This is a genomic window from Planktothrix paucivesiculata PCC 9631 (assembly GCF_900009265.2).
GTDB classification, from domain to species: domain Bacteria; phylum Cyanobacteriota; class Cyanobacteriia; order Cyanobacteriales; family Microcoleaceae; genus Planktothrix; species Planktothrix paucivesiculata.
This window is the reverse complement of record NZ_LR735017.1, coordinates 35,742-84,991: the sequence shown is the minus strand read 5'-3', so window position 1 is coordinate 84,991 and position 49,250 is coordinate 35,742. Positions and strand designations below refer to the sequence as shown.

General features: G+C 40.8%; 39 protein-coding genes and 1 pseudogene. 25 read left to right on the top strand and 15 right to left on the bottom strand.

Annotated elements, in window-relative coordinates; all coding sequences use genetic code 11:
• Nucleotides 1-80 precede the first annotated feature (80 nt).
• From PL9631_RS14225 to tilS, 3 genes are all read right to left on the bottom strand, one after another.
• Nucleotides 81-3,224, bottom strand: a complete 3,144-nt coding sequence (locus tag PL9631_RS14225) for a transglutaminase family protein (protein WP_083621307.1) — start codon at nucleotides 3,222-3,224, stop codon at nucleotides 81-83.
• Between the two features lie 65 nt (nucleotides 3,225-3,289).
• Nucleotides 3,290-3,823, bottom strand: a complete 534-nt coding sequence (locus tag PL9631_RS14220; protein ID WP_083621305.1) for a zinc ribbon domain-containing protein — start codon at nucleotides 3,821-3,823, stop codon at nucleotides 3,290-3,292.
• A gap of 92 nt (nucleotides 3,824-3,915) precedes the next feature.
• Complete coding sequence (tilS, locus tag PL9631_RS14215; protein ID WP_083621304.1) at nucleotides 3,916-4,932, bottom strand: tRNA lysidine(34) synthetase TilS; 1,017 nt, start codon at nucleotides 4,930-4,932, stop codon at nucleotides 3,916-3,918.
• Nucleotides 4,933-5,225: 293 nt separating this feature from the next.
• Here tilS and PL9631_RS14210 point away from each other — a divergent pair, with 293 nt between their 5' ends.
• From PL9631_RS14210 to PL9631_RS14165, 10 genes are all read left to right on the top strand, one after another.
• Nucleotides 5,226-6,077, top strand: a complete 852-nt coding sequence (locus tag PL9631_RS14210) for a hypothetical protein (RefSeq protein WP_083621302.1) — start codon at nucleotides 5,226-5,228, stop codon at nucleotides 6,075-6,077.
• Nucleotides 6,078-6,081: 4 nt separating this feature from the next.
• The gene (locus tag PL9631_RS14205; RefSeq protein WP_083621300.1) at nucleotides 6,082-6,675 is read left to right on the top strand and encodes a glycosyltransferase; all 594 of its coding nucleotides are present in this window, start codon (nucleotides 6,082-6,084) and stop codon (nucleotides 6,673-6,675) included.
• Between the two features lie 56 nt (nucleotides 6,676-6,731).
• Nucleotides 6,732-7,403: a glycosyltransferase gene (locus tag PL9631_RS14200; RefSeq protein ID WP_083621299.1), complete on the top strand. Its 672-nt coding sequence runs from the start codon at nucleotides 6,732-6,734 to the stop codon at nucleotides 7,401-7,403.
• A 226-nt stretch (nucleotides 7,404-7,629) separates the two neighbouring features.
• Nucleotides 7,630-9,507: an asparagine synthase (glutamine-hydrolyzing) gene (asnB, locus tag PL9631_RS14195; protein ID WP_083621297.1), complete on the top strand. Its 1,878-nt coding sequence runs from the start codon at nucleotides 7,630-7,632 to the stop codon at nucleotides 9,505-9,507.
• Nucleotides 9,508-9,554: 47 nt separating this feature from the next.
• Nucleotides 9,555-11,084 (top strand): glycerol-3-phosphate dehydrogenase/oxidase, encoded by a 1,530-nt coding sequence (locus PL9631_RS14190; protein ID WP_083621296.1) that lies wholly within the window; start codon nucleotides 9,555-9,557, stop codon nucleotides 11,082-11,084.
• 52 nt (nucleotides 11,085-11,136) lie between these two features.
• Nucleotides 11,137-12,144, top strand: a complete 1,008-nt coding sequence (locus PL9631_RS14185) for an NAD-dependent epimerase/dehydratase family protein (RefSeq protein ID WP_083621294.1) — start codon at nucleotides 11,137-11,139, stop codon at nucleotides 12,142-12,144.
• A 47-nt stretch (nucleotides 12,145-12,191) separates the two neighbouring features.
• On the top strand, nucleotides 12,192-12,965 hold the full coding sequence (locus tag PL9631_RS14180; protein WP_083621293.1) for an acyltransferase: 774 nt from the start codon (nucleotides 12,192-12,194) through the stop codon (nucleotides 12,963-12,965).
• Between the two features lie 20 nt (nucleotides 12,966-12,985).
• Nucleotides 12,986-13,936, top strand: coding sequence for an alpha/beta hydrolase (locus tag PL9631_RS14175; protein WP_083621291.1), 951 nt, complete (start codon nucleotides 12,986-12,988; stop codon nucleotides 13,934-13,936).
• Nucleotides 13,937-13,972: 36 nt separating this feature from the next.
• Entirely contained in the window at nucleotides 13,973-15,148 is a 1,176-nt protein-coding gene (locus tag PL9631_RS14170) for an acyltransferase family protein (protein ID WP_083621290.1), read from the top strand.
• Between the two features lie 24 nt (nucleotides 15,149-15,172).
• Complete coding sequence (locus PL9631_RS14165) at nucleotides 15,173-17,071, top strand: DUF5060 domain-containing protein (protein ID WP_083621288.1); 1,899 nt, start codon at nucleotides 15,173-15,175, stop codon at nucleotides 17,069-17,071.
• Nucleotides 17,072-17,085: 14 nt separating this feature from the next.
• On the opposite strand, the gene PL9631_RS14160 is transcribed toward PL9631_RS14165, so the two are convergent.
• On the bottom strand, nucleotides 17,086-17,610 hold the full coding sequence (locus PL9631_RS14160) for a hypothetical protein (RefSeq protein ID WP_083621287.1): 525 nt from the start codon (nucleotides 17,608-17,610) through the stop codon (nucleotides 17,086-17,088).
• A gap of 167 nt (nucleotides 17,611-17,777) precedes the next feature.
• On the opposite strand from PL9631_RS14160, the gene PL9631_RS14155 reads away from it, so the two are divergent.
• Nucleotides 17,778-18,770, top strand: coding sequence for an aspartate carbamoyltransferase catalytic subunit (locus tag PL9631_RS14155; protein WP_083621285.1), 993 nt, complete (start codon nucleotides 17,778-17,780; stop codon nucleotides 18,768-18,770).
• A gap of 17 nt (nucleotides 18,771-18,787) precedes the next feature.
• On the opposite strand, the gene PL9631_RS14150 is transcribed toward PL9631_RS14155, so the two are convergent.
• Complete coding sequence (locus PL9631_RS14150; RefSeq protein ID WP_083621284.1) at nucleotides 18,788-19,384, bottom strand: pseudouridine synthase; 597 nt, start codon at nucleotides 19,382-19,384, stop codon at nucleotides 18,788-18,790.
• 264 nt (nucleotides 19,385-19,648) lie between these two features.
• On the opposite strand from PL9631_RS14150, the gene recA reads away from it, so the two are divergent.
• The gene (gene recA, locus PL9631_RS14145) at nucleotides 19,649-20,737 is read left to right on the top strand and encodes a recombinase RecA (protein WP_083621314.1); all 1,089 of its coding nucleotides are present in this window, start codon (nucleotides 19,649-19,651) and stop codon (nucleotides 20,735-20,737) included.
• A 74-nt stretch (nucleotides 20,738-20,811) separates the two neighbouring features.
• Here the strand turns inward: recA and rnc are convergent, their stop codons facing one another.
• The 5 genes from rnc to trmD all read right to left on the bottom strand — a co-directional run bounded on the left by rnc (nucleotide 20,812) and on the right by trmD (nucleotide 24,542).
• Nucleotides 20,812-21,516 carry a ribonuclease III gene (gene rnc / locus PL9631_RS14140; protein ID WP_083621282.1) on the bottom strand — a complete coding sequence of 235 codons (705 nt, stop codon included), beginning with the start codon at nucleotides 21,514-21,516 and terminating at the stop codon, nucleotides 20,812-20,814.
• Nucleotides 21,517-21,548: 32 nt separating this feature from the next.
• Entirely contained in the window at nucleotides 21,549-22,277 is a 729-nt protein-coding gene (locus tag PL9631_RS14135) for an NYN domain-containing protein (protein ID WP_083621281.1), read from the bottom strand.
• Between the two features lie 605 nt (nucleotides 22,278-22,882).
• Nucleotides 22,883-23,140, bottom strand: coding sequence for a KGG domain-containing protein (locus PL9631_RS14130; RefSeq protein WP_079677480.1), 258 nt, complete (start codon nucleotides 23,138-23,140; stop codon nucleotides 22,883-22,885).
• 212 nt (nucleotides 23,141-23,352) lie between these two features.
• Complete coding sequence (locus PL9631_RS14125) at nucleotides 23,353-23,712, bottom strand: hypothetical protein (protein ID WP_083621279.1); 360 nt, start codon at nucleotides 23,710-23,712, stop codon at nucleotides 23,353-23,355.
• 125 nt (nucleotides 23,713-23,837) lie between these two features.
• The gene (trmD, locus tag PL9631_RS14120) at nucleotides 23,838-24,542 is read right to left on the bottom strand and encodes a tRNA (guanosine(37)-N1)-methyltransferase TrmD (RefSeq protein WP_083621278.1); all 705 of its coding nucleotides are present in this window, start codon (nucleotides 24,540-24,542) and stop codon (nucleotides 23,838-23,840) included.
• 415 nt (nucleotides 24,543-24,957) lie between these two features.
• Here trmD and PL9631_RS14115 point away from each other — a divergent pair, with 415 nt between their 5' ends.
• Together PL9631_RS14115 and cphA are read left to right on the top strand one after the other, a co-directional pair.
• The gene (locus PL9631_RS14115; RefSeq protein ID WP_083621276.1) at nucleotides 24,958-25,812 is read left to right on the top strand and encodes a cyanophycinase; all 855 of its coding nucleotides are present in this window, start codon (nucleotides 24,958-24,960) and stop codon (nucleotides 25,810-25,812) included.
• Between the two features lie 372 nt (nucleotides 25,813-26,184).
• Entirely contained in the window at nucleotides 26,185-28,890 is a 2,706-nt protein-coding gene (cphA, locus tag PL9631_RS14110) for a cyanophycin synthetase (RefSeq protein ID WP_083621273.1), read from the top strand.
• Between the two features lie 173 nt (nucleotides 28,891-29,063).
• On the opposite strand, the gene tatA is transcribed toward cphA, so the two are convergent.
• Nucleotides 29,064-29,258, bottom strand: a complete 195-nt coding sequence (gene tatA, locus PL9631_RS14105) for a twin-arginine translocase TatA/TatE family subunit (RefSeq protein WP_083621272.1) — start codon at nucleotides 29,256-29,258, stop codon at nucleotides 29,064-29,066.
• 90 nt (nucleotides 29,259-29,348) lie between these two features.
• Here tatA and PL9631_RS14100 point away from each other — a divergent pair, with 90 nt between their 5' ends.
• A complete protein-coding gene (locus PL9631_RS14100; RefSeq protein ID WP_083621270.1) occupies nucleotides 29,349-30,089 on the top strand; it encodes a phycocyanobilin:ferredoxin oxidoreductase in 741 nt (246 codons plus the stop codon).
• A gap of 1 nt (nucleotide 30,090) precedes the next feature.
• Here PL9631_RS14100 and PL9631_RS14095 read toward each other — a convergent pair whose 3' ends face one another.
• Entirely contained in the window at nucleotides 30,091-30,960 is an 870-nt protein-coding gene (locus PL9631_RS14095; protein ID WP_083621269.1) for a hypothetical protein, read from the bottom strand.
• A gap of 515 nt (nucleotides 30,961-31,475) precedes the next feature.
• On the opposite strand from PL9631_RS14095, the gene dnaX reads away from it, so the two are divergent.
• A complete protein-coding gene (dnaX, locus tag PL9631_RS14090; protein WP_083621267.1) occupies nucleotides 31,476-33,908 on the top strand; it encodes a DNA polymerase III subunit gamma/tau in 2,433 nt (810 codons plus the stop codon).
• 109 nt (nucleotides 33,909-34,017) lie between these two features.
• Here dnaX and glyQ read toward each other — a convergent pair whose 3' ends face one another.
• The gene (gene glyQ, locus PL9631_RS14085; protein WP_083621312.1) at nucleotides 34,018-34,899 is read right to left on the bottom strand and encodes a glycine--tRNA ligase subunit alpha; all 882 of its coding nucleotides are present in this window, start codon (nucleotides 34,897-34,899) and stop codon (nucleotides 34,018-34,020) included.
• A 451-nt stretch (nucleotides 34,900-35,350) separates the two neighbouring features.
• On the opposite strand from glyQ, the gene PL9631_RS14080 reads away from it, so the two are divergent.
• Both PL9631_RS14080 and PL9631_RS14075 read left to right on the top strand, forming a co-directional pair.
• A complete protein-coding gene (locus tag PL9631_RS14080) occupies nucleotides 35,351-36,430 on the top strand; it encodes a PDDEXK family nuclease (protein WP_083621266.1) in 1,080 nt (359 codons plus the stop codon).
• 75 nt (nucleotides 36,431-36,505) lie between these two features.
• Nucleotides 36,506-36,724 carry a hypothetical protein gene (locus PL9631_RS14075; RefSeq protein ID WP_083621264.1) on the top strand — a complete coding sequence of 73 codons (219 nt, stop codon included), beginning with the start codon at nucleotides 36,506-36,508 and terminating at the stop codon, nucleotides 36,722-36,724.
• A 42-nt stretch (nucleotides 36,725-36,766) separates the two neighbouring features.
• Here the strand turns inward: PL9631_RS14075 and PL9631_RS14070 are convergent, their stop codons facing one another.
• Complete coding sequence (locus PL9631_RS14070) at nucleotides 36,767-37,747, bottom strand: aldo/keto reductase (RefSeq protein ID WP_083621262.1); 981 nt, start codon at nucleotides 37,745-37,747, stop codon at nucleotides 36,767-36,769.
• A gap of 73 nt (nucleotides 37,748-37,820) precedes the next feature.
• Here PL9631_RS14070 and PL9631_RS14065 point away from each other — a divergent pair, with 73 nt between their 5' ends.
• Together PL9631_RS14065 and PL9631_RS14060 are read left to right on the top strand one after the other, a co-directional pair.
• Nucleotides 37,821-39,272, top strand: a complete 1,452-nt coding sequence (locus tag PL9631_RS14065) for an aromatic ring-hydroxylating dioxygenase subunit alpha (protein WP_083621261.1) — start codon at nucleotides 37,821-37,823, stop codon at nucleotides 39,270-39,272.
• Nucleotides 39,273-39,432: 160 nt separating this feature from the next.
• Nucleotides 39,433-40,107, top strand: coding sequence for a hypothetical protein (locus PL9631_RS14060; protein WP_083621259.1), 675 nt, complete (start codon nucleotides 39,433-39,435; stop codon nucleotides 40,105-40,107).
• Nucleotides 40,108-40,120: 13 nt separating this feature from the next.
• On the opposite strand, the gene PL9631_RS14055 is transcribed toward PL9631_RS14060, so the two are convergent.
• Nucleotides 40,121-41,413, bottom strand: a complete 1,293-nt coding sequence (locus PL9631_RS14055) for a Zn-dependent hydrolase (protein ID WP_083621258.1) — start codon at nucleotides 41,411-41,413, stop codon at nucleotides 40,121-40,123.
• Between the two features lie 258 nt (nucleotides 41,414-41,671).
• Here PL9631_RS14055 and PL9631_RS14050 point away from each other — a divergent pair, with 258 nt between their 5' ends.
• From PL9631_RS14050 to PL9631_RS26170, 5 genes and pseudogenes are all read left to right on the top strand, one after another.
• Complete coding sequence (locus PL9631_RS14050; RefSeq protein ID WP_083621256.1) at nucleotides 41,672-42,070, top strand: allophanate hydrolase-related protein; 399 nt, start codon at nucleotides 41,672-41,674, stop codon at nucleotides 42,068-42,070.
• Nucleotides 42,071-42,132: 62 nt separating this feature from the next.
• Entirely contained in the window at nucleotides 42,133-45,981 is a 3,849-nt protein-coding gene (locus PL9631_RS14045) for a CHAT domain-containing protein (RefSeq protein WP_156090574.1), read from the top strand.
• Between the two features lie 368 nt (nucleotides 45,982-46,349).
• Nucleotides 46,350-47,123: an SBBP repeat-containing protein gene (locus PL9631_RS14040; RefSeq protein WP_083621253.1), complete on the top strand. Its 774-nt coding sequence runs from the start codon at nucleotides 46,350-46,352 to the stop codon at nucleotides 47,121-47,123.
• A gap of 50 nt (nucleotides 47,124-47,173) precedes the next feature.
• Complete coding sequence (locus tag PL9631_RS14035; protein ID WP_331281267.1) at nucleotides 47,174-48,709, top strand: SBBP repeat-containing protein; 1,536 nt, start codon at nucleotides 47,174-47,176, stop codon at nucleotides 48,707-48,709.
• 104 nt (nucleotides 48,710-48,813) lie between these two features.
• Nucleotides 48,814-49,250 (top strand): annotated as a pseudogene (locus PL9631_RS26170) (beta strand repeat-containing protein); the annotation flags it as partial.

Sequence of the window (49,250 nt, the reverse complement as noted above, 5' to 3'; positions counted from 1 at the left end):
ACCATATCTAGTAGGGGCGAACGGCCGTTCGCCCCTACAGATGGTGTATAATTGGGTATTCTGCGTAAGTCCTAGAAATGTTAGGGAATTTGGCGCAAATCTAAAGTTAAAGGGTATTCAGGATTTAATTTTAAAGGCGCAACTTTAATCAATCCAGATGTGTGACCCATGGCGACAAATCGTTCTAACATTCGACCTTCTGCTTCTCGATGATTAATCGGAAATTGTTGATAGGTTTTGCCATTCGGAGGACTGACAAAATAGGTACAACCCCCAATGGAACGGTCTGACCAAGTATCAACAATATCAAAAATCAAGGGATCATGGGGAGCAATCGAAGGATGTAATAAAGAGGTATAGCGTCGCGCCCGAAACCTGACCGCCCCTACATATTCCCCCGGATTTCCCGTGGATTTTAAGGGTACGGGACGACCCTGACAGGTAACAATATATCGAGCCGAATAACTATCAATATTAGCAGAATTTCCTCGGGCATTTTTTAATAAAATTTGTACCCGTTCCATGGAGGAATCCACATAACGCGCCGTGTTTCCCGATGTGGTTTCTTCTCCTAAAACGTGCCAAGGTTCAATTCCATGACGCAGTTCTAATTCTACCCCCTCTTTAATAATTTCTCCATAGCGGGGAAACCGAAATTCAAAAAAAGGAGCAAACCAAGCAAAATCAAAGTGATAACCAACGGTTTTTAAGTCCTCAATAATGGTTTTTAAATCCTCTCCTAAATAATGGGGTAACATAAATCGATCATGGAGAGTCGTACCCCAACGAATTAAGGAATGGGTGTAGGGTTTTTCCCAAAACCAAGCCACTAACGCCCGAATTAATAACATTTGTAAGAGGTTCATCTGGGGATGGGGAGGCATGGCAAAAGCCCTAAATTCTAATAATCCTAATTGATTTCTCGGGTTTTCAATCGGGTACAATTTATCAATACAAAAAGCCGACCTATGGGTATTTCCGGTAATATCAATTAATAAATTTCTTAATAATCTATCCACTAATTGAGGTGGAAGAGGAGCTTCAGGTTTTAACTGTTGAAAGGCAATTTCTAACTCATATAAACTTTCGTGTCTAGCTTCATCCACGCGGGGAGATTGACTCGTTGGCCCAACAAATAAATCACAGAACAAAAACGATAAACACGGGTGATTTTGCCAATAGGTAATTAAACTTCTTAATAAATCGGGACGACGTAATAAGGGACTATCATAAACCGTTTTTCCACCTAGGGTAACATGGGCTCCTCCCCCGGTGGGAATTCGTCGTCCATCTAATAAATATTTTTCCGTTCCTAAACGGGATAATCTGGCTTCTTCATATAAAATAGTGGTAATTTCGACTAATTCTTGCCAGTTAGAGGCGGGATGAATATTAACTTCAATTACTCCCGGGTCTGGGGTAATTTGAAATCCGATTATTCCTGTATTAACTGGGGGCGTATATCCTTCTATTAGGACTGAATATTTGAGTTGGGCGGTGGTATTTTCAATCGCTGTAACTAAATCAACAAAACTTCTAGGGGAAGAAATTGGAGGTAGAAAAACGTAAATTTTTCCCTGTCTAACTTCCACACTTAAAGCCACCCGAATCGAATTAATTGCAGATTCTAATGGCTTAAAACTGGAAATAATCGGGGCATGGGTTAGGGGAAGAATGGCTTCCTGTTCTAGTGGATCATTTTGCCAATTTAAAGAACTTAAAGGCAGACGAAATCCTATGGGAGAACTTCCGGTTAAAAGTTCTATTTTATTCGGGTTAGGAAGTCGCCACTGGCAACTACTCCAATAAATATTTTCTCCTTTAGTAATGGATAAAATCGGTAATGTATATCCAGCTATAATATTAGAATTGGGTTCATAGGCTGAAATAATACAATCGGATTTAACACCTAAATTTCTAACTAAATATTCAATAAAAATCTCAGCATTTTTTGAGGTATAATTACCATCTTGATCCTCGCAAGCATAGAGGTCGGGATTTTGCCATAGGGGGATTCCGTCTTTTCTCCAATAACACCCTAAAGCCCATCGGGGCAAGGATTCGCCGGGATAGGATTTTCCTAACCCATAATGGAGTAGTCCACCTTTTTGAGCAAATTTAGCTTCTAATCTGTTCAGCAATTGCCCGGCAATTTTGCGCTTTTCTTCTCCTAATGCCGTTACCCGCCATTGGGAAGATTCAAAATCATCAATTGAAACAAAAGTGGGTTCTCCCCCCATGGTCAAACCCACATTTAAACGCTGTAAATTATCTTCAACAATTTCCCCTAAATCATTAATTTTTTGCCATTGTTCTTTGGTATAAGGTTTTGTCACTCTTGGGATTTCGTGATAACGAGAAACCGTTACCGAAAAGTCTAGTTTTGACTCGCAGGGTTCAATAGTTCCCTGGACTGGCGACGCATCCTGGGGGTCAGCCACACAAACTAAAGGAATATGACCTTCAGCAGTCATTAAACCCGAGGTGGGGTCAAGTCCAATCCAACCCGCACCCGGAAGATAAACCTCCGCCCAGGCGTGTAAATCCCCATTGTCATAAACTGGCCCCGGTGCTCCATCTAGGGGGGGAATATCATTAGTTAGTTGGATTAAATATCCTGAAACAAATCGAGCGGCTAATCCATAATGGCGTAAAATTTGTACGAATAACCATCCCGTATCTCGACAGGAACCAATTTTTTTCTTTAGGGTTTCTTCACAGGTTTGGATTCCAGGTTCTAATCTGATTTGATATTCGATATCTTGGGATAGTTTTTGGCTTAAATCTAGTAAAAAATTAGAAGTATAAATATCCTGTTGACGATGAATTTCTACCCAATTTTTTAGTAATTCTCCCGATTCGGTAATCTCTAAAAATGGACTGAGTTCTTTAGCTAGACGCGGTTCATATTCAAAAGGATAGTTGGTCGCGTAGCTTTCAATTAAAAAATTAAAGGGATTAATTGGTTGAATTTGGGCAATTAAATCTACTTCAATTTTAAAATAATCGCTGGTTTGGGGAAAGTTAACCTTAGCCAAAAAATTCCCATCATGATCCTGTAACCAGGTTAGTTGATAGTCGCAGGGGAAAATATTCAGGGCATAACTTAATATTGGTGTCCGACAATGGGGAGCAGGACGCAAGCCAATGGTCTGAGGGCCAATAATCACCGGACGTTCAAACTGATAGGAAATCTGATGGTTAAGACTAACTTTAATAGACATTTTTTCGAGATAAAATGTTAACTGCTCACCAATAGAGACGCGCCGTGGCACGTCTCTACATTTTCTTACAACTGATGGCCACAATTAGAACAAAATCGGTCTTCCGGTTTTACCGATGTTCCACATTGACTACAAAAAGACTTGGCAGCCGCCGCCGGTGAACCCGTGCCCAGTTCCATATTGCCCATTCGCATGGACATCGGGTTCATGCTCATCTCCATATCCCCCATTTTTAGGTTCATGGGTTTCATCGGTTCCATGGGTTTCATCGGTTCTATTCTCGGCGAAACAGGTAAGCTGGTGACTTCTTGAACCGTTAGTTGCTCAGAGTCTGTCGCCAAGGGAATTTCACCCATGAAACTAACACTACTCCCTTGAATTTGTAACATTCTTTCGCCTTGTTCGGATGTCACTTTGAGTACCATCCCGTGGGGAGTTTGAAACACCTGGGGAGGTGACGTCCAAACGCCCGTTGCAAAACTGCTGCTGGCTTGTTGCTGTTGTCCAGGGCCACTGCTAATCAAGGTGACAACAGTTTGTGCGCCCTGATTTTCTAAATAAACGCTTTGACCTGCCCCTAGCTGGCATACATAGGCCATAGGAAGGCTCCTTTGTCAACTCTATAGTGTTATTGTGCATTGTAGGGTTGAGTTTCTCAAAGGATAGAGTTTCTTAACAATTGTATTAGAAACTACTCAGAGAAAAAATTAAAAACGATCCATTCTCCATCAACAATTGCGATCGCCCCCCCAGGAAAAGGGTCAGTTTGAGTCCGGTTTGGGGCATCAATTAAAGCAGTTAATTTTTCAATTTGTTCAAAATTAGCAGATTTTTGCATTACTTTTTCTAAGACTTTTCGACTAACTCGACGTTTTATTGCTTCATGGGTTTGGCGCAGGACTAAACGATTAATTTTTAATGGGTTTTGACTGTCATTTTCCCAGAATACAACCTGTTGAAATAGGGTTTCTGTTACTTCTTCTAAATAGTTAACTTCCGATCGCAATAATTCGGCGGTTTGAGCCAGATGGGATTCGACTTGGGGGTTAAAATGGGTTTGTAAATAGGGTAAAACTTCGTGACGAATCCGGTTGCGAGCATAGTGTAAATCATCATTGGTACTATCTACCCAAATTTTTAGGGCTTTTTCTTGACAAAAATTCCCGGTTTGTTCCCGAGTAATGTCTAATAAAGGACGAACTAAAGTGATCGAATTTGTTGATCTTGAATCCAGAGGACGTTGCCAAGTTAAGGCTTGTAAACCATCGGAACCACTGCCTCGAATTAAATTATAAAGTAGAGTTTCCGCCCGATCGCTTTTGGTATGACCTGTAACAATATAGGCATAATTATGGCTTTGAGCAATTTCAGTTAAAACCTGATAACGCCATTCCCTAGCGGCGGCTTCTGTAGCGGGAATAATAGCAGCAGTTTCTCGATAAAAGGGAATCTGCCAATAATTAGCTAATTGTTCAATATAATCGGCATTAGCTTGAGAATCAGAACGCCAACGATGATCACAATTAACCATGGCAATTTGCCAATGCCATTTAGGTTGTAAATCTAATAATAATTGAATTAAACATAAAGAATCCTGTCCCCCCGATACCGCCACTAATAACCGTTGAGATGCAGGTAAAATTCGGCGAGAACGCAGGGTACGATGGAGTTGGGTATGTAAGAAAGTCCACGGGGAAAGATTAGACATGAATACAAGGAATAGGCAAATTGCTGAGAACAGGATTTAGAAGCCTCTGAGCGTCCTAACTTTACAAAATCTTTACATAAATACAACTAAGATGTCTTAATTCTTCACAAAACCCCCCTGACTTTTACGAAGCCTAGAGGTTAGAATCAACACCTAGCTCAGATAGCACCCATCCCTTTATCCTTGCAAAATAACAAAAGCCCACAGAAAAACACCGTTAAAATAAAGCAGCTAGGGAAACAGGGTATATTATTAGCAGATTCAATCTGGATTGGACTTTGAAATATTGATTTATGGTAACTTCAACTCATCCAAACTCAAGGATTTGGGCTGACGCTCACGTTCATATTTATGACTGCTATGACCTAGAGGAATTTTTGGATGCAGCATTAAAAAATTTTAATGCCACCGCTAAAAAATCCGGTTATTCGCAAGCAGAAACAGCCCTGATGTTTTTAACAGAAACTTCCCAGGATCATTATTTCCAGAAACTGATTCATTTGACTCAGAAAGACGAAAATTCTGACCCAAGTTTAAAAAATTGGAATCTGTTTAAAACGGAAGAAAACTGCTCTGTCTACGCCAAACATTCAACGGGACAGGGTATTTTTATATTTGCGGGTCGTCAAATTGTCACGGCTGAAAATTTAGAAGTTCTCGCCCTATTAACTGCCGAAGAATTTGCCGAAGGTTTACCCATTGAAACCACTATTCAACAAGTTATTTCTAACGGCGGTATTCCCGTTCTTCCTTGGGGTTTCGGGAAATGGATGGGGGAACGGGGCACAATTATTAACCGTTTATTAGAACAAAAAGAATCCTTTCCTTTGTTCCTGGGTGACAACGGAGGTCGTCCCACCTTTTGGAGTCAACCGATTTATTTTAAACAAGCCCAAGCCAAGGGATTCAAAATTTTACCCGGAACCGATCCCCTACCTTTTGCTTCCGAATCTTGGCGGCCTGGAAGTTTTGGATTTGCCCTGCAAGGCACTATTGATCCGAACAAACCAGGCTACAGTATTAAGCAAATTTTATTAGATCCTAATACTCAATTGCAAAGCTATGGAACCCAGGAAACCCCCCTGCGTTTTATTCGCAATCAAATTGCAATGCAAGTGGTTAAACGCATGAGAAAAAAAGGATAAAATTATGAAAGCATTAGTGATTTCTCCCCAACCCTTTTACACCCCACGCGGCACACCTTTTAGTGTGTATTACCGCACATTAATTACGGCTGAATTAGGGGTAGATATTGATTTACTTACCTATGGTGAAGGTGAAGATATCGACATTCCTGGGGTAAGAATTATTAGAATTCCTAGCTTTCCCATGTTCGGTAATGTTAAAATTGGCCCTTCAAAACTGAAGTTATTTTTAGATATTTTCATTACCCTGTGGACGATCGCTTTATTGCTCAAAAATCGCTATGATTTTGTTCACGCCCATGAAGAAGCCATTTTTGTTTGTGCGTTGTTTAAACCGATTTTTAAATTTCGTCTGATTTATGATATGCACTCCAGTCTTCCCGAACAGTTAACAAACTTTCGATTTACCACCTCTCAATGGTTAATTGATCTGTTTAAAACTATGGAAGATGCTTGTTTGCATACTTCAGATGCCACCATTACAATATGTCCGAGTTTATATAACTATGCCCTAGGAATCATTGGGGACAAACAAAAAGTTTTCTTAATTGAAAATTCCATTTTTGATGAAGTGAAAGTAGTTCAAAAAACCACTTAAACTCTATAGATTTATCCCTCTAAATTGTTAGGTTAATTATCAGGAGATCAAGTGCTATGAGTGAATCTAATGGAGAAAAAAAGTCAGGAGTTCCCGCAAGTATTTTTGATAAAAATTTAGTTGTTTATGCTGGAACGTTAGAATCCTATCAAGGGATTGATATTCTAATTCAAGCCTTTGTTTCCGTCGCTAAATCTGATCCCCAAGCCTTTTTATTAATCGTGGGTGGCAGTCCAGAACAAACTCAATTTTTCTCCAATTTGGCAGAAGAATCTGGTATTAGTCAACAATGTTTATTAACCGGTCGGGTAGAACAATCCTTAGCTCAAAATTACGCTAACCGCGCGAAAGTTCAAGTTTCGCCCCGTCGCAGTGGCACTAATACCCCCCTAAAAGTTTATCAACAATTAGCCAGTGGGGTTCCCTTAGTAGCGACTCGAATCTATTCCCATACCCAGGTTTTAGATGATAATGTAGCTTTCTTAGTGGAGCCCGAACCGGAAGATTTAGCCCGGGGAATTATCGAAGCATTAAGCAATGAAACTGAAGCCCAACAAAAAGCTAAAAATGCTCAACTGCTGTATCAAGAAAAATATTCTCGTGAAGTTTATACCCAAAAAATGATTAATTTATTGGAGTTTGTGACTAGCACTCCCATTAAAAGGTCTCCAGGTTCAGAGTCCTCTCAAAATCAGTCTTCTAATTCCTTGAATTTGAAATCAAGCTAACCAGACCAGAAACCGGGTTTCTCATGATTTTAGGTTGGAAATCCCGATTAAATGTTAAGAAACCCGGTTTCTCATGATTTTAGGGTTGAAATCCAGATTAAATGTTAAGAAACCCGGTTTTTTCTGACTCAAAAACTTGCCGAAGCCATTTTTTTTAATTAAAATAGAACCAACTTAGGGGCTAATTCCTAAGTTTTAAACACCTTCCGTTGGGGGATTAAATTCGATGTGTGGAATAACAGGCGTCGCGGCTTTGAATGGCTCACCTCATCCCACCTTGGAACAGTTAAAAACCATGTGTGATAGCATCTTCCATCGGGGGCCAGACCAAGATGGAATGCACGTTCAAGACGGGGTTGCATTGGGAATGCGACGATTATCAATCATCGATTTAAGTGGCGGACGACAACCGATTTTTAATCAAGATCGCACGATTTTAACGGTTTTTAATGGGGAAATTTATAACTTTCGAGAACTCCGTAGTGAACTCGAAGCCAAAGGCTATACTTTCGCCACAAAAACCGATACGGAAGTAATTGTTTATGCTTACGAAGAATATGGGCTAGACTTTCCTAAATACCTAAATGGAATGTTTGCGATCGCCCTCCATGATACGGTTAAGAAAAAACTGTATTTAGTGCGAGATCATTTAGGAATTAAACCTCTCTATTATTCCTTTGATCAAAACTATTTAGTTTGGGGTTCGGAAATTAAAGCCATTCTCGCTAGTGGACTGGTTAAAAAGACCTTAGATCTTGATGCGTTAGGGGAATATTTAGCCTGGGAATATGTTCCGGGTAAAGCTACCCTATTTAAAGAAATCCGGCAATTAGAACCCGGACAAATGTTAGAAATTGACTTAGAAAATCCCCAATGTCAGCCCCAAACCTATTGGGATATTCCGGCTACGGGTGAAATAGAATTATCCGATCAAGAATGGGCTGATAAAGTTGAAGCTCAACTCAGAAAATCCGTAACCATGCAACTGGTGAGTGATGTTCCTTTGGGTGCATTTCTATCAGGAGGTGTCGATTCTTCCCTGACCGTTGCTTTAATGGGGAAGGCACAAACCTATAGTATTGGCTTTGATGATCCCTCCTACAATGAGTTGAAATGGTCGGAAAAAGTTGCCTCCCATTTAGGGGTTGAACATATCAATGAAGTGATTAAGCCCAACGTGGTAGAATTATTTGAGCATTTAATGTATTTCCTAGATGATCCCATTGGGGATTTTTCAATTTTTCCTACGTTTTTAGTCTCCCAATTAGCTCGAAAATATGTAACGGTTTCCTTGAGTGGCGATGGGGGCGATGAACTATTTGGAGGCTATGAAACCTATTTAGCTAATGAAAAAGCCGAACAATATTATAAAATTCCGGCTATTTTCCGAAAGAATTTAGTCGAACCTTTAATTAATTCTTTGCGCCCTCGCCCGGAGAAAAAAGGCTTAGTTAATAAGGGTAAAAGGTTCATTGAAGGGTTAGAAAATCCGGTGGATTTATCCCATGCCCGTTGGCGAATTTTTGCCGGAGATGCCGTGCGATCGCAATTATTTACCCCCGAAGCAAATCAAGAATTAGTCACATCCTCGGCATCCCATATTATTGATTTATTCAATAAAGCAGGCGATCGTCAACCCCAAAACCGGAGTATGTATGTCGATGTCAAAAGCTATTTAAGCGATGACATTTTAGTGAAAGTGGATCGAATGTCTATGGCCGTTTCCCTAGAGTCAAGAGTTCCCTATCTTGACCCTGATTTGGTCGAATTAGCCTTTCAAATTCCCGATCGGTTAAAATTAGCAAATGGTGAAACAAAAGTTCTGTTAAAATCCATCGCTGCCCGTTATGTTCCCCCGGAATGTGTATATCGACCAAAAGAAGGATTTAGTATTCCGATTAAAAACTGGCTGTGTAATGAATTTCGGCCGTTAATGGAAGAATTACTCAGCGATCAAGCCATTCGAGAGCAGGGAATTTTCCAGGTCAATACTATTAAGCGACTGAAGGAAGAACATCTAGCCGGAACAGCTAACCATAGCCATATTTTATGGTCATTAATTGTGTTTCAAAGTTGGTATAAACGTTGGTTCAAAGGAGAATAAACTTATCTAGTTTTTATTGAAATTTAGTCGTAAACCCTCTATTAGCCATGACCAAAATTAACCGAAATCCAGCCACCGCCGCCCAATCTTCCTATGATGTAATTATTATCGGAGGAGGAATTTATGGGGTAATGCTTTCCTTAGAAGCCTCCCGGCGAAATTTGCGATCGCTATTAATAGAAAAAGCTGATTTTGGGGGAGCCACCAGTTATAATAGTCTCCGCATTGTCCACGGGGGATTTCGCTATTTACAAAACCTCGATTTAGAGCGGTTTTATGAATCCGTAGGGGAACGCAAATGGTTTCTAAAAACCTTCCCAGAATTAGTAAAACCCCTCTCCTGTTTAATGCCTTTATATAACAAAGGAATCCGCCGCCCCCCGATTCTTTATACGGCTTTAAAACTCAACGATGCCCTATCAATTAATCGTAACCAGGGTATTCGTCCAGACCGCCATTTACCCCCCGGAGAAGTGATTAAATCCGAACAGGTAAAAACCCATTTTCCCACTGTAGATCCCCAAGGATTAACCGGGGGAGCCATTTGGCATGATGCCTGTATGCCCGATTCCCAAAGATTAGTGATCGGGATTCTACGCTGGGCTTGTTCCTTGGGCGCAACGGCTTTAAACTATGTAGAAGCCAAAGAAATATTAAAGGTCAATCAAACGGTTTCCGGTGTTCTAGCTGAAGATAAAATCACCGGAGAAACCCAGGAATTTCAAGCTAAAATTGTTGTGAATGCTGCTGGGCCTTGGTGTCGAGAATTAGCAGCTAAATTTGATCAAGATGTTCCTAATTTATTCTATAAATCTATCGCGTGGAATATCCTATTTGATCGAGAAACCTTATCGGATTTCGCCCTAGCCGTAGAACCCAAAAAACCCAATGCTCAAACCTATTTTCTCCATCCCTGGAAAGGGCGACTTTTAGCGGGAACCATTCATAATCCCTGGTTCAAAGAAATTAAAGTTAACCCTAACCCTGAACCCTCAGAAATTAGCGAATTTATTGATAATCTCAATCTCGCTATTCCGGGGTTAAATTTAAGTAAAACCGAAATTATTCGGGTGTTTTCCGGTTTACTCCCTGGGGAAAAACCTGATAGTAATGAACTGGCGGTCAGGGAAGTTATTTTAAATCATCAAACCCTGAATCAAGGAATTAAAGGATTATATAGTGTTTCTGGGGTCAAATTTACCACAGCCCGTCTGGTGGCCGAAAAGACAATTCAGCAAATTTTCCCTAACTTTCCATCTGTCAATCCAACAGAAACTGCCCCACCAGAAGCCCAACGTCCCCAGGGATTGTATGATTATCATTGGTATCCCCAGCCCGAATTATCCGACTGGAAAACCGAACTACAAGATATCATTGAAAATGAAGCCGTACAACATTTAGATGATTTAATCTTGCGTCGGACTAGCTTAGGAGATAATCCCAAACGAGCTTTAAAAATTGCTCCCTTGGTTTGTCAACTGTTTAACTGGGATGACCAAAAATCTAAACAAGAAATTCAACGTTTAGAATGTTTTTATCAGACCTGTGGTATGGAGGAATTAACCATTAAAAGCTAAAATTTGAGCCATAAAATCTATTTTTTCGTATCATTAATTGGAGCAAGTTTTTATGAAAGTTTTAGTGACAGGTGCTAACGGATTTACGGGCAGTTATTTAACCAAACACTTACTCGATAAAGGCTATGAAGTGCGGGTATTAGTCCGTAAAAATTCCAATCAAAGTACCCTAGAAGGATTACCTATTGAATATGCCTTTGCCGATATTGCTGATGATAACCCCCTAGAAGATTCGGTGATGGCTGGGGTAGAGATTGTTTATCATATTGCGGCGTTATATCGAGCCGAAAATGTCCCCAGAGAATATTTTTGGGATGTTAATGTTAAAGGAACTCGCAAGGTTTTAGAAGCGGCAAAAAAAGCCAATGTGAAACGATTTGTTCATTGCAGCACCGTGGGAGTTCAAGGAGAAATTAAAAACCCGCCTGCAAAGGAAGAAGACCCCTATTCACCAGGAGACTATTATCAAGAATCTAAGATGGAAGGAGAACTTTTAGCATTAGATTTTTTCAAAAAGGAAAATTTAGCGGGTTGTGTAGTTCGTCCCGTGGGAATTTATGGCCCTGGAGATTTACGGTTTCTGAAACTGTTTAAATATATCTATTCGGGCAAGTTTAAAATGATCGGTAGTGGGGAAGTTCTCTATCATTTGACCTATGTAGAAGATTTGGCGGCGGGTATTGCCTTGGCCGGGGAAAAAGAAGCTGCTATCGGTGAAATCTTTACCATTGGGGGCAATGAATTTGTCACCTTAAATCAACTGGTTCAAAAAATTGCTGATATCTATAATAAACCCGTTTCTAAGTTTAAAATTCCCGTGTGGCCCGTGTGGTGGGCGGGTTATTTATGCGAACTGATTTGTTTACCTTTGAAAATTTCTCCGCCTATTTATCGCCGTCGGGTGGATTTCTTTATTAAAGACCGGGCTTTTGATATTTCTAAAGCTCAAAGATTATTAGGGTATCAACCCAAAGTTCCCCTAGATGAAGGCTTGAAAAAAACCGCCCTTTGGTATAAAGATTCCGGGTTATTAGAAGCGTCATCCGCTCTCAAATCCTAACTATTTTAAACCCTTTATTTAGGTGGGCATAGCCCACCTTTAAATTTATGAATGAAACTGAAAATCGCCAAATTATTAACAAAGTTTCTCTGTCTGAACAACTCAATCAAGCTGAGTCTTCTTTGTTAAAACGTTATCAAACCAAAGCATTAGGAACAGATAATTTAGGGCATTTTATTCAATATGAATTAGCTAATTTTTTCTTTGGTAATTTATCCGGTGCTTTAGGATATGTTACTCGGAAATCTGCTTATAAAGGGTTATTCAAAAGCACAGGTGCAGGGATAATTTTAGGCAAAGGGATTGTATTACGTCATCCTAAAAAAGTAACTTTAGGAAACCGAGTTGCTATTGATGATTATGTTTTAATCGATGCCAGTGGGGCGGGAGAGGCGGGCATATTTTTAGATGATGATGTGATTATTTCTCGAAATTGTGTAATTCAAGGGAAAATTGGCGGAATTTCTATTGGTAAAAAAACCGATTTAGGCTGTAATACCATTCTATCTTCTAGCGGGGGAATTTCCATTGGTAATTCGGTTTTAATTGCTGGAAATTGTTATATTGGAGGCGGGCGATATATTACAGACCGTTTGGATATTCCCATGATGGAACAGGGAGTTTTTACCCGGGGAAAAATTACGATTCAAGATGATGTTTGGTTGGGAGCGAGTGCCGTTGTTTTAGATGGGGTTAAAATCGGCAAAGGCTGTATTATTGGAGCCGGGGCAGTCGTAACCAAAGATTTACCTGATTATGCGATCGCTGCGGGTGTTCCTGCTAAAATTATTAAAATGAGAACCGATACGAAAACCCTTTAAAATCCCCCTTTAAAATCATCATGGCAAAACCCAAGTTATACCCCCTTCTCGCTCAAACCTATCCCCAAGTTAAACCCTTATACAATCTGTTGAGATACCGTTATCATCAACTCGATCTGTTAAAACAATCCTCTTTTAAACAATTACAATCTATTCCTTATCAACCCTCAAAAACCGTATCTTTTCTAGCTGATGGATTACAGTTAAAAGGGGATTTATATTTGCCGGAAAATTCCGAAACTGCCCCAACAATTATTCTACTCCATGGGTCTTCAGTTTTTGGCAGAAAATTACCGATTATTCCCGCCTTAGCTGAGGGGTTTAAAGATCTAGGATATCGGATTTTTGCTTTTGATCTTCGCGCCCATGGAGAATCTGAACAACCCAAAAACTATACAACAGAATCTTTTAATTTTGCTCAGGATGTAACCGCCGCTATTGATTATTTAAGCACTAATTTTCCTAGTCAAAATAATCAGATTTATGTCTTAGGACATTCTTTTGGGGCGGGTGTAACCATGGCCGCCCAAGCTCAAGATTCTCGGATTTCCAAAGCGGTGGTATTCTCCCCACCCCGTCGTTTGAGAGAGCGTTTTTTAAGCCCAGAAGCTCGGGAAAAAGAAAAATTAATGTTTCGTTGGCAAATAGATATGCAGTTGCCCAAACCCCTAGAATTTGGTTTTTGGGAACCGGTGATGGTAGCATTGGATATAGAAACTTATTTGGAAGATTTTGCTCAACCCGGGCATATTCCGTTATTAATCCTAGATGCGGAATTGGAACCCCCTGAAGATTTAGCCTTTTTAAGGGATTTATCGCAAAAAATGGTTCCCCCGGTTGAGTATTGGACAATTCCCCAGGCGAATCACTATTTGAATACTGGGTTAATTCTCAATAAAGGATTTGCTAAAGGTACAGCAATTTCAACCTTTGTTAATTATGTCGATAATTGGTTAAAAATCAATGATTAGAAATAGTTTTGATTTTAATAACAGGACTAATTCAAGATGAAACCGAATGTTTTAAACCTAACAGATTTCTGTAAAGGATTAGCGATCGCCCTTGTGGTTTTAGTACATTATCGGGGCGGTTGGTTTGGATGGCAGGGTGTCCATGTTTTTATTGTTTTAAGTGGTTTTGGTTTAGCCTATTCCTGTGCTAAACAAGGTCAAAAAATTTCCTGGGTGGATTGGTTTACTCGCCGGATGAAACGGGTTCTTCCTGTGTACTGGGTAGCGGTGCTTTTTTCCTTTCCCTTATTAGCCTACTTAACTAATTTAAAATTTGCTGTTATTAGAACTATTTTAGATTGTTTTCTTCTGACTAATGTTTTCGAGGATTTTCGTGGACGAGCCACCGGAGCTTTTTGGTATGTTCCCTTTATTGTCGGAGCTTATTTACTCTTTCCCATATTATATAATCGATTCCAAAAATATTCAACCTGGCGGGGATATTTAATAATTTTATCGATCACCTTGGGGATAGAATTTATTTATCGAGGCATTGCTATTTATTATTTAGATGGACTTCCCATTGCCCATAGCGATAAATTTCTAGGGATTTTCCATGGAACAGTTCACGCCCTGCATCGTTATCCAGACTGGTTTTTTGGCTTCTTTCAAGAACGATCACCTTTTGGTTTTATTCTGGCTAGAATCGGGGAATTTACCCTAGGAATGGTAGCGGGATTAGTCCTAGCTAAAAATAGTAATCGTTTTAATCAAATCATCATTAATTCTTATATGGGATGGTTGGGTTTTTTGATTTGGATGGGGGGACAATTTCTACTTTATATCGGATTGTGGGGATGGATTTTTACAGATTTTGTGATTGCTTTAGGAATAATTCTTTGGATTGTTAATCTGGCTGATTTTACCCAGAAAAAGATTCCGATGCTGTTTAAAACCGTCAGTATTATCGGGGTTTGGTCATATTATATTTACCTCACCCATCAACCCTTTACCCGTCTATTTCCGCAAATAAAAAATTATATTCTCCCCCACACTCCTAACCTTCTCGCCGACCTGCTAACGGAATCTTTATTTTTAGGGACAACCCTGATCACGATTTATTTAGCCAGTGATTTATTAAAGAGATTTGATGAATCTAAAGTACCCTCTAAAATAATGCTTCAATTCACTCCGATTTTGAATTATTTCTTAATTCCCTTTAAAAACCTTTGAGTTACTAAAAAAGGAATAACTATCATGAGTAATCATCTTAAAAATCCCTCAATCCTGAAATGGATAATTTTGAATGCTACTTTAGTCAGTTTAATCCTCGGTTGTCGCCCAACTCCAGAAGCCAATTCTCAGCCAGAAGTTATCCCAGAACCTGTTAATTATTCCCCGGTCGTGAGTGCTGGATTTCCCCAATTTATTTCACCGAAAAACTCCGTCCAACTCTATGGAAATGTGACCTATTTAGGAAATTCAAAAGATCTAAAAACCCAATGGAAAAAAATGACTGGCCCGGGCAGTGTTAGCTTTACTAACGCCACAAATCCTAATACAAAAGCAGAGTTTTCTCAACCCGGAACCTATGTTTTAGAGTTGACCGCGACGGGTGCAGAGTATTCTAGTCAGGATCAAGTAACCGTACAAGTTAATAGCGTTGCTCAACGGCAAATCCCGGCTTTAAGTCTTTTTGAACAGGGTTTTATTCATACAGGAAATTATCAAAATCCCTATACTGAAGTTGAAGCCACGGCAACTTTTACCACTCCAAAAGGTGAAACTCAAATTATTCCTTTATTTTGGGATGGTGGGAAAACCTGGAAATTGAGATTTTCTCCTAATATGGCAGGAAATTGGAAATGGTCAGTTCAATCTAATGATCCCGGATTAAATAATCAATCTGGATCGTTTAAAGCCCTGGCAGCCCAAAGCAAAGGCGGTATTAAAGTTAACCCTAAATATCCTGCTCATTTCATCTATGAAGATGGGACACCTTTTTGGTTATTTGGAGATACCCATTGGACATTATATAATCATATTTCAGAAGAAAAAGTAGATCGAAATTCTGTTAAACAATATATTGATAAACGGGCAAAACAGGGGTTTAACTATATCCATTCTAACCTCCTATCTAGGGGGAAAAATGAAGGAGGATTAGCCTTTGAAAATCTATCAGCCGAAACCTTAAATCCCGTTTATTGGCAGGAGGTTGACGCTCGAATTAAATACTTAAATAAAAAAGGAATCACACCCATGTTGTTCTTGAGTTGGTCGCAAGATCGCGGCTCACAACATGATTGGAAAGCCTTCCCAAATCAGGACGCTCGACTCCGATATGCCCGTTATATTATGGCTCGTTATAGTGCCTTTAATGTGGCATTTACCGTTGCCGGAGAATGGAATGAATATGGCAATAAAGCCCTATATCAAACCATTGCCCAAGAAATGGTTAAATTTGACCCCCATCAACGATTAATTGGCATTCATCCGGGGGAAACAAGTTATAGTGTCGCTGATTTTGCTCAAGAAGATTGGATGTCTTTTGGAGATTATCAACAGAGTTATACCAACTTACATCAACGGGTTTTGGGTAGTCTCAAGTACAATAAACCCGTCGTTAATTCTGAATATGCCTATTATTTACGGGATCAGAATGAGGATGGAAAAGTTGATAAACCCAATAGTGCCACCTTAGATGAAATTCGCCATGCGACTTGGGATATTGTGATGGCCGGAGGCTATTTTGTCACCGGATGGGGAACTACTTATTTTGGAGGAATTCGTGATCCGGGGCCATTTAATGTAAATGACCCTAAAAATCAGGATTGGGAAGCTCAAATTCAGCAACTTCCTAAACTGTTTAAAAGTTTAGATTGGTGGAAATTTAAACCCCTAGAAAAACGGCTTAAAGGAGAGGGAACCCATTATGTTTTAGGCAACGAAAATCAACAGTATATTGTTTATGTTCGAGACACGAATAAACCCCTCTCCCTATCTTTACCGCCAGAAACAACAGGTTCTTATCGTATCCAACTGTATAACCCCCGTTTGGGTGAATTTTCTCAACTACCTGATTTTACGGGAAAAGACTCAATTCCTCTGCAACCTCCAACCCAACAAGATTGGGTATTTGTAATCAAGAAAAATTAATCTTAGGGAATATTTTATAAGGTAATTTCTTCTCCCCGTTCAGTAAAAATTACCTCATTAATTTCCCAATTAGGATTACTGGTAATTGTTTTACGCAAACTACCAAATAGGGCTAATTGCTCACAACTGGATAAGGAATTAAACGTCCGATCCGCAGTGGTAGGAACGCGAAAATCAATAGTCACAAGTTGTTTGTCTGGCTCAATATTTACCCGATAATTCAAGCTGAAATCTGAACTACTTTGTTGTGCTAAAACCTCGGCGATCGCCCTTTGTAAAACCTGTTCTTTGGGAAGCGTAATTTGTCGCGGAACTAACTCAGAACATTGACTATCCACCTGATAAATGGTCACGGGAACCGTGTCAGCCGGGGAGAGAGTTTGTTTTTGAGGTTCAGGGGTCGGTTGAGGCGAAACGGTGGCTTCAGGCGTCGGTGACTGTGGGATTTCGGTTTCTACCGGAGGGGTACTACAACTACTTAAGCTCAGAATAGTAACGCTAAGGATACAAGCGGTCAAAAAAGATTGGATACTGTTCATGGTTCAAAGGGTATTCTAAAAATAACTGTTAGTTTATTGTTCAAGCCTTGAGGTTTCTATTCCGTTTTGAAAGATTACCCAGTATGATTAAACTTTGGATCAAAATTCCGATGATTTTCAACCTCAAATTCTGATTCTAAAATTCTCTAACCTCTAATTATTTTACAATGGTTACTGCTCCCTGGACTCGCCGCCACATTTTATCCCTAGCTGATTTTACGGCGACGGAATATAATACCATTTTACAAACCGCCACTAGCTTTCGAGAAGTATTAGGACGCCGCACCAAAAAAGTCCCCGCCCTCCAAGGTCAAGTGGTCGCTAATTTATTTTTTGAACCCTCAACTCGAACTCGTAACAGTTTTGAACTGGCCGCCAAACGACTATCAGCAGATACTTTAAATTTCGCACCGGGGACTTCTTCTCTAACTAAAGGAGAAACCATTCTCGATACCGCTAAAACCTATTTAGCTATGGGGACGGATATGATGGTAATTCGCCATAAGGAGGCGGGAGTTCCCTTTGCGATCGCCGCCGAATTAGATCGTTTAAATGCCAAAGTAGCGGTTTTAAATGCGGGCGATGGTCAACACGAACACCCCTCCCAAGCACTCTTAGATTTATTTACCATTTGCCGAATTCTTGACCCGGATCACCCTCAAATTGAACAATTAAATGGCAAAAAAATCGCCATTGTTGGAGATATTTTACATTCTCGGGTCGCCCGTTCTAATATTTGGAGTTTAACCGCCACCCAAGCGGAATTACACTTAGCCGCCCCCCCAACTTTACTTCCAGAATTATTTGCGGAATTTGGCAAAAATCGCCCCGGAAAACTGTTTTTACATTGGAATTTAGACGAGGCTTTGGAAAATGCTGATTTTGTCATGACTTTGCGCTTACAAAAAGAACGCATGACCGCCCATTTATTACCCAGTTTACGAGAATATCATCAATTATTTGGTCTGACCCACGAACGCTTAAAAGTCTGTAAACCTCATGTTAAAATATTGCATCCAGGGCCAGTAAATCGAGGAGTAGAATTAAGTTCGGAATTAATGGATGATCCAGAATTGAGTTTAATTTCTCAACAAGTGACCAGTGGAATTGCAGTTAGAATGGCACTTTTATATTTAATTGGAGGGGGAAAACCCAATTAATTATTATGGAGTTTTGATTAATAATTTCCTAAGATTTGTCTTAACTGTTTTAATTCAACTTCGGTTAAATCTCGCCATTCACCGGGCGCGAGTCCTGTTAAACTTAAATGGGCGATCGCAACTCTCACCAAACGCAATGTTGGAAACCCGACCGCCGCCGTCATTTTCCGCACTTGACGGTTACGACCTTCGGTTAAGGTTAATTCCAGCCAAGCCGTCGGGACGGTTTTCCGAAACCGAATGGGAGGCTCACGGGGAGGTAAACTGGGTTCTGTAGAAAGTAGTTTAACCTGGGCGGGTTTTGTCCGATAATCTGATAATTGTACCCCCCGAGTTAACTGTTGTAATGCCGTTTCATCCGGTATTTTTTCCACCTGTACCCAATAGGTTCGAGGATGGGCAAATTTAGGATCAATTAAGCGATGTTTCACAAAATTATCATTAGTTAAAAGTAACAATCCTTCACTATCTCGATCTAACCTTCCCACAGAATAAACTAAAGGAATAGCAATAAAATCTTTGAGGGTTTTACGAATAGCCTTTGTGGGATCATCATCGGTAAACTGACTCAAGACATCATAGGGTTTATAAAATAAAATATATCGATAGGACATGGGTGATTAATATAAGTTGAATCCGTTAAAAACGACAGAACTATTGTTTTTATATTGACGAAAACATCAATCCCCCCTTATAATGGGAAGAAATTCCCTCAGAGCTTGGGCGGACAAACTGCAAAAAATTGTTAAGCTCGTCGATAGCAAGGGAGATCCACAATAGTCAGAACCCCGGCCTAACTGCTACCATACCAATTATGCAGACTGGCGGCTAGGGTGGCTAGGATGTTGACAATTAACCGTTACTTAAAATTACAGCGAATGGCTAAAGATACTAAAGATAATTCTAGTTCTGAAAAGAAAAAAGCTCTAACCCAAGTTTTAAGCCAAATAGAGCGTAGCTTTGGCAAAGGGGCCATTGTTCGGTTAGGGGATTCCACCCGCATGAAAGTGGAAACCATTCCTAGTGGTGCATTAACCCTAGACCTAGCCTTGGGAGGCGGTTTACCCAAGGGACGGGTGATTGAAATCTATGGGCCAGAAAGTTCCGGTAAAACCACCCTAGCCCTGCACGCGATCGCCGAAGTCCAAAAAGCCGGAGGAGTAGCTGCCTTTGTCGATGCAGAACACGCCCTAGATCCCAGCTATGCGGCCGTCCTAGGGGTGGATACGGAAAATTTACTCGTTTCTCAACCGGATACGGGAGAAATGGGCTTAGAAATTGTGGATCAGTTAGTGCGGTCTGTGGCCGTTGATATTATTGTAATTGACTCCGTGGCCGCCTTAGTTCCCAGGGCCGAAATTGAAGGGGATATGGGGGACGCCCACATGGGTTTACAAGCTCGGTTAATGAGTCAGGCGTTACGCAAAATTACGGGAAATATTGGTAAGTCAAATTGTACCGTGATTTTCCTCAACCAATTGCGTCAAAAAATTGGTGTTGTCTATGGAAACCCGGAAACCACAACCGGAGGTAATGCCTTAAAATTCTATGCCTCTGTACGTTTAGATATTCGTCGAATTCAAACCTTAAAACGGGGAACGGATGAATACGGAATTAGGGCTAAAGTTAAAGTGGCTAAAAATAAAATTGCCCCTCCTTTCCGTATTGCAGAATTTGATATTATTTTCGGAAAAGGCATTTCTACTTTAGGCTGTTTAATTGATTTAGCCGAAGAAACCGGGGTATTAAAACGCAAAGGAGCTTGGTATAGTTACAACGGCGATAATATTGGTCAGGGACGGGATAAAACCCTGATTTATTTAGAAGAAAATGCCACCTTGGCAAAGGAAATTGAACAAAAAGTTAGAGGGGCTTTAGATAGTGGGGCTGTGGTTTCAGCTAATTCTGTCATCCAGGTAGATAGCCATGATGATGAGGATCTCGATGCCAGTTCAGAAGAAGAATAACCCTATGTAGTAAGCCCTTTAGGGCTAAGAGTCCTAAAGGACTCACTACGGGGCCCAGAGTCCTAAAGGACTCACTACAATAGACCCAACTTTTGCAGCGCCACTTCGGCGGCTTTTTTTTCCGCATCCTGCTTTCGCCTTCCTTTCCCATAGCCATATACCTTATCCCTAACCCGAACTTCAATCCCAAATTCCTTGGCATGATCTGGCCCAGATTCTCCCACCACATAATATTTGGGGTTTTCACCGGATTTTTCTAACGCCCATTGTTGAAAGCGGTTTTTACAATCAATTAAGGTTTGAGGGGTGGTTTCTGACTGGGGAAAGACCATTTCATTGGCGACAGCAGAAAAGAGCGGATGTATAAACTCTCGGACAACATCAATATTGGTATCTAAATAATAGGCTCCAATATAGGCTTCAAAGGCATCACTCAGCAAGGAAGGGTTGGTTCGTCCGCCGTCTCTAATTGCCCCTTTTCCTAACCGTAATAATTCCCCTAAATGAAATTGCACCGCAAATTTAGCCAGTTGTTTTTCATCAACCAACACAGACCGTAAACGGGTCATATTTGCCTCACTCATTTTAGTCATATCTTCGGGATAGCGTTTTTTAAATAGCAATTCTCCCACTAAAAATCCTAGGACTGCATCCCCTAAAAATTCTAATCTTTCATTGTCTTCTCCGGCATTGGGATGTTCATTCAAATAGGAGCGATGGGTTAATGCTTGTAGTCGCAATGGTTCATTTTTGATCTCTGGTAGTTGGGTTTTTGTCATATTATATTCAGGCGATCGCAATTTTTCTCAACTTAGACTAAAATCAATTCTCCGTTACAATTTTTTTGAATAATTCCCTCCTGAATTACCGCATCTACAAATTTACCAAATTTAGCAAAAATTTTTCCATCGGGTTTGTAGTATGAGAATTTTTTGTAGCCTAAAAGCCGAGGATGGTTTTTGATTAGACGACCCAGGACATCAAGAGTAGCTTTTTCTCCTTTTTCTTTGACCGTTTTGATCAATTCAATTAAACATTTTTTAGCTTCTTCGTAAGGAATCATAGCGGGAGAATCTAGTGTTTCTGGAGTTGCTTTATCGAGATTAACAGAGTCGATTAATTCATTAATATTATAGGCTATATCCACGGCTTTTTTCAAGGCTTGACTAACATTAGCACCATGAATTAATATTACTTTTATTTCCACTTTTTGTAAATGTTTAACCAAGGGCAAATAGTCTTTATCTCCTGTGATTAAAATTACAATTTTAATGATTTTGTCTGTCATTATATCATATTTGCAATCTTGAATAATCTCATTATCGACGGCATTTTTTTCCCTTGATGAAACACTAATAGTTTTGAAACCCGCCTTAAAAATAGCCTGTTCAAATAGCTCCTTTTCTTGCCGCCAGTAAGCATAGGATTTTTTATGTAATATATTCCCTTGTTGATCAAACCAGGGATTTAAAATTTCAATTTCTTCAGGAGAGTTACGAACATTCTGAAAATCCCCATAGATTGCGATACAAGGTTTCATGATTGATTTCTAGTGTTATTTTTAATTAAATACCTAGGATTAATAAAGTTTTGAATTCTAACCTTTTAGACCCTTTTATGTGAATTAAGACCTATTCGCCATTTCTGAGTCCAAATACAGAACTCCAAAACTAGCACTTTCAGCGCAGTGTCTAAACGATTGAATTAAAAGCCTTAGTTTTGATTGTGTTTGGCTAAAGTCTCAGGTATCGGAATTAACAATACAGCAAGGGGAAATAGACAGAAGACACGAGAAAGAAACCTCATAATTCAGGATTATAGCTATCACTAATGTCCTAACTGGATTGTCAACTGCTATATTTTTGATTCCGATAGATGAGACAGAAGTCAATTTTCCGCTCAAACCTATAACTAGGTGAGCCAATTTTAATCAAGCCATCCGAAAATGTCAAGTATTTTTTTGCTATTTCAGGTTAGGGCTGATAATTTCAAACTCCAACGCAGGATCAATAACTGGGTTGAGCTTGCACAAACGCGGTTTATCCTATAAATAGCCTTATTTGTGCAAGCCATCGCCAACAAAAACAGTTTTTTGTTAAAACACTCGGATTTTATGACAGTTTAATAAAACATCCTTCCCTGAGATTAGGGATTTTCGTCAGCATTGTTTTCATTTTCTTTATCTTTTTTATGGCTATTCTTGCCACCTTTGCGTCCAATAGCCGCCATGTGTTCGCGATTTTGGCTGACTGCCTTACCGCCTTTGCGTCCGGCTTCTCGGGCTTCTTCGGAAGTAAATTCATGAGCGCGTCCCGACTCATGGGCCGCTTTACCGCCCTTACTCGCAATTTCCCGTTGCTTTTCTTGATCCATTGAAGCAAATCCACGTTTTTCCGTAGCCATGATTTTCTCCTTATGTTTTATTGATTGACTAAACATACTGTATCTGGAGTGATTAGGGTTTACCTTCTACCAGAAGATAGACTTAACCTCCTTTACCACTAAACTGAAACCCTACTATTAATAGTAGCATTTCTAATTTAACTCATGGGGAAATGCTTTATTTATTTAACTAATATCTGCTCCATACCCAGACCAGAGAATTATGCTTAACCTTAATAAACAATGGTATAAAATAAATCTTTCATTTTTTCCTTTCCCACCTGACTAAATAGTTCATCAAGGGAACTAGCATCCGCAATTAAATGACCTTTTTCTAAAGCCACCCATCTGCCTCGATAATGCTGGCGATGCCGGAGAACCCAATCGAGATTTAAAGGAGTATCAGGCTTGCGAGAGAGTTGATAAAAAGGCATATTGGGTGAGGATAAAATTCGAGCATAGCGTTGAATTTTATCGTGATTCGGATAATCTTGACTGGCTTGATCAGAAAGGGTTTTAGCTTGATTAAAATTCCCTTGACCCAACGCCAAATCAATCGCTTGAATTAATTCTTCTGGGGTATCAGTATTCATGGGGATTAAAAACGAATAAACCTTAGCGGTTAACGATTAGCGACCAGAGGCTAGAATCAAAGCCAAACGTTGACTGCTTCAGTTTAATAGGTTAGAAAGGCAAACTAGGGCAAAATATGAGCAGATTAAACCCGTTCCTCCGGGTGTTCGTTGATCCAATCTTGCCACAAATCCGGGCGACGTTCACGGGTACGTTGAAGTTGTTGTTGTTTTCGCCATTCCTCAATTTTGCCATGATGTCCTGATAATAAAACATCAGGAACGGGCATTCCTCTAAACACCGCCGGGCGAGTATAGTGGGGATAATCTAGTAATCCCTGTTCAAAACTTTCAGCTTTGAGAGATTCCTCCTTTCCTACAGTTCCAGGTAATAATCGCACCACTCCATTTAAAAGTGCCATTGCCGGAATTTCTCCCCCGGTTAGAACAAAATCCCCCAAAGAAACTTCCCGGGTTACTAAGGGTATAATTCGTTCATCAATGCCTTCATAATGTCCGCAAATTAAGACAATCTGATCACAGTTTAACGCCAAATTTCGGAATAACCCTTGGTGCATTTGTTCCCCTTGGGGCGTCAAAAAAATCACTTCCCGCCGGGGTAATAGCGGCAAGGACTCAACCGCCGCATAAATCGGTTCTGGTTTTAAAACCATCCCCACACCGCCGCCAAAAGGTTCATCATCCACCCGGTGATGTTTGTCCTGGGTGAAATCCCGGGGATTAACTAAATGGACATGGGCAATTTCTTTCCCCAGGGCTTTACCCAGAAGACCTGAGCTAAGGGGAGAACTAAAAAAATCAGGGAATAGAGTAATAATGTCAAAACGCACAGTATTATTAATTGATCACTTAGGCTTAAAATTTTTTTAGGCTCAAACTTGTAACAAACATTCCATGGTATATGATAGTCCATAAACTAAAATATTTGTTAATTCGTATCAAAATATACTAAAATGGATCAGCTTTTTTTGAGCCTGGCTTTGCTACCCGAATTGGGTTCGGTGTGAAATTCACCTATGGAATAATTGGGACTCCAAGGCCGATCCTTGAGGTGACTACCCCTAGAAACCCATTACCCTTCTCCTTTCATCAGAGGACTCCACCCCCAATTTAGACAGGGGAGAGTGGGGAATCAGGTTACTTCTGTCTGCACAGGGAAATCAAAAACTACCCCATAGACCAGGAAGACTAACCTAATCACTCCCGTAGCTGAACCCAGTATAGATTGATTCGAGGAGACACACTATGCAGCAGTTGACATCTCAAGCCCTTGAACACATGATTCCCCAACAAACCAAAACCTCTATCATGATTATTGGTGGAGCAGAAGACAAAGTTCATGGACGTGAGATTCTGCAAACCTTTGTTCACCGGGCTGGTGCTTCCAACGCCAACCTTGCCATCATTCCTTCCGCCTCCCGCGAACCCGCGGTTCAAGGAGAGAGATACCAAAAAATCTTTGAGGAAATGGGGGCCACATCCATTGAAGTCTTTGATATTCGCGAACGCCATCATTGTGAAGATCCCAAGTGGCACGCCTTCTTGGAGACCTGTACCGGGGTATTTATGACCGGAGGGGATCAATTGCGGCTTTATAGCTTATTAGCCGATACTCTACTGATGGAAAAAATTAGAACAGGAGCCAGACAGGGGCGCATGGCTTTAGCTGGAACCAGTGCTGGAGCCGCCGTCATGGGCCACCACATGATTGCCGGAGGCGGCAGTGGGGAATCTCCGAATCGTTCCCTGGTGGATATGGCAACGGGCTTAGATATTGTGCCGGAATTAGTTGTCGATCAACACTTCCATAACCGGAATCGCATGGCACGGTTAGTGAGTGCCGTCGCAGCCCACCCCGATAAAGTGGGCATTGGCATTGATGAGGATACCTGTGCCTTATTTGAAGCCCAAGGTTTACTGCGGGTCGTGGGAAAAGGATGCGTAACCATTGTGGATACCCACGAAATGTCCTATACCAATTTGGTGAATGCTGGGGCCACCGATCCCCTAAGTGTATTCAATTTACGGGTACATATTCTATCCTATGGTGATCAGTATAACTTCCACTCCCGTCGTCCAAGTTCTGCTCCCAGTGTGTAAATTCACATATAGCAGGGAACACCGGAACACCGGAACACCGGAACAGGGAACACCGGAGGAAAAGACAGAAACAAGTCTAGCTTTTAGCACCACTCTTTGTCCTAAGAGGTCTGGCGACTGCTATATATGATCGGCGAATTTTGCCAATGTCAAGGTTTTCCCCTCTAATTTTGAAGATGGGGAACCCCAATTAGGGGCGATGGAAAATGGCCAGGTCTCGAAAGTTTTAAATCCCCACTGCTCCGATCTCCAAAACGGCAATCGTTGTGAAAAACTGTTCACTGCAAACAGTTTACAAGTCACCTTAGCTTGAAATTGAATAAAGCGGACTATCATCCGGGCCCATTCGGAGCATTATGTACTCACACCCCTATGAAAATTCTTAAAATACAAACCTTAAGAGGCCCTAACTACTGGAGTATCCGACGCCATCAACTGATTGTGATGCGTTTGGATTTAGAAGAATTAACCGAACGCTATAGCAGCGATATTCCAGGCTTCTATAACGGCTTAACTTCTGTTCTCCCCAGTTTAATTGAACATCACTGCTCACCCGGCGTCCGAGGCGGGTTCCTCAGTCGGGTAGAACGGGGAACTTTAATGGGACATATTATTGAGCACGTGGCCCTAGAGTTGCAACAGTTAGCCGGAATGCCCGTAGCATTTGGCCGTACCCGAGAAACCTCCAGTCCGGGGATTTTTCAGGTGGCCTTTGAGTATGATAACGAACACGCCGGCCGTTATGCCGGACGGGCTGCTGTCCGCTTGTGCCAAAGTATTGCCAATACGGGAACCTATCCCAGCGAAGAACTCATCCAAGATATTGAAGATCTCAAGGAATTAAAAGCTCAAGCCTCCCTGGGCCCCAGTACAGAAACCATTATTAAAGAAGCCGAAGCCCGGGATATTCCCTGGCAACAACTGAATGCTCGGTTTATGATTCAGTTTGGCTATGGCTGCTATCAAAAACGGATTCAAGCGACCCTGAGCAACCAAACCGGAGTCTTAGCCGTTGAATTGGCTTGTGATAAGGAAGGGACAAAACAAATTCTCCGAGATGCCGGGGTTCCCGTGCCCCGGGGGACGGTGATTCGCTATTTGGATGAACTCCGAGATGCCATTGAGGAAGTCGGAGGTTATCCCATTGCCATTAAGCCCCTCGATGGCAACCATGGCCGCGGAATTACCCTGGATATTACTAAATGGGAAACGGCGGTGATGGCCTACGAGGAAGCCAGTAATGCCTCTAAAACCCGCAGTGTGATTTTGGAACGCTTCTATACCGGTCGAGATCATCGGGTGTTAGTGGTGAACGGCAAAATGGTGGCCGTGGCCGAACGGGTTCCGGCTCATGTGATCGGGGATGGTAAATTAACAATTGAACAGTTAATCGAAAAAACCAACCGTGATCCCCGGCGGGGTGATGGCCATGATAATGTCCTAACTCGGATTGTGGTGGATAAAACCGTGCTATCCATGATTGCCGAGAAAGGTCATACCCTGGACACCATTATGCCCCCGGGAGAAATCTGTTTTCTGCGGGCCACGGCTAACCTCAGTACGGGGGGTAGTGCCATTGACCGCACCGATGAAGTTCACCCGGATAATGTCTGGCTCTTTGCTCGGATTGCTAAAATTATCGGTTTAGATATTGCCGGAATTGATGTGGTGACACCGGATATTTCCCAACCCCTGCGGGAAGTCGATGGGGTGGTGGTGGAAGTAAACGCCGCCCCGGGGTTCCGAATGCACGTGGCCCCCAGTGAAGGCTTACCCCGGAATGTGGCGGGGGCGGTGATGGATATGTTGTTCTCCCCCGGTCAACCCAGTCGCGTCCCGATTTTGGCCGTCACGGGAACGAATGGTAAAACCACGACTACCCGTTTGTTAGCTCACATCATTAAACAAACCGGGTTGGCCGTGGGCTATACCACCACCGACGGGATTTATATTGGGGATCATTTAGCCGAACCCGGGGACAATACCGGGCCCCAAAGCGCCCAACTGATTCTGCGAGATCCGATGGTGGAGGTTGCTGTGCTTGAATGTGCCCGGGGTGGTATCCTGCGGGCGGGGTTAGGCTTTGATACCTGTGATGTCGGTGTGGTCTTGAATGTGTCGGCCGATCATTTGGGATTGGGGGATATTGATACCCCGGAACAAATGGCGAAGGTGAAAAGCGTGGTGGCTGAAGTGGTGATGCCGAAAGGTTATGCGGTGTTAAACGCTGATGATCCGTTGGTGGTACAAATGGCCGAACGGGTGAAAGCTCAAATCGCCTATTTCACCATGAATCCCGATAATGAGATTGTCCTGAAACACACGGAATCCGGGGGATTAGCGGCGGTCTATGAAAACGGATATCTGTCGATTTTAAAAGGGGATTGGACGCTGCGGATTGAACAGGCGGTGAATGTTCCGATCACGATGAAAGGTCTGGCCCCCTTTATGATTGCTAATGCTTTGGCGGCTTGTTTGGCAGCCTTTGCCCAAGGGGTAAAAATAGAGCATATTCGGGCGGGTTTGTCAACCTTTATCGCCTCGACTTCCCAAACCCCCGGACGGATGAATTTATTTAATATGGGGAGTTATCACGCCCTGATTGATTATGCCCATAACCCAGCTAGTTACATAGCGTTAGGGGCATTTGTGAAAAATTGGCCGGGGCATCGGATTGGGGTGATTGGTGGCCCGGGCGATCGCCGAGATGAGGATTTTGTTACCTTGGGTCAACTGGCGGCGGATATCTTTGATGAGATTATTGTCAAGGAGGATGATGATACCCGCGGCCGAGAACGGGGTTCGGCGGCGCAGTTAATCAGCCAAGGGATTCAGCAGATTTTAGGCCCTATTCCCGACCCTCGGGTAGTTTATGAAACGATTCTGAATGAAACTCAAGCGGTAAATACGGCTTTAGATCGGGCTGTGGCAGGATCTCTGGTGGTGATTTTACCCGAAAGTGTGAATCGCGCGATTAAATTAATTGAGGTTCGCAACCCCATTCAGGAGTCTAATAACAACTCCCATTCTCCGAGTCTTAATTCCTCGACGGTGATCAAATCTTCTATCACACTGTAGGGGAGGGTTCGGGTTAACCTTTGCTACCCCCAAACAACCTACCAAAACCCGCCCAGACATCACCCCAAATCAACGATTAATTCAATATTATTGTGGGGTTGGGCGGGTTTATAATGATCAGTTGTTGGAAACGGATATTAGTACGGAACCCGCCCCTACGGGGTTTGAAGAAATTAGGACTTGTGGGAATTCTGTTCTGTCTCCTCCGAGACTGAATCAGAAATATCTGGGGGGGTGGAGAATCCATCTTTAAACCCTTTGAGACTTTGGCCTAAACTTTTTCCAATTTCAGGAATTTTTTTAGGGCCAAAAATTAACACCGCCACCACTAAAATAATTGCAATTTCCGGCCAACCTAAACCAAACATAATTTTAAGCTACTTTTCTAAAGAGATGAGTTAATGTTCATCCTAAACTGATATTTTAAAATATAAGTCCGAAATGATTAAAATACTTCCATGGTGAACACTGCTACCCCCTCGATCCGAGAACAACAGCACTCCCTCATCCGCCAACTCGCTAATCAAATTGAGGCCAGTTGGCATCAATATCTGGATTTGGAACCCTACCATTTACCAGAAGATTTAGGATATGTGGAGGGACGCCTAGAAGGGGAAAAGCTGATCATTGAAAATAAGTGTTATCAAACCCAACACTTTCGCAAACTCCATTTAGAATTGGCAAAAGTTGGCCAAAACCTTGACATTCTCCATTGCGTGATGTTTCCCAGGGTGGAATATGATATCCCCATGTTTGGGGCGGATTTAGTGGGGGGACGGGGCCAAATTAGTGCCGCCATTGTGGATTTATCCCCAACCCATTTAGACCGCAGTTTACCGTTACCCTATCAACAGCAATTACAACCTCAACCCCAACAACAGTTTTCCCAACCCCGGGAAATTCCCACTTGGGGAGATATTTTTTCGGAATTTTGTTTATTTATTCGACCGACAACACCGGAAGAAGAAACTCAATTTTTGCAAATTGTGACGCAATATTTGAAAGTTCATTGTGAATATGCGATCGCTCAAAACCCGATTTCCGAGGAACAGAAATTAGAAATTATTGCTGGTCAAGAACGATATTGTACTCAACAACAACAAAACGATAAAACTCGCCGTGTCCTAGAAAAAGCCTTTGGTGAAGAATGGGCTAATAACTATATGACAACGGTTTTATTTGATCTAGCTAAAAGCTAACTTAAGTAGATTTAGTAGATTCTGATTTACTGCTTTTTTTTCGTTGAGTTTTGCTTTGAGTTTTGCTGTGGGTTGTTTCTTCAACGGGAGTGTCATGGGGTGATGATTTGATCCCCGCAGGTCGAGTAGTACGGAATGTCACATTCACTCCTTCATTCGATTGTTCTAATACCAACAAAGGCGTTGGTTTAGCTTTTTGATCCCATTCAATATGAACAATTCGTCCTTGAATAGTGGGTTGCCAATTATCATGTTCATCACTAGGACTTAAATAGGTTTCTAAACAATCAATAATTTCATTAATTGTAGTAGATGTCGATTGGGTGGGTAACTTCATCAGTCGCACTTGAATCCGAAATAATACCCGTTTTTTGGAATCTCCAGCAATCCCCGTTTCATATTCGACATCAAAGATAGAATCCACTTGACGGGCTGTTCCAGCATTGCTTTGTTCTCCCACGGCGGTTTGAGTGGGGCGGAGGGCGATGGAAATTTGTTGTTTAACTTTCATCTTAATTTGAACGATAATGGCATAGTGGAAAACATCCTCCGCCATCCGCATTCTGAGGTAATCTAAGTTAAATTCCCGGGAGTGAATTAAGTCGGGATTTTTCTCCATTTTGGCAATAGTTCCCACCGCCAATTTATATTTTTTCTGGAGCTCTTTATTCCTAAATATTTCTGTGTTTACCTGTTTAGTTAAAGCCTTAGTTTTGATTTTGAAAAAAATTATACTTCCTAATAGTAAAACGAACAAAACACCCGTCGCCCCCATCCAGATTAGATCCGTACTCAGTTGAGGGCTTTTAGCTGGGGGTTTTGGGGGCTTTGCGGCTAGTAAAGGCTGAACTAGGATAATTTGATTAGACATAAGTTATAATCACTAAACTGTATACTGAATTTCCCGAACTTTGGGGTAAAACCGTTACAACCGATCCAAGATCGGTTACAATGGAAACAGTAGGATAATGGTACATCCGTACTCTTCTAACGATCAGATTAAATTTATTTTAATTATTTGTTATTCTCCTTTAATTTGATGTTATTCAGAAATTTTATACCTTTGCTATTTGATACAATTCCCGGCTATTAAAAGAAACAAAAATAAACCACCGATCTCGCCATGATGAATCTATTTAACTCCAAGTTATCAAAAATTCCGTTGCTTTGTCTAGGATTTGGGAAAAAATCAGGAAATGGTTCAGGTCAGTTCAATTACTATCATGATACTGATCCTATCCCCCACAGGAGTGTCAACAGTTTCCCCCTACATCACTGGAGTCCTTGGATTTTGCGGTACGAGAGTACCACCCTGGTTGATTTTTAATCCTCTACTGCTATTCTAGCTAAGACGGTTTCCTGTTCCCTTAACTTTAATATTGCGTTGTGAGTTACGAACCCCTACACCACAAATACCGTCCCCAAACCTTTGCCCATTTGGTCGGACAAGAGGCGATCGCCACCACCCTCACTAATGCGATCGAGTCTCAACGCATCGCCCCGGCTTACCTATTTACCGGGCCAAGGGGAACGGGAAAAACTTCGAGTGCCAGAATTTTGGCCAAATCTCTGAATTGTTCGGCAAATGCCACTCCGACGGCCACTCCTTGCGGGGTTTGTGATATTTGTAAAGGGATTACCAATGGCTCAACCTTGGATGTTATTGAAATTGACGCCGCCAGTAATACCGGGGTTGATAATATTAGAGAATTAATTGAGCGATCGCAATTTGCCCCGGTTCAATGTCGGTATAAAGTATATGTTATAGATGAATGTTTAACTGGAGATAGTTTAGTTCAGACCCGTGAAGGACTCATCCGAATTGATAATCCCCAATTGAAAGGAAAAGAAGTTTTAAGTTATAACGAAGATAAAGGAATTTGGGAATATAAAAAAGTTCTTCGATGGTTAGATCAAGGAGAACGTTCCACCCTGATTATTAAAACAAATAATTGCGAAATTAGATGTACAGGTAATCATTTATTAAGAACAGAAACAGGATGGATAGAAGCAAAAAACGTCAGAGAAGGAATGAAGATATTATCCCCTGTGAATGTGGGTGTGGAACCTTCATTTACTCAATGGAATACAAGTTTAGAAACAGTCGTATCTGTTCAAGCCGGAGAAATCGCTAAAGTTTATGATATTGAAGTAGAAGATCATCATAACTTTGTCGCTAATGGACTTTTAGTTCATAACTGTCATATGTTAAGTACCGCCGCGTTTAATGCCCTCTTAAAAACCTTAGAAGAACCTCCAGATCGAGTCGTATTTGTATTAGCAACCACTGACCCTCAACGGGTTTTACCTACTATTATTTCTCGATGTCAACGGTTTGATTTTCGGCGAATACCCTTAGATTCGATGATCAAACATTTAAAATATATTGCTCAACAGGAAAATATTAATATTGCTGATGATGCGGTTTTTATGGTGGCTCAAATTGCTCAGGGGGGGTTAAGGGATGCTGAAAGTTTACTTGACCAACTCAGTTTATTATCCGGTGAAATTACCGTTGAAAAAGTCTGGGATTTAGTGGGGGCGGTTCCTGAACGGGACTTAATCAGTTTATTAGAAGCTATTGATTCCGGGGATACGGCTATTATTTTAGACTGTATTCGTAACCTCTTAAACCGAGGACGGGAACCTTTAATTGTTCTGCAAAATTTAGCCGGATTTTATCGAGATTTATTAATCGCTAAAACGGCATCAACTCGTTCTGATTTAGTCGCTTTGACCCAACCAACTTGGGAAAAACTGTGTCAATTTTCCCACCGTTGGGATAGTACAATTATATTAGCAGGTCAGAAACATTTACGCGAAAGTGAAGCTCAAATTAAACATTCAACTCAACCGCGTTTATGGTTAGAAATTATATTATTAGGGTTACTTCCAGCAGCGTTACAAAAATCTGTTATAACTCAAACTGTTACTGTTACCCAAACTCCTCAAAGAACGGTTCAACCTCAACCCGAAACCATTCCCTTTGTGCAACGTTCAGAACCTTCACACCCACCTCAAAACCCTGTTTATTCCCCCACTCCTCAACCCACCTATACCGCAGAACCTCAACCGCAAACCCAACCGCAAGTTAAAGCAGAAATTCCCGCAACTCCCGCAGAAGCACCTATTGTTACTGATGCTAATTTAGATCAAATTTGGCAACAGGTATTGGCTTATATTGAACCCTATTCAACACAACAAATGTTTCGTCAAACTGGACATTTAACTAAGTGTAATTCTGAAGTTGCTGTGATTAAAATAGCTTCTCCAAACCTCTTAAAAATGGCACAAACTAAACAAAAATTATCCAGTTTAGAAAAAGCCTTTCAGCAGGTTTTTGGTCATTTTGTTAAAATTAATTTTGATACCGGAGGCGGAAATTCTGTTAATCAAATTCAAGACGTAACTCCCCCGTCGCCCACCTATCCCCCCGTTGAAAATCCTAGGGTTTATTCGCCTGAAGTTGTACAAACTCCTGTAATTAATACTCAAGAACAACAACAAATTTCTGAATCTCCAAATCAGAATATTAATAAACAGAATCAAATTGAAACGATTAATAATCATTCATTTAAACCGATTGAAAAAGTAGAAACACTTCCTATAAGTCCTGAACAAGCAGATACTCAAGCGGTAGCGATCGCATCTCAAACGTTAGTCGATTTTTTTCAAGGAAAAATCATTGAATTAGAAGAAAAACCCACAGCTAAAACCGCTACTTTATCAGACAAAAAAGCTGATTTTATTGAAATCAATGAAAATGAGAATTTCATAGAAACTGATGATCACGATGAAGAAAATTATGATGATTTTTAATTTCGTGTATTTGGGATTTCTTCCAAAATACCCAGTATCTCATAGCATTAAAAAATGCTATATTGTTAAGTGGAGTGGTGCGTGTGTGGAGCTTACGCACCCTACTTGTTTATCTAGCTAGGGAGGTTTTTTCTAAGGGGAAACCTAACTGTTCTCGCTGTTCTAAATAGCGTTGGGCGACCCGTCTAGCTAAATTTCTAATTCGACCAATATAACGGGTTCTTTCTGTCACCGCAATCACTCCCCTAGCATCCAATAAATTGAAACTATGGGAACATTTGAGAACATAATCTAAACTCGGTAAAACCAATCCTTTTTCGATTAATTGTTCCGCTTCCTGTTCATAAAGTCCAAACAAAGTAAACAAAAATTCTGGGTTGGAAGCCTCAAAATTATAGGTACATTGTTCTATTTCTCCCTGGAGGTGCACATCCCCATAATTAATGCTATCAGTCCAAGAAATTTTAGTCATTGCATCCACATTTTGTAGATACATGGCTAGACGTTCTAAACCATAGGTAATCTCAATGGAAACGGGACGACAATCAATACTTCCGCATTGTTGAAAATAGGTAAATTGGGTAATTTCCATCCCATCTAACCAGACTTCCCAACCCACACCCCAAGCGCCCAAAGTAGGAGATTCCCAGTTATCTTCTACAAAGCGAATATCATGATCTTCGGGGTGAATTCCTAACAGTCTCAAGGAGTCTAAATAAACCTCTTGAATATTATTAGGTGAGGGTTTAATTAACACTTGATATTGATAATAATGCTGAAAACGGTTGGGGTTTTCTCCATAACGGCCATCGGTGGGACGACGACAGGGTTCGACATAGGCGACCGACCAGGGTTCCGGGCCAATGGCGCGTAAAAAGGTATGGGGGTTCATGGTTCCCGCCCCTTTTTCGGTATCATAGGATTGGGCAATCAAACAGCCGCGATCGCTCCAAAATTGATTCAGGGTAGCAATAATTGATTGAAAATTCACGGGATGTAATTCTGATCTAATTGTTTTTACGTTAACCAATTTTACCACTAATTTTTGGGCATGGATGAAATGCCTTTAAATAGCATTACTAATCCTCCAATTAAAATTGCGATCGCTATTCCCCCCATGACCGCATCTAATACCCCAGTATTTTCCATTTATTGTTAATTTCCTATCATTATTCTGATTCTATTCTAACACAATTCGTTTTCTCTAATATTTTTACATAAATGTGTAGGGGCGGGTTCTACAAAAATATTAAAATTCCATCCTCAACCTATATAAACCCGCCCTTTTATTTAATTCTTGAAAAAAGGAGGACGGGTTTACAAAGATTAACGGTAGGATGTCAAGAACCCTACGGAACCTGCCTCTACAAATTAATGGTATATTAATATAGCGTTAGTTTCAAGTTTGGTTGATAATAAAATAGGCTATTTTTATAAAAATCATGTTAAGACAGTCCAAGGGAAAATTTTTGCTCAAGTCTGAAGCATTACTCGAAGAATTTATCTGGTTACATCTCAAACCCTTGCTTAATTTAGATCCAGTTAAAAAACAATATTTTATTAATAAACAAAATCGTTCTGATATATTAGGAGTTAACCCAGAAGGTAGACTGGCAATATTAGAGCTTAAAAAAGGAGAAGGAAAAACGAGTATAGATCAACTATTAAGATATCAAGATTTTTTCAGAAAAGAATCTCATCAAGATCCTAATTTTGAACGAGTAGATTTTAGTAAAAAATTTCTTTTAATTGCGATCGCTTCACACTTTAATAGTTCAACCATTGATTATGCTCAAAAGATGATTCCTGATTGCTTATTATTAACCCATGAACTGAAACAATATGAGAATGGAGAATATTTTTTGCTTTTAAAAAAACTTGACAATAGAGTTTTATCAAAAATTCCAATTGAAATCATAGAAGATTCATTATTTGAGTCTTTACCTTCCTTTATTCAGGGATATTTGTTAGATAAACCAGAAATTAGAGAAAGAGTTTTATTAATCATTCAAAAAATACTATCTTATAATTCAGAGATCAAAATTGAAGAAAAAGTCAATTATACAGGACGAACTTACAAAGAAATTTTATTTACAAAATTTGATTCAAAAAAACAAATTTTAACTAATAAAACCTGTGCTGGTTTTAATTACTTTCCTGAAGAAAATATAGGATCAGGTAAGTTGCAATTGTATGTTTGTTTACCGACTGTTGCATTTCAGCCTAGACAAGCCAAATGGATTAAAGGAGTAGATGAAATAGATATACAAACTGAAGATTTTGTTCAGGTTACTCAATTGTTGGATTTTAATACTATATTACACTTAGAGGGCGGTTTTCAGCTTAAGTATCCTTTTCAAATTACTGGTATTAATGAAATTTTCGACAATTTCCAAGATTATTATATCAATTATCGAAAATATATGAAATCTCGTCAAAAACTAAGACCAGTTGATGCTTCTGATTTTACCTCGGTAGACAGTATAATCCAGATGGCTTTAGAGGATTGGTCTGTTAGATAATATTTGTGTTATACTGAAAAATATCATATTATTCTAATATTCGCTATCTTAATTTAATCTTTAAAAACAATCCTTATGCCCACCTTAACTATAACAATAGAACAAATTATTGATCTGATCCAACAATTACCACTAGAACAAAAACGGATAGTGTTGCTAGAACTTGCAAAAGAAACCGAAACCCAACGCCCAAAGGGAAAATTACGAGGGATTTTAAAATCTCAATACCCTGAACCCAATTTAGTCGATGAGTTCATTCAGGAACAACGAGAAGAAACAGGTAATGATTGCTAACTGTTCAGAGTTGGCTATCATTAATAATAAAATTTGTAAAAATCAAGAAGTCTGGAAAATATTCTGTACCATTTGTTGATTAGAACGCATCACAGCATTATCTAACGCTGCAACTTCTCCTGAGTCCAAATACCACCCCAACGCCCCTAAATTATCTTTAGCTTGCTCTAGGTTTTTTGCCCCAGGAATCGGAATTGTACCTTTACAAATACACCAATTTAAAGCAACTTGGGTTAAAGTTTTAGACCGAAAATCGGCAATTTCTTTCAAACAACCTAAAATCGGTTGAATTCCGGGTAATAATTTTTTAAATAATCCCCCCCGAATCCCTTTAGGTAAAGGAGTATTTTCCGAGAACTTTCCGGTTAATAATCCTAACCCTAACGGACTATAGGCAATTAATTTAATTCCTAATTCATCACAAACTTTTTTTAACCCTAATTCGGTTACAGGATAAGTAGATAATAAAGAATATTGTACCTGTAAAGTTGAAATCGGAATCCCCCGATCTGCTAATTTTTGATAAACTTTTTTTAACCGTTTTGGCCCATAATTTGATAACCCCACTCCCTTAACTAATCCCTGTTCATATAAATCTCCCAAACCATCTAATAAATTCCCTTCTTGCCAAGGAGCGTAATTAGCTGTAGACCAGTGCATTTGAACTAAATCGACATTTTTTCCTAACCGTTTGGCTGAATTTTCACAGGCATTAATCATCGATTTGCGAGTTAATCGCCAGGGATAGGGGGCTAATTTTGTGGCGATACAAATTTGCTCTTGATTTATTCCTTGATATTCTTGAGAAAACTGTCCTAAAAGCGATTCACTGCGTCCATTTAATTTCCCTGTACCGTAGGAATCTCCCGTATCAAATAAGGTGACACCCCGACTGACACACAAATTAAATACTTGTTGTAACTGTGTATCCATACTAGGATCATAACCCCATAAGAGGCGATTTCCCCAGGCCCAGGTTCCGCATCCCATTGCAGGAAGATCTAATTTTTGACGGCTTTCCATTGGTTTTGATTTTTCTAAATAATGTTTATATTAAGAGGGGTTAGACTATTTGAGTTCAACGAGTAGAAAATTTATGACCTCCCTACAACAAGACTTGAACACCACCCTTGCTGAATTTCCCGAAACCGAAACCGAACAATTTCAATGGACAAAACAATGGTATCCCGTCGCCGTGGTCGAGTTTCTTGACCCAACTCGTCCCCATGCCATGCAATTGTTAGGTGAAGATATTGTCCTATGGCGGGATGGTTCAGGTCAATGGCGGTGTTTTGCCGATGCTTGTCCCCATCGCCTTGTCCCCTTATCCGAAGGTCGAGTCGAGTCCGATGGCACACTTCTGTGCGCCTATCATGCTTGGCGGTTCAATAGCGAGGGACATTGTGTTAGCATTCCCCAGTCTCAAGATGCAGAAACCGAAGCCAAACATTGTTCCAATCCCAAATCCTGCGCCGTTGTTTATCCCACCCAAGAACGTCAGGGTTTATTATGGGTTTGGGGAGAATCTGGTTCCCAAGCGCAACAGGAGAGTCAGTTAAGAGCCCCTCGTCTAGTTCCTGAATTAGAGGAAAACTCTGATCAAATTGTCAAGTTACCTTGGGGTTTTCGTGATATTCCCTACGGTTGGGATTTCTTTATGGAGAACGTTTCCGACCCCGCCCATGTTCCGGTTTCCCATCATGGAATTGTTGGGAATCGCTACAAAGATGCCAAATATTATGACATGATTTCCCGGCGGAAAATATCAACTCAAGACGGATTTGCTTTTGAAATTAAACCGACGGCATCTAGTCTCCAAGAAGCGGTTCATGATTTTCAACCCCCCTGCCACATGAGAATTTTTTCTACCAATATAGATGGAGGAAAAATGATCTTGGCGTTGTATGCAACTCCCACTCGTCCGGGATGGTGTCGTAACTTTGGCTGTCAGGTTTTAATTAAAAGTAAACAGGGTAAAAAACCTGCCGGGTTGGGGTTCTTTGCCTTATCGATGCCGACTTGGTTAAATCATGTCTTAGCTTCGTTGTTTATGCACCAAGATTTAGTGTTTTTGCACTACCAGGAAAAAACTTTAGCTAAACGAAAAGATAAACGTTGGTTAGAGGAAGTTTTTATCCCGAATCCTCAAGATAAAATGGTGATTACGTTCCGTCAATGGTTAGAAAAACGGGCAGCAGGAGGTATTCCTTGGCCAGAAAACTGTAATTCAAACCTTCCCCCCGCCGACTTAAATAAACAACAACTATTTGATGTTTGGACGATGCACACCCAAAACTGTCAAGTCTGTCAAAATGCCCTAAAAAATATTAACAGATTAACGGTTTTTTCTAATATGGCTGCTATCCTTTGTTTTGGGTTGGCGGTCATGGTTGATGCTCGGACGGTTCATCAATTAATGGCAATGCCTCCTATGGGATTTTGGGTATTATTGGGATCGGCGATCGCTTTTGCAACCTCTGGATATTTCTTGAAAAAATTTAGTCGTTTATTCTATATTTATGAGTTTGAACACGCTCATAATGATTAATTGTATTAGCGGTTGACAGAACCCTAAAATTAACCCGCCTGAGCGGGTTTTGTCCTATCTTCCTCATGATTAGTAATCTATATTTAAGGGTTTCCGATCAGTTCCATAATGGTTTAAAATTGATTTTCAGGGTATCTATTCATCATAACCCGTGAGGCTCATGAATCAGTCTAAACAATCTAATATTCGGATTCCCATTTCGCCTAATTTTTTCTGTGATGGTCATGATTATTTGCTCACTTCCGCCAGTTTAGGAGGTAGCAACCTAGAACCAACTCAACTATCCAATATTTTACTCAATGGCACTGCCCAAGAAATTGAACCACTTTTGAGGCAAGGAATTTGTATTCCCGTTGGTTTTGACGGTGACTGCGCTCTTGATAGAGCCACTCTGATAGTTGTGGGTAACTTAACACAGGAAGAAGAAGATCAATGGCTGGGTCGGTTGGCTTGGAAATTAAACATTCCCTGTGGCAAGTTTGTTGTGCTTTGTGGAGGAGGTTATGCTGAAGATTTAGCCCATGCAATTTCAGGTAATCCGCCTCAAGAAAATTATGAAATCTTTCAAGTGTTTGATGTTCCACCCGCAGAATATTTGGTCGAAATTTATGCTTATCAATCGAGCCTGACCGCCTATCAACATTTATCCTCTCTCAAACATTCTAAAGATTTTAATGAAGATGATGATTTGGAGGAAGAAGGCTATGATGAAAATGGAAATTTAATCCTAGTTAGTTATATTATTCGACTGACTCCCCTGGATATAGAACCGCCTTTTCCTCACCTAGATTTTCATGGCTGGTGTGATCAATTTGAATTTCGAGAAGCCGTCTAATTGATTAGATCAATTAATTGAGTTTAGGCTTTGTTTGTTCTTTACTAATATCTCCTAAAAAGGTTTTGTATTTTTGATCCAATGCCGATAAAGTTTGGAATAATACATTGGCTCCTTGGGTACACTGTTCGGGGGAGGTATATTCGGCTTCGGAATGACTAAAGCCTCCTTTTGAGGGGACAAAAATCATGCCCATATTGGTAATTCTGCCGATTTCTAAGGCATCATGTCCGGCACGACTGGGAAGATAATCATAATTTAATTCTAACTGTTGACAAACAGATTCAATTGTGGATTGAACTTCAGAAGCTGCTAAGGTGGGTTTAACACTGAGTAAGGGAGTTATGGAAATTTGGGTATGAGTTGAATTAGCGATCGCTATTATTTTATCCTGCAATTGTGCTAACATTTCTTCTAAACAATTTTGGGATAAATCTCGCATATCTACAGAAAGTTCTACCTGTCCGGGAATAATATTAACTGCATTGGGTAAGACATTAAGATATCCTACGGTTGCTACGGGTTGGGAAGGCATTTTTAACGCTATTTGTTGCACGGATAAAATTAATTCTGCCGCCGCGACTAGGGCATCCTGTCGCATTTCCATGGGCGTTGTTCCAGCGTGGTTAGCTTTTCCCATAATCGTAATTTTTAGGCGCTCCATGCCCACCACTCCCTGCACAATTCCAATAGAAACTCCATTTTGCTCTAATATCGCCCCCTGTTCAACGTGCAGTTCCACAAACGCCACCAGATCGGCCCGTGAGCGTGCTGCCGTTGCTAGGTTATCCCAGTTTCCCCCAACCCGGGCTAAACAGTCTTGAATCGACTCTCCCGCCTTCGATTGATAACGATCTGGAGCATTGAGTAACACCGTCCCTGCGATCGCCTGAGCACCGATCATGGTACTTTCTTCGTCGTTAAAGACTATCACTTCTAGGGGATGGTGGAGTTGTAGATCATGGTCTTTTAAAGTGTGTGCTACTTCTATGCCAGCTAATACGCCCAAAGCTCCATCATAGCGTCCGCCCGTGGGTACGGTGTCGATATGGGAACCCGTCGCTAAAGCCGGAGCCGTGGGACTTTTGCCCGGATATCGGCCGATGAGATTTCCAGCCGGATCGGTTCTGACGGTCATTCCCGCCTCTAGCATCCACTGTTTGACGGTAGCACGCGCCTGTAGATCTTCCGGGGAAAAGGCGAGACGACAAATACTTCCTGAAGGCTGTTGACCGATTTGGGCTAAAGTATTAATTCGATGGTGTAGGCGATCGCTATTAATACGAATTTGGGTAATCATAACCATAATTTGATTCTCCTGAAAACTAATAAATCAAAATTTAATCTTTTTTAACCTCTATTTTTTATTCTCTCCACAATTCTCTTGATTTCTGTGCCAAAATACTGTATAAAGTGTACTCTACAATCTCAAAAACCACTATAAATTTATAAGCGATCGCCCCTGGCAATTGGGACACCAACTGATGAGGGTGAAATCTTGTCTAACCCATTCGTAATTCGTAATTCGTAATTCGTAATTCCTCATTCCCTTCTATATAAAAATATGACAGATAAAACTAAACGCATCTTTATTTGTGGTTCAGCCCTCCAGGGTCAACCAGATCATAAAAATTTAGGGGAAGCAAAATTGATTAAATCTGCTAAAACCTTACCCCTATATCGCTTACACGCGGCGGATAATGGTTGGCATCCGGCGATTTATGAAATAGGAGAAGGCGGAATTTCTATCCCAGGAGAAGTCTATGAAATTTCCCAGGCCCAGTATGAACATTTACTGATTAACGAACCTCCAAATATGTATCCAGGGGATATCAAGTTAGAAGATGGGGAAGTCCTAACCGCCATGCTCTATCCCCGGGAATTAGTCGAACACTATCGATGGCCAGATATTTCTGCTTTTGGCGGTTGGGCTGCGTATAAAGAATCAAATCCAATCAGTTGATTCCTATGACCAAAATATCCCCATCCTTTCTCATTTCTGTCTTGTTGAGCAGTCCCGGGTTGATGATAGGATCTTCTCTGGTTAAAGCTCAATCCGTTATTCCTGCAAATGATCATACAGGAACCTTTGTTACACCCGTAACAGTCCCAGGGAGTTCCCCAGTTCAGATTAATATTACTGGGGGAAAAGTATCGGGGGATGGGGCAAATTTATTCCATAGTTTTCAACAGTTTAATGTTCCCCAAAATCAAATTATTAATTTTATTTCTACCCCCAATATTCAAAATATTTTAGGGCGAATTAATGGGGGAAGTCCATCTTTTATTGATGGATTAATTCAAGTTACGGGCGGCAACTCTAATCTATTTTTAATGAATCCGGCGGGGATGATTTTTGGTTCCCATGCCCGCTTAGATGTTCCGGCGTCTTTTTTAGCCACAACCGCCGATGGTATTGGCTTTAATTCGAGTTGGTTTAATGCCGTCGGAGATGCTGATTGGAGTCAGCTTGTGGGCAATCCTAACGCCTTTGTCTTTAATGCTTCTCAACCTGGAAGTGTAATTAATTTAGCTGAATTAAAAGTCGGTACAGAACAACAATTAACCTTACTAGCCGGAACTATTATTAATCAAGGTTCCCTACAAGGTGGCACAATTTTAGTTCAAACCGTACCCGGGGAAAACTTAGTTAGAATGAGTCAAGCGGGTTATCTACTCAGTTTAGAAATTATTCCTTCAAGTCAGAGTGAAAATTCAGTAATTCCGCCCTTATCTCTACCAGAATTATTAACGGGTTCAGGTTTAAAAGAAGCTACAAATATTACTATTAATCAAGCTGGAGAAATTGTTTTAAGTCAAGGAAAACCCGTACAATCCGGGGATATTGTTTTATTAAATACTGTTACAATTGCCGATAACGCTTTTTTTAATGCTAATCATAATTTAACCTTAATTGAAAGTCAACTTTCCACCACAGAAAACTTAAATTTATTGGCTGGAAATACCGTTACTATTCGGGATGGTCAAACCCCTTTTCAAGCCTTTGCTGGGGGAAATATTACGATTCAAGGGAATCAAAATATTGATATATTAGCCATGAATTTTCCAGAAATTCCCCTACAAGCAGGAGGGAATTTAACCTTAATTAGTGATGGATTAATTTCGGGAGATGCTCATTTTGCAGCCGAGGGAAACTTCCAAATATTAAATTTATCGGGAACGGGCGGAACCTTTTTTAGTTTCTATGACCCGATTATTTATGCTGATGGAAATGTGATTTTTGGAGATTATAGCGGAGCCTCCTTAAAAATAGAAGCTCAAGGTTCAATTCAGGGAGGAGATATTAATATTACTCAAGCGGATACTGAGGTAAATACCAGCGATATTGATGCCGAAATTTTAAGGAGTAATCCGAGTTTAATATTACGTTCAGGACAAACATTAACTAATTCCCCAACTTTCCAGGAAAATACAACAATTAACGATACCTTTTTTATTAATTCTACTCAAAACCTGGGGAATAATATCTCTGTCGGCAATATTACCACCGCAGGGGGGCCTGTTATCCTACAATCCCCCGGAGAAATTGTTGTTGATTCTATCGCTACCTCTGGAGGAAATATTGAATTGGAAGGAATCGGAAATATTACGATATCTGGAACTCTAATTTCAGATGGAGGTAATATTTCTATCGCCACAGAAAATTTATTTCGAGTTCAAGGAAACTTTACGGATTCAACTGGAATTAATGTTAGTATTTCATCGGGGGGGGGAAATGGTGATGGCAATATTCTGATTCAACATAGAGGCGGTGTTGAGACTCCTTTTAGTATTGGAGATGCTAGTAAAAATGGAACTGCTGGGGCTATTAAAACAGGTTCGGAAACCTTACAATCAGGTTTTATTGTTCCCGTACCTCCCGCAAATTTTACCCAAGGAAATATTATAATTAGTACCAATTATACAGCCCCTCCCGAACCCACATCAGAGCCTACACCACAGCCTACAGCAGAGCCTACACCACAGCCTACAGCAGAACCCACACCACAGCCTACAGCAGAACCCACCCCGATTCCAACTAATATTCCCACACCAATTCCGACGAATATTCCTACCCCAATTCCGACGAATATTCCCACCCCAATTCCGACGAATATTCCCACCCCAATTCCCACGAATATTCCCACCCCAATTCCCACGAATATTCCCACCCCAATTCCCACGAATATTCCCACCCCAATTCCAACTAATATTCCCACACCAATTCCAACTAATATTCCCACACCAATTCCAACTAATATTCCCACACCAATTCCCACGAATATTCCCACACCAATTCCCACGAATATTCCCACGCCCATTCCAACTAATATTCCCACACCAATTCCTAGAGGTATTATCCAAGGTGTGAGGCAACAATCTGAAATACTTTTGCAAACCCCTCCTACTGTTTTGATAGAATCAGATTTGGACGTTCCAAATATAGGAGTGACTCAGAATGAGCAAGTATTGAATATTGACTCGTCCATTGATGTGAGAATACAGAATCAATTACCCGAAAATAAAGATCAACTCACTGTTAGAACGAATGAGAATAATCAAGTTACCATTGAAAAGGTAACTGTAAATAATCCCAGTATTATAGAAACTTCTATTGATAATCTTCGTTTAGGAATTAATCAAAGTTTTGATTCTGGTGATGTAGAAGGAGCAGTTGTTAAACTAGAAGAATTAGCTAATTTAGAATATACTAATTATTTAGAAAAACCCGCTTCCAGCAAACCATTAACTGTACCAGAAATCCAGGGAGAATTGAGAAAAATTCAGGCTAAAACTGGTAAAAAAACAGCCGTTATTTATATATATTCTCGCGACAAGCAATTAGAATTAATCGTGGTTTTAGAAAATACCGTGGTTCAGAAAAGTATTCCAGAGGCAATTCCAGAAAAATTGTTTGCCCAAACAACAGAATTTGTTAGTGAAATTACATCCCTTCGCCAACAGAATACAACCAGTTATTTACAATCTGCACAACAACTTTATCAATGGATGATTGCACCAATTCAGGAAACTTTAAAGAAAAATCAAATTGATATTTTAATGTTAAGTTTAGATACGGGACTAAAATCCCTTCCCCTGGCGGCACTTCATGATGGTAACCAATTTTTAATTGAAAAATATGCCTTGAGTAAAGTTCCGAGTTTTAGCTCTTTAGATACTCGCTATCGTTCAATTTCTCAAGCGGAGGTTTTAGCAATGGGGGCTTCGATTTTTGCAGAACAAAACTTGTTACCCAGTGTTCCCACTGAAGTCAAAACCATTGCCGAACAACGTGCCCAAGGAGAATATTTCTTGAATGAACAGTTTACTTTAGAAAATCTCAAACGACAATATCAAGCCCAACCTTCTGCTATTATCCATTTAGCCACCCATGCGGATTTTCGGTCGGGTAGTCCTCGCAATTCTTTTATTCAATTATGGGATACAAAATTAACTTTAGATCAAATGGGGCAAATGGGATGGAGTAGCCCAACAGCAGATTTATTAACACTTTCTGCCTGTCGAACTGCCATTGGGGATAATCAAGCAGAATTAGGGTTTGCCGGATTAGCGATCGCATCTGGAGCGAAGTCAGTCTTGGCGAGTTTATGGTATATTAGTGATGCGGGAACTTTAGCATTAATGACGGAGTTTTACCACCATTTAAGCAAAACCACAACCAAAGCAGAAGCTTTACAAAAAGCACAAATTAGCTTAATACGAGGGACAGCAAAATTTGAGTCTAATCGTTTATTGCTATCGGACGAAAATATAGCAATTTCCCTGCCTCCAGAACTCGGAAATTTAGATAATTTTTCCTTAGTTCACCCTTACTATTGGGCAAGTTTTAACTTAATAGGCAGTCCTTGGTGAAGGTTTGGGTCGTGCCAGTTTCCCCCGTTGCCAGTAGCTCCAGCCCTTTTCATCAATTAAACACAAAGCGGAAAAAATTTGTTATTATTGTTGCTATAACGATCTTTCTGCTGCTAACAAGCTTATCCGTATCTACCAGCTATCTCTACATTATTCTCCTAGATAGGCAGGGCTGTTTTGTCATTAGGAAAATATGCTTTTGACCTGTTCTCCAGCCACTATCAAGGGGTTGGGAGATTAGGTCAAACCGATGGAAAGTGCGTTGAGTTAAAAGCGTGATTGCATTCATATAAATATTTTATTAAATCAACTGAAATTAAGCATTTAAAACGGCTTAAGGAATATCATAAATTAGTAGGAAAAAAACGATGCCAGAAAATAATAATTATATTTGGGCAAAGAGTTTGGGGGGAAGTAAGGATGACTTTACCAGTGCTATCAGTACCGATAGTGCGGGGAATGTCTACATCACGGGAAATTTTGATTCTACAGACTTTGACCCGGGTACAGGCACAAACCTGCCCAATCAGGGACGTAGTGACATCTTCGTTGCCAAACTCGATACCAGCGGCAACCCCGTGTGGGCAAAAAATTTGGGCGGGAGTAAGGATGACTTTACCAGTGGTATCAGTACCGATAGTGCGGGGAATGTCTACATCACGGGAAATTTTGATTCCACAGACTTTGACCCGGGTACAGGCAAAACCCTGCCCCATCAGGGCGGTACTGATATCTTTGTTGCCAAACTCGATACCAGCGGCAACCCCTTGTGGGCAAAAAATTTGGGGGGAAGTAAGGATGACTTTACCACTGGTATCAGCGCCGATAGTGCCGGGAATGTCTACATCACGGGAAATTTTGATTCCACAGACTTTGACCCGGGTACAGGCAAAACCCTGCGCCATCAGGGCGGTAGNCAGACTTTGACCCGGGTACAGGCAAAACCCTGCGCCATCAGGGCGGTAGTGACATCTTCGTTGCCAAACTCGATACCAGTGGCAACCCCGTGTGGGCCAAGAATTTGGGGGGAAGTAAGGATGACTTTACCACTGGTATCAGCACCAGTGCCGGGAATGTCTACATCAGTGGAAATTTTGATTCCCCAGACTTTGACCCGGGTACAGGCACAACCCTGCCCTTGATTGGGGGCACTGACATCTTCGTTGCCAAACTCGATACCAGTGGCAACCCCGTGTGGGCCAAGAATTTGGGGGGAAGTAAGGATGACTTTACCACTGGTATCAGCGCCGATAGTACGGGGACTGTCTACCTCAGTGGAAATTTTGATTCCCCAGACTTTGACCCGGGTACAGGCACAAACCTGCCCTTGATTGGGGGTACTGACATCTTCGTTGCCAAACTCGATACCAGCGGCAACCCCGTGTGGGCCAAGAATTTGGGGGGAAGTAAGGATGACTTTGCCAGGGGTATCAGCCTAGATAGTGCCGGGAATGTCTACACTACAGGAGATTTTGATTCCACAGACTTTGACCCGGGCACAGGCACAAGCCTGCCCTTGATTGGGCGTACTGACATCTTTGTTGCCAAACTCGATACCAGCGGCAACCCCGTGTGGGCCAAGAATGTGGGGGGAAGTAAGGATGACTTTGCCAGGGGTATCAGCCTAGATAGTGCCGGGAATGTCTACACTACAGGAGATTTTGATTCCACAGACTTTGACCCGGGTGGTGGCACAAACCTGCCCAATCAAGGGCGTAGTGACATCTTGGTTTCTAAGTGGGGTTTTTCTCCCATTGGTGTAAGTATTATTCAAAGTAAAAATAGTACCAATGTTACTGAAGATGGAACTATTATTGATAATTATACAATTGCTTTAACTTCTATTCCAAGTTCTTCCGTTACTATTATCTTAACTCCCTCTAATGCCGAAATTGATTTAGGTGCACGTCCAGGAATTGCTACTACCTTAAACTTTGCTCCTGATGCTACCGCATTAACTCCTAAAACCGTTAATTTTACCGTAATTAATGATCGTGTTGCAGAAGGAAATCACAGCAGTATTATCACCCATTCTGGCTCTAGTTTCGATCCTAATCTTGTTTTTACTGTTGATGGAATAGCCGGAAATACCGTTACAGTTAATATTACTGATAACGATACCGTCGGAATTGATATTAACCCCTCCGATACCCTGACAACTGAAACCGGAGAAACCGCTAATTTTCAGCTTGTTTTAACCTCCCAACCCACATCGGATGTTATTGTTAATCTAAATAGCAGTAACCCCCAAGAAGGAATAGTATCCACTCCCGACCTAACCTTTACTCCTAGCAATTGGAGTATTTCCCAACTCGTTACTGTTACCGGAGTTGACGATAATATTCAAGATGGAAACCAGCCCTATTCTATTATTACCAATACGGTGATTAGTAACGACCCTAATTATAGTGGTTTTGACCCCGATGATGTGACTCTAACTAATATAGATAACGATACCATTGGCATTAATATTAACCCCTCCGACACCCTCACCTCAGAAACCCTAGAAAGCGCTACTTTCAACATCGGTTTAAATTCCCAACCCACATCAGATGTTCTAATTAGTCTAACTAATAATGACACCACTGAAGGAACATTATCAACTTCCAATGTTACCTTTAATTCCACTAACTGGAGTACCACTCAACTCGTTACCGTTACCGGAGTCGATGATGATATTCAAGATGGAGATATTAGTTATTCTATTATTGCTAGTGTAGCTGNCTAACCTTTACTCCTAGCAATTGGAGTATTTCCCAACTCGTTACTGTTACCGGAGTTGACGATAATATTCAAGATGGAAACCAGTCCTATTCTATTATTACCAATACTGTGATTAGTAACGACCCTAATTATAGTGGTTTTGACCCCGATGATGTGACTATAACTAATATAGATAACGATACCATTGGCATTAATATTAACCCCACCGATACCCTGACAACCGAAACCGGAGAAACCGCTAATTTTCAGATGGTTTTAACCTCCCAACCCACATCGGATGTTATTGTTAATCTGAATAGCAGTAACCCACAAGAAGGAATAGTATCCACTCCCGACCTAACCTTTACTCCTAGCAATTGGAGTATTTCCCAACTCGTTACTGTTACCGGAGTTGACGATAATATTCAAGATGGAAACCAGCCCTATTCTATTATTACCAATACGGTGATTAGTAACGACCCTAATTATAGTGGTTTTGACCCCGATGATGTGACTCTAACTAATATAGATAACGATACCATTGGCATTAATATTAACCCCTCCGA

Excerpts from the sequence above, each read along its gene's own strand:
- PL9631_RS14150 (WP_083621284.1), bottom strand. The coding sequence starts at position 19,384 with ATGTCCTATCGATATATTTTATTTTATAAACCCTATGATGTCTTGAGT.
- PL9631_RS14050 (WP_083621256.1), top strand. The coding sequence starts at position 41,672 with ATGACAGATAAAACTAAACGCATCTTTATTTGTGGTTCAGCCCTCCAG.
- PL9631_RS14095 (WP_083621269.1), bottom strand. The coding sequence starts at position 30,960 with ATGTCTAATCAAATTATCCTAGTTCAGCCTTTACTAGCCGCAAAGCCC.
- PL9631_RS14135 (WP_083621281.1), bottom strand. The coding sequence starts at position 22,277 with ATGAAACCTTGTATCGCAATCTATGGGGATTTTCAGAATGTTCGTAAC.
- PL9631_RS14165 (WP_083621288.1), top strand. The coding sequence starts at position 15,173 with ATGAGTAATCATCTTAAAAATCCCTCAATCCTGAAATGGATAATTTTG.
- PL9631_RS14060 (WP_083621259.1), top strand. The coding sequence starts at position 39,433 with ATGAATCAGTCTAAACAATCTAATATTCGGATTCCCATTTCGCCTAAT.
- asnB (WP_083621297.1), top strand. The coding sequence starts at position 7,630 with ATGTGTGGAATAACAGGCGTCGCGGCTTTGAATGGCTCACCTCATCCC.
- PL9631_RS14170 (WP_083621290.1), top strand. The coding sequence starts at position 13,973 with ATGAAACCGAATGTTTTAAACCTAACAGATTTCTGTAAAGGATTAGCG.
- PL9631_RS14160 (WP_083621287.1), bottom strand. The coding sequence starts at position 17,610 with ATGAACAGTATCCAATCTTTTTTGACCGCTTGTATCCTTAGCGTTACT.
- PL9631_RS14130 (WP_079677480.1), bottom strand. The coding sequence starts at position 23,140 with ATGGCTACGGAAAAACGTGGATTTGCTTCAATGGATCAAGAAAAGCAA.
- PL9631_RS14075 (WP_083621264.1), top strand. The coding sequence starts at position 36,506 with ATGCCCACCTTAACTATAACAATAGAACAAATTATTGATCTGATCCAA.
- recA (WP_083621314.1), top strand. The coding sequence starts at position 19,649 with ATGGCTAAAGATACTAAAGATAATTCTAGTTCTGAAAAGAAAAAAGCT.
- tatA (WP_083621272.1), bottom strand. The coding sequence starts at position 29,258 with ATGTTTGGTTTAGGTTGGCCGGAAATTGCAATTATTTTAGTGGTGGCG.
- PL9631_RS14055 (WP_083621258.1), bottom strand. The coding sequence starts at position 41,413 with ATGGTTATGATTACCCAAATTCGTATTAATAGCGATCGCCTACACCAT.
- cphA (WP_083621273.1), top strand. The coding sequence starts at position 26,185 with ATGAAAATTCTTAAAATACAAACCTTAAGAGGCCCTAACTACTGGAGT.
- PL9631_RS14175 (WP_083621291.1), top strand. The coding sequence starts at position 12,986 with ATGGCAAAACCCAAGTTATACCCCCTTCTCGCTCAAACCTATCCCCAA.
- PL9631_RS14205 (WP_083621300.1), top strand. The coding sequence starts at position 6,082 with ATGAAAGCATTAGTGATTTCTCCCCAACCCTTTTACACCCCACGCGGC.
- PL9631_RS14190 (WP_083621296.1), top strand. The coding sequence starts at position 9,555 with ATGACCAAAATTAACCGAAATCCAGCCACCGCCGCCCAATCTTCCTAT.
- PL9631_RS14155 (WP_083621285.1), top strand. The coding sequence starts at position 17,778 with ATGGTTACTGCTCCCTGGACTCGCCGCCACATTTTATCCCTAGCTGAT.
- PL9631_RS14100 (WP_083621270.1), top strand. The coding sequence starts at position 29,349 with ATGGTGAACACTGCTACCCCCTCGATCCGAGAACAACAGCACTCCCTC.
- rnc (WP_083621282.1), bottom strand. The coding sequence starts at position 21,516 with ATGACAAAAACCCAACTACCAGAGATCAAAAATGAACCATTGCGACTA.
- PL9631_RS14125 (WP_083621279.1), bottom strand. The coding sequence starts at position 23,712 with ATGAATACTGATACCCCAGAAGAATTAATTCAAGCGATTGATTTGGCG.
- PL9631_RS14080 (WP_083621266.1), top strand. The coding sequence starts at position 35,351 with ATGTTAAGACAGTCCAAGGGAAAATTTTTGCTCAAGTCTGAAGCATTA.
- PL9631_RS14045 (WP_156090574.1), top strand. The coding sequence starts at position 42,133 with ATGATAGGATCTTCTCTGGTTAAAGCTCAATCCGTTATTCCTGCAAAT.
- PL9631_RS14180 (WP_083621293.1), top strand. The coding sequence starts at position 12,192 with ATGAATGAAACTGAAAATCGCCAAATTATTAACAAAGTTTCTCTGTCT.
- PL9631_RS14115 (WP_083621276.1), top strand. The coding sequence starts at position 24,958 with ATGCAGCAGTTGACATCTCAAGCCCTTGAACACATGATTCCCCAACAA.
- PL9631_RS14200 (WP_083621299.1), top strand. The coding sequence starts at position 6,732 with ATGAGTGAATCTAATGGAGAAAAAAAGTCAGGAGTTCCCGCAAGTATT.
- PL9631_RS14185 (WP_083621294.1), top strand. The coding sequence starts at position 11,137 with ATGAAAGTTTTAGTGACAGGTGCTAACGGATTTACGGGCAGTTATTTA.
- tilS (WP_083621304.1), bottom strand. The coding sequence starts at position 4,932 with ATGTCTAATCTTTCCCCGTGGACTTTCTTACATACCCAACTCCATCGT.
- PL9631_RS14225 (WP_083621307.1), bottom strand. The coding sequence starts at position 3,224 with ATGTCTATTAAAGTTAGTCTTAACCATCAGATTTCCTATCAGTTTGAA.
- PL9631_RS14210 (WP_083621302.1), top strand. The coding sequence starts at position 5,226 with ATGGTAACTTCAACTCATCCAAACTCAAGGATTTGGGCTGACGCTCAC.
- PL9631_RS14220 (WP_083621305.1), bottom strand. The coding sequence starts at position 3,823 with ATGGCCTATGTATGCCAGCTAGGGGCAGGTCAAAGCGTTTATTTAGAA.
- PL9631_RS14070 (WP_083621262.1), bottom strand. The coding sequence starts at position 37,747 with ATGGAAAGCCGTCAAAAATTAGATCTTCCTGCAATGGGATGCGGAACC.
- PL9631_RS14065 (WP_083621261.1), top strand. The coding sequence starts at position 37,821 with ATGACCTCCCTACAACAAGACTTGAACACCACCCTTGCTGAATTTCCC.